This window comes from Providencia sp. PROV076 (genome assembly GCF_028483405.1).
GTDB lineage: Bacteria > Pseudomonadota > Gammaproteobacteria > Enterobacterales > Enterobacteriaceae > Providencia > Providencia huaxiensis.
In genome coordinates this window covers 1-57671 of sequence record NZ_JAMPRR010000033.1, presented here as the reverse complement: position 1 = coordinate 57671, position 57671 = coordinate 1, and the positions used below count along the sequence as shown (strand labels likewise).

Annotated in this window: 60 protein-coding genes (1 of these 60 running past the window's edge); 17 read left to right on the top strand and 43 right to left on the bottom strand. The window is 39.5% G+C overall.

Features of this window, described 5'->3' with window-relative positions; genetic code table 11:
* The 4 genes from PSF67_RS18755 to PSF67_RS18740 all read right to left on the bottom strand — a co-directional run.
* A protein-coding gene (locus PSF67_RS18755; protein ID WP_210843347.1) for an AAA family ATPase crosses the window boundary here: on the bottom strand, positions 1–554 show its beginning. Its footprint begins 586 nt before the window's first position; the window shows 554 of its 1140 coding nt (coding positions 1–554); its start codon is at positions 552–554; the stop codon falls past the left edge of the window.
* Positions 551–1261 carry an RNA ligase family protein gene (locus PSF67_RS18750; protein ID WP_272677458.1) on the bottom strand — a complete coding sequence of 237 codons (711 nt, stop codon included), beginning with the start codon at positions 1259–1261 and terminating at the stop codon, positions 551–553. The genes PSF67_RS18755 and PSF67_RS18750 overlap by 4 nt, the downstream gene beginning before the upstream one ends.
* Positions 1262–1488: 227 nt before the next feature.
* The gene (locus tag PSF67_RS18745) at positions 1489–2307 is read right to left on the bottom strand and encodes a VanW family protein (protein WP_210848482.1); all 819 of its coding nucleotides are present in this window, start codon (positions 2305–2307) and stop codon (positions 1489–1491) included.
* A 276-nt stretch (positions 2308–2583) separates the two neighbouring features.
* Positions 2584–3900: a CitMHS family transporter gene (locus PSF67_RS18740; protein ID WP_231068218.1), complete on the bottom strand. Its 1317-nt coding sequence runs from the start codon at positions 3898–3900 to the stop codon at positions 2584–2586.
* Between the two features lie 542 nt (positions 3901–4442).
* Between PSF67_RS18740 and PSF67_RS18735 the strand changes: the two genes are divergently transcribed.
* A complete protein-coding gene (locus tag PSF67_RS18735; protein ID WP_272677451.1) occupies positions 4443–5534 on the top strand; it encodes an NADH:flavin oxidoreductase/NADH oxidase in 1092 nt (363 codons plus the stop codon).
* Positions 5535–5587: 53 nt separating this feature from the next.
* Here the strand turns inward: PSF67_RS18735 and PSF67_RS18730 are convergent, their stop codons facing one another.
* From PSF67_RS18730 to PSF67_RS18720, 3 genes are all read right to left on the bottom strand, one after another.
* The gene (locus PSF67_RS18730; RefSeq protein WP_166266955.1) at positions 5588–5908 is read right to left on the bottom strand and encodes a hypothetical protein; all 321 of its coding nucleotides are present in this window, start codon (positions 5906–5908) and stop codon (positions 5588–5590) included.
* Positions 5909–6138: 230 nt separating this feature from the next.
* Positions 6139–7011 (bottom strand): DMT family transporter, encoded by an 873-nt coding sequence (locus PSF67_RS18725; protein ID WP_102139299.1) that lies wholly within the window; start codon positions 7009–7011, stop codon positions 6139–6141.
* Positions 7012–7650: 639 nt separating this feature from the next.
* Positions 7651–9123 (bottom strand): anion permease, encoded by a 1473-nt coding sequence (locus PSF67_RS18720; protein WP_102139301.1) that lies wholly within the window; start codon positions 9121–9123, stop codon positions 7651–7653.
* Positions 9124–9764: 641 nt separating this feature from the next.
* Between PSF67_RS18720 and cutA the strand changes: the two genes are divergently transcribed.
* Complete coding sequence (gene cutA, locus PSF67_RS18715; RefSeq protein WP_102139302.1) at positions 9765–10112, top strand: divalent-cation tolerance protein CutA; 348 nt, start codon at positions 9765–9767, stop codon at positions 10110–10112.
* A 258-nt stretch (positions 10113–10370) separates the two neighbouring features.
* Here the strand turns inward: cutA and betA are convergent, their stop codons facing one another.
* From betA to betI, 3 genes are read right to left on the bottom strand one after another with little or no spacing between them, the layout of a single operon-like run.
* Positions 10371–12050, bottom strand: a complete 1680-nt coding sequence (gene betA, locus PSF67_RS18710) for a choline dehydrogenase (protein ID WP_210843922.1) — start codon at positions 12048–12050, stop codon at positions 10371–10373.
* Positions 12051–12089: 39 nt separating this feature from the next.
* On the bottom strand, positions 12090–13568 hold the full coding sequence (betB, locus tag PSF67_RS18705) for a betaine-aldehyde dehydrogenase (RefSeq protein WP_272677450.1): 1479 nt from the start codon (positions 13566–13568) through the stop codon (positions 12090–12092).
* Between the two features lie 22 nt (positions 13569–13590).
* Positions 13591–14193 carry a transcriptional regulator BetI gene (gene betI, locus PSF67_RS18700; RefSeq protein WP_102139328.1) on the bottom strand — a complete coding sequence of 201 codons (603 nt, stop codon included), beginning with the start codon at positions 14191–14193 and terminating at the stop codon, positions 13591–13593.
* Between the two features lie 209 nt (positions 14194–14402).
* On the opposite strand from betI, the gene PSF67_RS18695 reads away from it, so the two are divergent.
* Complete coding sequence (locus tag PSF67_RS18695) at positions 14403–16445, top strand: choline transporter (protein ID WP_004255510.1); 2043 nt, start codon at positions 14403–14405, stop codon at positions 16443–16445.
* 52 nt (positions 16446–16497) lie between these two features.
* Here the strand turns inward: PSF67_RS18695 and PSF67_RS18690 are convergent, their stop codons facing one another.
* Positions 16498–16857 carry a hypothetical protein gene (locus tag PSF67_RS18690; protein ID WP_102139306.1) on the bottom strand — a complete coding sequence of 120 codons (360 nt, stop codon included), beginning with the start codon at positions 16855–16857 and terminating at the stop codon, positions 16498–16500.
* Between the two features lie 175 nt (positions 16858–17032).
* Positions 17033–17815: a DNA-binding transcriptional regulator KdgR gene (kdgR, locus tag PSF67_RS18685; protein WP_102139307.1), complete on the bottom strand. Its 783-nt coding sequence runs from the start codon at positions 17813–17815 to the stop codon at positions 17033–17035.
* A gap of 219 nt (positions 17816–18034) precedes the next feature.
* Between kdgR and PSF67_RS18680 the strand changes: the two genes are divergently transcribed.
* Both PSF67_RS18680 and PSF67_RS18675 read left to right on the top strand, forming a co-directional pair.
* Complete coding sequence (locus tag PSF67_RS18680) at positions 18035–18994, top strand: sugar kinase (RefSeq protein ID WP_272677449.1); 960 nt, start codon at positions 18035–18037, stop codon at positions 18992–18994.
* Positions 18995–19006: 12 nt separating this feature from the next.
* Positions 19007–19624, top strand: a complete 618-nt coding sequence (locus PSF67_RS18675) for a bifunctional 4-hydroxy-2-oxoglutarate aldolase/2-dehydro-3-deoxy-phosphogluconate aldolase (RefSeq protein ID WP_210848477.1) — start codon at positions 19007–19009, stop codon at positions 19622–19624.
* A gap of 67 nt (positions 19625–19691) precedes the next feature.
* Here the strand turns inward: PSF67_RS18675 and PSF67_RS18670 are convergent, their stop codons facing one another.
* From PSF67_RS18670 to cbpA, 3 genes are all read right to left on the bottom strand, one after another.
* Positions 19692–20285 carry a hypothetical protein gene (locus tag PSF67_RS18670; protein ID WP_166266943.1) on the bottom strand — a complete coding sequence of 198 codons (594 nt, stop codon included), beginning with the start codon at positions 20283–20285 and terminating at the stop codon, positions 19692–19694.
* 142 nt (positions 20286–20427) lie between these two features.
* Positions 20428–20721 (bottom strand): chaperone modulator CbpM, encoded by a 294-nt coding sequence (locus PSF67_RS18665; RefSeq protein WP_102139311.1) that lies wholly within the window; start codon positions 20719–20721, stop codon positions 20428–20430.
* Entirely contained in the window at positions 20721–21659 is a 939-nt protein-coding gene (gene cbpA, locus PSF67_RS18660) for a curved DNA-binding protein (protein ID WP_195698774.1), read from the bottom strand. Before cbpA ends, PSF67_RS18665 begins: the two co-directional genes overlap by 1 nt.
* Positions 21660–21868: 209 nt before the next feature.
* Between cbpA and PSF67_RS18655 the strand changes: the two genes are divergently transcribed.
* On the top strand, positions 21869–22318 hold the full coding sequence (locus PSF67_RS18655; RefSeq protein WP_102139313.1) for a GNAT family N-acetyltransferase: 450 nt from the start codon (positions 21869–21871) through the stop codon (positions 22316–22318).
* Between the two features lie 368 nt (positions 22319–22686).
* Here the strand turns inward: PSF67_RS18655 and PSF67_RS18650 are convergent, their stop codons facing one another.
* The 8 genes from PSF67_RS18650 to PSF67_RS18615 form a co-directional block, all read right to left on the bottom strand.
* A complete protein-coding gene (locus tag PSF67_RS18650) occupies positions 22687–23400 on the bottom strand; it encodes an RNA polymerase sigma factor FliA (RefSeq protein ID WP_166266941.1) in 714 nt (237 codons plus the stop codon).
* Positions 23401–23771: 371 nt separating this feature from the next.
* Positions 23772–24698, bottom strand: a complete 927-nt coding sequence (locus tag PSF67_RS18645) for an ROK family protein (protein ID WP_272677448.1) — start codon at positions 24696–24698, stop codon at positions 23772–23774.
* A 27-nt stretch (positions 24699–24725) separates the two neighbouring features.
* Positions 24726–25460, bottom strand: a complete 735-nt coding sequence (nanR, locus tag PSF67_RS18640; protein WP_272677447.1) for a transcriptional regulator NanR — start codon at positions 25458–25460, stop codon at positions 24726–24728.
* Positions 25461–25551: 91 nt separating this feature from the next.
* Positions 25552–26031 (bottom strand): YhcH/YjgK/YiaL family protein, encoded by a 480-nt coding sequence (locus tag PSF67_RS18635; RefSeq protein ID WP_272677446.1) that lies wholly within the window; start codon positions 26029–26031, stop codon positions 25552–25554.
* Position 26032: 1 nt separating this feature from the next.
* Positions 26033–27508: an MFS transporter gene (locus tag PSF67_RS18630; RefSeq protein WP_272677445.1), complete on the bottom strand. Its 1476-nt coding sequence runs from the start codon at positions 27506–27508 to the stop codon at positions 26033–26035.
* A gap of 54 nt (positions 27509–27562) precedes the next feature.
* Complete coding sequence (locus PSF67_RS18625) at positions 27563–28462, bottom strand: N-acetylneuraminate lyase (RefSeq protein WP_272677444.1); 900 nt, start codon at positions 28460–28462, stop codon at positions 27563–27565.
* A gap of 450 nt (positions 28463–28912) precedes the next feature.
* Positions 28913–30232, bottom strand: coding sequence for a FliC/FljB family flagellin (locus tag PSF67_RS18620; RefSeq protein WP_272677443.1), 1320 nt, complete (start codon positions 30230–30232; stop codon positions 28913–28915).
* Positions 30233–30254: 22 nt separating this feature from the next.
* The gene (locus PSF67_RS18615; RefSeq protein WP_195698512.1) at positions 30255–30416 is read right to left on the bottom strand and encodes a hypothetical protein; all 162 of its coding nucleotides are present in this window, start codon (positions 30414–30416) and stop codon (positions 30255–30257) included.
* Positions 30417–30612: 196 nt separating this feature from the next.
* On the opposite strand from PSF67_RS18615, the gene fliD reads away from it, so the two are divergent.
* The 3 genes from fliD to fliT are packed head-to-tail and all read left to right on the top strand — an operon-like array spanning position 30613 to position 32851.
* On the top strand, positions 30613–32055 hold the full coding sequence (fliD, locus tag PSF67_RS18610) for a flagellar filament capping protein FliD (protein ID WP_210848468.1): 1443 nt from the start codon (positions 30613–30615) through the stop codon (positions 32053–32055).
* Between the two features lie 18 nt (positions 32056–32073).
* Positions 32074–32472, top strand: coding sequence for a flagellar export chaperone FliS (gene fliS, locus PSF67_RS18605; protein ID WP_004909969.1), 399 nt, complete (start codon positions 32074–32076; stop codon positions 32470–32472).
* Positions 32462–32851, top strand: a complete 390-nt coding sequence (fliT, locus tag PSF67_RS18600) for a flagellar protein FliT (RefSeq protein WP_102139318.1) — start codon at positions 32462–32464, stop codon at positions 32849–32851. The genes fliS and fliT overlap by 11 nt, the downstream gene beginning before the upstream one ends.
* Positions 32852–32904: 53 nt before the next feature.
* On the opposite strand, the gene def is transcribed toward fliT, so the two are convergent.
* Positions 32905–33414 (bottom strand): peptide deformylase, encoded by a 510-nt coding sequence (gene def / locus PSF67_RS18595; RefSeq protein WP_102139319.1) that lies wholly within the window; start codon positions 33412–33414, stop codon positions 32905–32907.
* Between the two features lie 735 nt (positions 33415–34149).
* On the opposite strand from def, the gene PSF67_RS18590 reads away from it, so the two are divergent.
* Positions 34150–35067: a YadA C-terminal domain-containing protein gene (locus PSF67_RS18590; RefSeq protein WP_272677442.1), complete on the top strand. Its 918-nt coding sequence runs from the start codon at positions 34150–34152 to the stop codon at positions 35065–35067.
* Between the two features lie 135 nt (positions 35068–35202).
* Here PSF67_RS18590 and PSF67_RS18585 read toward each other — a convergent pair whose 3' ends face one another.
* A complete protein-coding gene (locus tag PSF67_RS18585; protein ID WP_239979037.1) occupies positions 35203–35703 on the bottom strand; it encodes a hypothetical protein in 501 nt (166 codons plus the stop codon).
* Between the two features lie 486 nt (positions 35704–36189).
* On the opposite strand from PSF67_RS18585, the gene PSF67_RS18580 reads away from it, so the two are divergent.
* From PSF67_RS18580 to aes, 3 genes are all read left to right on the top strand, one after another.
* The gene (locus PSF67_RS18580; RefSeq protein WP_102139322.1) at positions 36190–36657 is read left to right on the top strand and encodes a DUF1097 domain-containing protein; all 468 of its coding nucleotides are present in this window, start codon (positions 36190–36192) and stop codon (positions 36655–36657) included.
* Positions 36658–37209: 552 nt separating this feature from the next.
* Positions 37210–37341 carry an entericidin A/B family lipoprotein gene (locus PSF67_RS18575; protein WP_004255580.1) on the top strand — a complete coding sequence of 44 codons (132 nt, stop codon included), beginning with the start codon at positions 37210–37212 and terminating at the stop codon, positions 37339–37341.
* Between the two features lie 215 nt (positions 37342–37556).
* Positions 37557–38522, top strand: coding sequence for an acetyl esterase (gene aes, locus PSF67_RS18570; RefSeq protein WP_195698509.1), 966 nt, complete (start codon positions 37557–37559; stop codon positions 38520–38522).
* Between the two features lie 93 nt (positions 38523–38615).
* Here the strand turns inward: aes and cspE are convergent, their stop codons facing one another.
* The 10 genes from cspE to PSF67_RS18520 all read right to left on the bottom strand — a co-directional run bounded on the left by cspE (position 38616) and on the right by PSF67_RS18520 (position 49864).
* On the bottom strand, positions 38616–38828 hold the full coding sequence (cspE, locus tag PSF67_RS18565) for a transcription antiterminator/RNA stability regulator CspE (RefSeq protein ID WP_102139626.1): 213 nt from the start codon (positions 38826–38828) through the stop codon (positions 38616–38618).
* 341 nt (positions 38829–39169) lie between these two features.
* Positions 39170–39382 carry an AAA family ATPase gene (locus PSF67_RS18560; protein WP_102139631.1) on the bottom strand — a complete coding sequence of 71 codons (213 nt, stop codon included), beginning with the start codon at positions 39380–39382 and terminating at the stop codon, positions 39170–39172.
* A gap of 676 nt (positions 39383–40058) precedes the next feature.
* Positions 40059–42065 (bottom strand): hypothetical protein, encoded by a 2007-nt coding sequence (locus PSF67_RS18555; protein ID WP_272677439.1) that lies wholly within the window; start codon positions 42063–42065, stop codon positions 40059–40061.
* A 61-nt stretch (positions 42066–42126) separates the two neighbouring features.
* Positions 42127–44604, bottom strand: a complete 2478-nt coding sequence (locus PSF67_RS18550) for a host specificity factor TipJ family phage tail protein (protein WP_272677438.1) — start codon at positions 44602–44604, stop codon at positions 42127–42129.
* Entirely contained in the window at positions 44591–44983 is a 393-nt protein-coding gene (locus PSF67_RS18545; protein WP_272677437.1) for an NlpC/P60 family protein, read from the bottom strand. The genes PSF67_RS18550 and PSF67_RS18545 overlap by 14 nt, the downstream gene beginning before the upstream one ends.
* Positions 44983–45450: a DUF1833 family protein gene (locus tag PSF67_RS18540; protein ID WP_272670707.1), complete on the bottom strand. Its 468-nt coding sequence runs from the start codon at positions 45448–45450 to the stop codon at positions 44983–44985. Before PSF67_RS18540 ends, PSF67_RS18545 begins: the two co-directional genes overlap by 1 nt.
* Positions 45447–45929 carry a hypothetical protein gene (locus tag PSF67_RS18535; RefSeq protein ID WP_272677436.1) on the bottom strand — a complete coding sequence of 161 codons (483 nt, stop codon included), beginning with the start codon at positions 45927–45929 and terminating at the stop codon, positions 45447–45449. The genes PSF67_RS18540 and PSF67_RS18535 overlap by 4 nt, the downstream gene beginning before the upstream one ends.
* Positions 45929–49153 (bottom strand): hypothetical protein, encoded by a 3225-nt coding sequence (locus PSF67_RS18530; RefSeq protein WP_272677435.1) that lies wholly within the window; start codon positions 49151–49153, stop codon positions 45929–45931. The genes PSF67_RS18535 and PSF67_RS18530 overlap by 1 nt, the downstream gene beginning before the upstream one ends.
* Positions 49154–49220: 67 nt before the next feature.
* Complete coding sequence (locus PSF67_RS18525; protein ID WP_137019150.1) at positions 49221–49565, bottom strand: hypothetical protein; 345 nt, start codon at positions 49563–49565, stop codon at positions 49221–49223.
* A 59-nt stretch (positions 49566–49624) separates the two neighbouring features.
* On the bottom strand, positions 49625–49864 hold the full coding sequence (locus PSF67_RS18520; protein WP_165119744.1) for a hypothetical protein: 240 nt from the start codon (positions 49862–49864) through the stop codon (positions 49625–49627).
* Between PSF67_RS18520 and PSF67_RS18515 the strand changes: the two genes are divergently transcribed.
* Entirely contained in the window at positions 49863–50252 is a 390-nt protein-coding gene (locus tag PSF67_RS18515; protein ID WP_165119746.1) for a hypothetical protein, read from the top strand. The genes PSF67_RS18520 and PSF67_RS18515 overlap by 2 nt on opposite strands.
* Positions 50253–50357: 105 nt before the next feature.
* Here PSF67_RS18515 and PSF67_RS18510 read toward each other — a convergent pair whose 3' ends face one another.
* The 3 genes from PSF67_RS18510 to PSF67_RS18500 form a co-directional block, all read right to left on the bottom strand.
* Positions 50358–51245, bottom strand: coding sequence for an ORF6N domain-containing protein (locus PSF67_RS18510; RefSeq protein WP_240705008.1), 888 nt, complete (start codon positions 51243–51245; stop codon positions 50358–50360).
* Positions 51205–51786 (bottom strand): BRO-N domain-containing protein, encoded by a 582-nt coding sequence (locus PSF67_RS18505; RefSeq protein WP_166685861.1) that lies wholly within the window; start codon positions 51784–51786, stop codon positions 51205–51207. Before PSF67_RS18505 ends, PSF67_RS18510 begins: the two co-directional genes overlap by 41 nt.
* Before the next feature lie 67 nt (positions 51787–51853).
* The gene (locus PSF67_RS18500) at positions 51854–52027 is read right to left on the bottom strand and encodes a hypothetical protein (RefSeq protein WP_166685862.1); all 174 of its coding nucleotides are present in this window, start codon (positions 52025–52027) and stop codon (positions 51854–51856) included.
* A gap of 100 nt (positions 52028–52127) precedes the next feature.
* Between PSF67_RS18500 and PSF67_RS18495 the strand changes: the two genes are divergently transcribed.
* Complete coding sequence (locus tag PSF67_RS18495) at positions 52128–52940, top strand: LexA family protein (RefSeq protein ID WP_166685863.1); 813 nt, start codon at positions 52128–52130, stop codon at positions 52938–52940.
* A 37-nt stretch (positions 52941–52977) separates the two neighbouring features.
* On the top strand, positions 52978–53328 hold the full coding sequence (locus PSF67_RS18490) for a hypothetical protein (RefSeq protein ID WP_272523927.1): 351 nt from the start codon (positions 52978–52980) through the stop codon (positions 53326–53328).
* A gap of 62 nt (positions 53329–53390) precedes the next feature.
* Here the strand turns inward: PSF67_RS18490 and PSF67_RS18485 are convergent, their stop codons facing one another.
* Positions 53391–54989 carry a P-loop ATPase, Sll1717 family gene (locus PSF67_RS18485; RefSeq protein ID WP_272677434.1) on the bottom strand — a complete coding sequence of 533 codons (1599 nt, stop codon included), beginning with the start codon at positions 54987–54989 and terminating at the stop codon, positions 53391–53393.
* A 140-nt stretch (positions 54990–55129) separates the two neighbouring features.
* Positions 55130–55543, bottom strand: a complete 414-nt coding sequence (gene umuD / locus PSF67_RS18480) for a translesion error-prone DNA polymerase V autoproteolytic subunit (protein ID WP_166685866.1) — start codon at positions 55541–55543, stop codon at positions 55130–55132.
* A gap of 224 nt (positions 55544–55767) precedes the next feature.
* On the opposite strand from umuD, the gene PSF67_RS18475 reads away from it, so the two are divergent.
* Positions 55768–56028, top strand: a complete 261-nt coding sequence (locus tag PSF67_RS18475) for an Arc family DNA-binding protein (protein WP_110732289.1) — start codon at positions 55768–55770, stop codon at positions 56026–56028.
* A gap of 8 nt (positions 56029–56036) precedes the next feature.
* Here PSF67_RS18475 and PSF67_RS18470 read toward each other — a convergent pair whose 3' ends face one another.
* The 3 genes from PSF67_RS18470 to PSF67_RS18460 form a co-directional block, all read right to left on the bottom strand.
* Complete coding sequence (locus tag PSF67_RS18470) at positions 56037–56297, bottom strand: hypothetical protein (RefSeq protein ID WP_166685867.1); 261 nt, start codon at positions 56295–56297, stop codon at positions 56037–56039.
* Between the two features lie 2 nt (positions 56298–56299).
* Positions 56300–56986, bottom strand: a complete 687-nt coding sequence (locus tag PSF67_RS18465; RefSeq protein ID WP_272677433.1) for a DUF6246 family protein — start codon at positions 56984–56986, stop codon at positions 56300–56302.
* 49 nt (positions 56987–57035) lie between these two features.
* On the bottom strand, positions 57036–57671 hold a 636-nt coding region (locus tag PSF67_RS18460), incomplete at its 5' end, for an Ig-like domain-containing protein (protein WP_272677432.1).

The following is a 57671-nucleotide window of genomic DNA, read 5'->3' as shown; positions in this document are numbered from 1 at the left end:
AACAACTCAAATAGCTCGATTCTGACCAATAATTCTGCTTTATCTTCACACGTACGCCCTATCGCATCAGCTTTCGCTAACATGCACAATAAAGACATTTCAACCCGTAAAGATGCGGCAAATAACGTGCGTTCAGGATCTGGCTTTTCCATTAACCAAAGCGGTAAACCATGGAATCGAACTAAAGCCGCAATTTGTTCGCGAATAGCAAAAGGAGTTTCTATTTGTCGAAATAATATATTTCGTACAGATAACTCACCTTTTTTGGCATGTCCAGGTGAATGGATCCGCCCCTCTTCATCTTCTTTTGTCGTACTGCGTTTTTCGATGTCATGCAGCAAGGCTGCAGCCCAAACGATTTGTTGTTTAAGCTCAGGAAGCTGTTGATATTCAGGCAAACCTTCTAAAGCAGCTAACACCATTTGGGTGTGAATAGCCACGTTACCTTCCGCATGGTGCAAGCGGTCTTGCGGCACATACTGCATATCACGCACAAAATCGAACTGTTTTTCAAGCTGTGTCCAATCACGACATTGGGTTAATTGCCAACTCATGGTTGTTCTCCTTGTAATTCAAAGGCCAGCTTGGCTCTCTGCCAATGCCGCTTCCAGTGGATATCCGTTTTAACATGGTTTTTACGCACATATTTGAAAACATGCGCCATAAAATCATCCACATGAAAACCTTGGCTATCGCGGCTCACAATACCTTCCATGCTACAAGATTTACCCGTGTGAGTATCACGCGCAATAAATTGGCTATCTAATGATGCTGCAGTAATTAATGAACTTGCATATTCTTGCTTGCTCATGTGTTTACTGAGTGATAAATCTAATTGAGGGACGGTTGGGAAATCAAATAGAGCCGCATAGAATTGCACCTCTTCCCAACTGAGCCAATACTCCCCCTGCCTCACCGCAAACACATAGAAGTAATCTTCAATATGTTGATATTCAATGGAATGTATTGCGTAAAGGTTCTCACCGAATAGTTCAATATCCTCTAAATCATCTTTAATCAGCTGCCAACGTTGGCGAATTTGCTGGCTCCATGCTGATTGGGTTGGCGCTCCATGAGAGCGTGCAAAAACCCCGTGACGGTTTAAACAATTATTTTCACCATCCAGTTTTTCTGTATGAACCAGTTTGTCTATATTTTGGATGTGCGACCACCAATCGCTATTGATGCGATCATCACTCGTCGTACCTAGGGAGAACGGATAGTGATACGTTCTACCATACTTTCTTGATTGCATATTCATCATGCTTTCTCTAAAGAAATAGAAATAACCACAAATCTTTTTGCTAGATTTGCGTCTTTAATTGTTGAGAAATCAAGTGTAGGTATTACATATCTATTCCGAGTGACGGCCTCATTTTTACTTGGCTAATGGTTAAAATTAGCGAAATTGCAGGAAAACAATTGAATTTTAGTCTATTTGTCAAGAAAAAGGCTATCAATTTATTCCTAATCTTATTATCAACACTGTCATTCAACCACTATATGACGTTCATCTAGGGAATATTTCACTACTACTTTATTCCGATACAAACAATTATCCTGCAGAGTGATAGGTTCCTGTCCTTTTGTTGTCACTTTTTGCCAAATTTCGTTATGGCGGTATATGACCCCATTTTCTCGAGTAAACTTATGGTTTCTCTCATAAATATGGTACTTGTGCTCACGAGGAGTGCAGCTCAATAACTCCCCTTCGAGTTGATGTTCTGCAATATTAAATACCAATTGAAAAGCACTTTGCGTCGGATTATAAAAAACCAAATCGATATAATTATAAAAAATTGCTGCTCCAGAACCAAAAGGCAATACCCGCCCTTCATCTGGAAATGGGTCAAAACTATGATTAGCACGCTCAATTACTTGCAATGGAGAATGTAAAACCATCCAATGAATTAAATTACTCAGTTGGCAAATTCCCCCGCCAATCCCTGAGCGTGCTTCACCGAATGATAATTCCATCCCTTCGAGAAAACCTCTGCGTGCTGTGGGTTTACCTACTAATCGACAAAAAGAAAAATATTCACCGGGATATATAGTAATGCCATTCATCGCTTCTGCAGCAATACGTAAGTTTGTCACTTTGTTATATTGTAAACGTAGGTCTGACTCACCTAATTTTCGGATCAGCTTCGACGTGTGCTTGTTGTAGCGATATTCAAGGCGTTCACTGGATTTTGATTTCGCATAATACTTGGCGGAAAATGCCCAATGCAATCGTCGAGCTAAACGTTTTTGAGTGACACGCAGCCAATAGAGAATAGGATGATAAGAAGAAAGCGGCCTACGCATAACAAACCTTATTGATATAATTAACCAATAAATCATGTCATAGGCATTCGCTTTTCGACATAGTAACTGTCTGATAAACCCAATAATTGATAAAAGAAAATAACCCTCTGGCTTGTAGAATAAAAAAGACTTGTCTTTCGAATAGACAATTTGCTCTAAGGATTTCATGTCACAGCTAGGCGGCAAAAAAGTAAATCCCTAGGAGCATACACAAGTATGTGACTAGGGTTTACTTTTGAAGCCAACAACGCTGTGGCGTTAAAGCCGACGAGCAAATTAATACAAGCCGAGTACCGCCCCAACCGCTAATAAAAAGAAACTAAACAACCAAATCCAACCGAACGAATAACGTAAGTGGCGCCCCATATCAATTCCAGCTAATCCCATTGCTAACCATGCTGCTGGAGAGAACGGGCTCACGAAGGTTCCTGCATTGTTACCTATCGCCATGGCATAAACAACGGAAGATGGGTCAACACCAACTGTGCCTGCAATTTGTTGAATTATTGGTAATAGTGCAAAATAGTAAGCATCGGTACTGGTAAAAATATCCATTGGCACACCTAAAATACCAACAAAAATATGAACTTTAGAAACCCATTCTGTTGGTAAAATAGCGGTTAAGTCTGTTGCGATTGACTCAAGCATGCCACCTTCAGATAAAATACCTAAAAATGCTCCCGCCGCTAAGATAATGGCAACCATTCCCAATGCTTGCGGAGCATGGGCTGCCAAAACTTTCATTTGGTCTCTAGGGTTAGGGAAGTTAACCATCAAGGCAATGGAAAGGGCAATCATAAAAACATAAGGTGCAGATAATAAACCAAATGCTAAACACACAACGGAAGCAACAATTAACCCACCATTAATGAGTGGTTTTTTAGGCTTATGAACCGTTTCCGCTATATCTGCAGTGTCGTCACTGACAGGTAACAAAGAATCCATTTCATATGGCGTTGTTCCTTTCAAACTTGCTGCGGCAATACGTCTTTTCTCACGTAATCCCATCAAGATAGCAAATACCACTGCTCCCCCCATACCAATGAGTTGTACTGGGATCAAATGTTGCCATAAGGTCGAAGCATCAATTCCAGTGACAGCCGAAGCACGGCCTAATGGCCCGCCCCAAGGCACCATATTCATAACCCCCATGCTGGCACACATCAGCAGCAACATAAGGTATGGACTCATCCCCAATTGGCGGTATAAAGGTAATAGTGCAGGAATGATAATTAAGAATGTCGCTGCGCCTGAACCATCTAAATGGACAACTCCTGCAATTAACGTTGTCATAATACAAACAACAATAATATTCCCACGCGTCATTTTAACCATTAAACGGATCAACGGATCAAAAATATGCAGGTCTTTCATTAAGCTAAAAAATAAAATCGCAAATAAAAACATAGCTGCGACTTTTGAAACTTTATTAATTCCGCTTTCAAAGAATACTGAAATTTCAGCAACAGAGTAACCAGCAAATAAAGCACCAATAAAGGGAATACAAGACATTGCGATAATTGGGCTAACTTTCCCCATCATCAATAATGTTACTATCGATATAATGATTAAAATACCAATAATTGTCAGCACATCAACTTCCTTCTTAGAATTATATTTTTCAGGTGAACACAAAATTCAGCTTGGCTCGCATTAGCTTAATAAGCATGTTTCTTATATAAACCATTTAATATAACCGCAAGGAATATTTTATAATTTTGCTTCACAAACAATGCATTAATTCTTATTTAAATTATCATTTAAAATAAAAAAATAGCTTTATTCTCTATTAGAACCATTAAAACCATAAGAGGACATTAACGCCACTCCACAATGGTGAATATTAATTTTATTTATAAGTTACAGAATTATAACAATCAAAAATTAATAACTATTATAATATTTTATTTTTTATCTTATTTTTTTATATTTTCTCCCTCTTTTTTCATCATGTTGCTAGGGAAATATACTTTTTATGCTTTTGGCCAAATATGCAAAAATTTACTTGATTTTCTATCACCGATCCGCTGTAAAAACAAAATTTAGCCCGTAATACCACACCATCTCACAAAAAAAATTTAGAGGACTAAGTATAATATTAAAGTAATTTAAGTTTGCTAATAAGGAATGTTCCAATGAGCCGCCTTTTTTCACCTGCATCAATAGGCCAAGTTTCGCTGAAAAATAGAATTATTGTTCCCCCTATGTGTCAATATTCTGCAGAAAATGGCATGCCAACAGCGTGGCATAACGCCCACTATATGAACCTTGCCTTGTCAGGGGCCTCCTTAGTGATTGTAGAAGCCAGTGCCGTTGTTCCTGAAGGACGTATTACCCACAAAGACTTAGGCTTATGGAATGACGAACAAATGGTAGCCATGCAGAAAATGCTCAGCGATATCAGACATTTTTCAGATGCGCGTTTAGGGGTACAAATCGCCCACGCAGGTAGAAAAGCATCAACCGAGTTACCTTGGTTAGGGGGTAAAAGTATCCATCCTACACAACCAAATGGTTGGCAAACCGTTGCACCATCAGCAATCGCTTTTGGTGAGAATGCAATCCCACATGCATTATCTATTGATGAAATTCTACAGGTCAAACAGCAATTTATTGACGCTGCAATTCGTGCTGAAAAAGCCGGTTTTGACGTTATTGAGATCCATGCTGCTCACGGATATTTACTGCATGAATTCTTATCACCGGCATCAAACTTACGACAAGATGAATATGGTGGGTGCTTTAAAGGGCGTACCCGCTTACTTACTAATATTTTTCATGAGATGAGAGAAATAATTAACCCTAATGTTGCAATTGGCGTGCGGATCTCCGCAACAGATTGGCTTGAATCGGGTTGGAATGTACCAGAATCAATTGAGCTAACAGAATTATTAGAGGATTTGGGTTGTGATTATGTCCACGTTTCGTCAGGTGGCTTATCAACTGAACAACAGATACCATTAAGTCCAAATTATCAAGTCCCTTTAGCCCAAGCTATTCATGAAAACACCATGATGCCTGTTATTGCGGTAGGCCTTATTATCGAACCTTTACAAGCAGAAGCCATTGTTGCAACCCATCAAGCTGATTTTGTCGCTATTGGTAGGGGGATTTTATTTGAGCCACGATGGCCTTGGCGAGCAGCGAGTGAATTGAATGAACAAATAGACGTTGCGCCACAATACCGGCGCTGTGCCCCACATCAATTTAAGCACTTATTTAAGTAAGGTAATAAACTCGCAGCTATTGCTAATTGATAATAGCTGCGAGTAATAAATAATTAACGCGCGTTAGTCGAACACTGTTGCACAAATTCAATCATCGTTTTTTGGAATTCAGGTTCTGCAGTACCTGATTTTTCTAGCTCCGCATCCATACGTTTAAACTCGGCCAAACCATATTTTTCAATTGTTTTGTCGTAGGCGCAACCACAAATTGCAGTCACTGCTTTTGCCGTTTCACCTTGAGGATTACCAGATGCAACCACACAAGTATTTACAAAATTTTCTTTGTATTCAGCAATTTCTGATTTTTCATCAGAACATGCAGACAGCACAGCCATCGCTCCCGCCATACCTAATATTAATGCTAATTTTTTCATTTTATGCCCATTTCCTATTTAGCTTTAACTAAGATGATAATAATAAACCCCTATTATTCCTAGTTCACGCTATTTTGGATATCTCGTTTATGTTTTCAATACCATTAATCTTAATTCACCAAATAAGACGTTCTTATTAAGATTAATATCCCTATCACTGACTATTCATATTAATCATAGCTGTTTTCTTATAAAAAATCTGTATTGCCCCATCTTTTATTATCTGTATTTCACTTAGGTAATGAATTAGAACAACGCCATCGATAATAGAATAATGATGATAAAATTAGCACACAGCCAACAATTTGGATAAAAGGCATTCTTTCACTATACCAAATAGCCGCTACAAATACGGTCATAACAGGTTCAAGGATCATAATAATTGCGGCATTTCCTGCGGTGGTATTTTTTTGGCCGATAAGCTGTAATACAAACCGTAAACTCGTTGCTATCACCACACTAGCAATAAACCACATCATAGTGGGTATCGTGATGCTACTTGGCCACTCTTCTAAAAAAAGTGACAAAACTAGTCCTGTAATTCCAGTACAGGCAAGTTGAATGGTCGTTAACGGTAAAAGAGGAATTGTTCGAGTATATAAACTGGTATAACAAAAATAGATAGCCTGAACAATTGCGGCGCCAAGAAACCAAAGTTGGCTTGCTTTAAACTCAAGCTGAGCCTTGAATAGTGTTAAACATGCCAGCCCTAATACAGCGACAGGAAGTGCCTCCCAGAAATAACGTACAGGTTTATTTTTTAAAATCACCCATGCGACTAAGGGAACAAACAACATCGCCAGGCTCATGATAAAAGCCCCTTCGCCAATTGAGTCTGTTATCGCAACTGCGTGGATCCAAAGCACCATATTTAATGACATCCAACCGCCTGTCATTAATATTTTGGGTAATTGCTTCACCGCTATTCTATTTTTTTTCCCCCGACAAAAAGGGGCTAAAATGATGGCCGCGAATAAAAAACGGCTACCTAGGAAGGCAAATATTGGCATTCCCTGCACTGCTTCTCGGGAAAATACCCATCCCCAAGCTGCAATTATCGTGGTAAGCACCAAGAAAAATTCTGCCTTTCTTTGCGAATACATGTGTTCCTCTGGATAAATTAAAAAGACTCTCTGCTACATCATACTGGCTTTTTCATCTAAACCAATCACATTTATGGCCTTTATCTCCAACCGCTCCAAATAATAATGTTTCGTAAAAAATGATAAATATGACCTTAAATTAAGAGCCATTTCCTCTTAATAACGATAAGTTTACTTCCAAGCCGCCTTTTTTCTTATTAAATAGATTAAGTCTCATTTCAAATACGATAAATGAGGAAGTTTGCATACAAGTTCATCAATTTTTCTTTTTACATGACCTGAGATAATCAAGGTAGGCAAACAAGTACCAGTCTTACTGATTGAAGTTGCATCTTCAACTTAATGGAAGGTCATAGCATGGTTATTCAAAAAACATTACCGATAGATAACGATACAATCAAAAAAATTAAGATTGCGATCAATAAGAGAAAATATGCGCATGCGGATGAAATAAGTTTGTTATGGCAACACGCATTACAATCGTCGTCAGTCTTCAGTTGGGGAAAAGTGATGCTGATTTCGATAATTAGTGGTTTGGTTGTGACAATAGCCACTTATTTATAGCATGGGGTTTTAAAAGAAGAAATCGAGCTGATAGCCCGATTTCTATTAAATATCTTCAATCTCTAATTTAGCTAATTACCAGTAACCTAAGAACTTCCACCAAACGCTACCAATAAAGAACCAGATGGCTAAGTTAACGACACTCATAACAAAACCGGTTTTCCACCACTCGCCTAATGTGGCATAGCCAGAACCAAAGATAATGGGTGCAGTACCTGTTCCGTAATGAGTTAATGACATCATTAATGATGATGAGAAAGCAAGCGTTAAAGCTAACAACATTGGCGGTGCACCAAGAGATAAGCCCGCGGCTAAAAATGCAGCATACATTGCGGTAATATGTGCGGTTGTACTAGCAAAGAAATAGTGGGAATAAACATAGATAAGAACAAGGATCAACATCCCCCATACCCAGCTAATTCCCATACTCGCAATGGCACCTTCGACTGAAACTGACATCCATTTAATTAGGCCTAATTTTCCTAAGAAAGATGCCATCATCACCAAAGCGGAGAACCAAACTACCGTATCCCAAGCCCCTTTATTTTTTAAGACATCATCCCAATTGATGACACCTGTTGCTAATAAAATACTTAAGCCAATAAATGCTGCTGTTGTTGCATTCACACTGTATGCAGGTCCAAAAATCATTGCAGGTACACCTGCCCACATCAGTAATAACAACCCAAAAACAGCTAATGTTAATTTTTCAGGTAATGAAACTGGCCCTAATTGCTGTAAACGTTCTTTGGCAAAATTAGGCGCATCCGGCGTAGAGGTGATTTCAGGCTTGTACATCAAATAAATGACCAGAGGCATTAAAATCAAGGAGATAATGGCAGGCACAAATGCTGCAATAGCCCACATTCCCCAAGTTAGCTCCCCTTTTTGCCCTAATTCACTTACAATCAGGCTGACTATCAGTGGGTTGGGGGCTGTTGCCGTAATAAACATTGCAGACGTAATCGGGTTAATATTGTAATTGACCAAAGCCAAGTAACGACCGATTTTCCCAGCAGTACCATCATCTGCCTTAGACCCGAAACTATCAGCGATAGAACGCATAATTGGGTGAATAATTCCCCCACCTCGTGCAGTATTACTTGGTGTCACAGGAGCCAATATTGTTTCTGCTATTGCCAATGAATAAGCAATACCCAATGTTTTTTTACCAAATAAAGAAATGACATAATAACCTATCCTTGCCCCTAAACCTGTTTTGTTCAAGCTCATGGAAACCATGATAGAAATACCAATTAACCAAATTAAGTCATTAGAAAAACCACTTAATGCATCCGCAATTGCCCCTTTAGTTGATTCAGGATTAGTCACCCCGGTAACTGCAACTAATGAGATAGCGACAATAGAAACACCACCTATTGGTAAAGCCTTACCAATAATCGCAGCGATTGTGCCTACAAATAATGCTAAAAGATGCCACGCATTTGGATTAACACCTTCAGGAACAGGAATTAAAAACCAAATAATTAATGTTATTGCAACTGCGATTAACGTTGGAACAGGTTTTAAAGGTGTCAGCTTATTCATAGGGTTCATCCATACACGTTTAAAGATGGAAATACAGAGTAATTTCAGTTATATATTCTAATTTTATCTTTAGATTAACAATATATAGCTCAAAAACCTTGATATTTATCAGTACGTAGATTCTTTTATAAAAAAATGTAATTTATTTTGTAACTAAACGTAATATATTATTTCAGTGATTAACCTTTCATATTTTTCGCACAAAAAGGTAAGCCTACACTTATATTAATAAGGGTAAAAATAAAACTGGGCTTATTATTTGTTCTATTACTAAGCTAGCAACACATACACTCACATTTATCACATAATCTAATTTGTTTCTTAATATACTAAAATTTCAATTATTTTTATAGTTTACCCTCAATTTATGCTTGCTGAATCGAATTAATAAAATAAAACCAAGAAATATTCTAAATTATATTGAATATATAAAAAATTATAACAATGGTAATTTTTGCTTAAAAAACGAGCAACCCACTATTGAAGCAATACCTTCTACTTAATTATCATTAGTTATTATCTAATCTGATCATGCTAAAAAACACTTATAGTGATTATGCTTTTTCCCAATACAATTTTTATTCCTAATCTATAAATATGAGCAATAAAACACATCCAAATATGACTAAGAAGGAAATGAAATGTCCACTGAACAAATTTACTCCACAAATGCTCAACGCCCATGTATTGTGTTATGCACGACTAATAGCCATGAAAGTGCAATTAAAATTACCCAACATTTACTAGCCAATCGTTTAGCTGCATGTGTTTCTTTACTCCCTGAAATAACATCTGTTTATCTATGGCATGGTAATATCACGCAAGATAAGGAGATCTTACTCTTGATCAAAACAACCCAAGGGAATCAACTCAATTTGTTTAATGCAATAAAAGAAGTACACCCATATAAAACTCCAGAACTCATTCGCTTAGACCCAAGCCAAATTGAAGATAATTATCTACAATGGCTGATTAGCTCCGTTAAATAATAGGTATTAATCTGAATTTAATAACTATAACGTTATAAATTGTGAGCTAGAATCATTTTGTATAAATAAATTCAACTGGTCGGCTATGGTTTACCGTAAATTAATGCTATATAAATAAGCTCGCTTTATATTTATTTTCCCTCCTTAATATTTGGAGGTTTTTTTTGTCTAAAAATTAGCTAACACATATTCTGTCTAGCTAAAAAAGCGACTGATATAAATATCAATCGCTTTGTACGTGAAATCTTCGTGGAAAAACTAGCCCCTTAAGGGCTGATTTCTCACTGGCCTACCACCTGCAACATAATAATCTGCATCGCTTGTGGGCAACGGAGACCGATTTCGAATTTTATCGGCGATTTTCTCCGCGATCATGATAGTCGTTGCATTTAAATTCCCCGTAATAATCAACGGCATAATTGATGCGTCGATAACTCGTAAATTTTCAATACCATGAACTCGCCCTGCACCATCCACTACCGCCATATCATCGTGCCCCATTTTACAAGTTCCACAGGGGTGAAAAGCGGTTTCTGCTCTCTCGCGGACAAATGTATCTAGCTCTTCATCAGTACTAATCTGTTTACCGGGGCTGATTTCTTCCCCACGATATGGGTCAAGTGCTGGCTGAGCCATAATTTCACGGGTAATACGAATAGCAGCACGAAACTCTTCCCAATCCTGCTCCGATGACATGTAATTAAATAAAATACTCGGATGCTGCCTTGGGTCTAAAGATTTCAAACGAACTCGCCCTCGGCTCGGCGAACGCATTGAACCTACATGGGCTTGAAAACCATGCTGATTAACGGCATTACTACCGTTATAGTTAATCGCCACAGGCAAAAAGTGAAATTGAATATTTGGCCAAGCGAATTTTTCACTGGTACGGATAAACCCGCCTGCTTCAAATTGGTTGCTTGCGCCAATTCCTGTCCCTTTAAATAGCCATTCAGCGCCTATTTTGGGTTGATTTATCCATTTTAAGGCTGGATATAGTGAAACTGGTTGTTTGCATTCATATTGCAAATACATTTCAAGGTGATCTTGCAAGTTTTGCCCTACACCAGGTAAAACGTGCACAGCTGGAATATTGAACTCAGCCAAAACATCCGCAGGCCCAACACCAGAACGCTGTAAAATTTGTGGAGATGCGATCGCGCCTGCACATAAAAGAACCTCTTTGCGCGCCTTCACTACCGTAGGCGTAGTGCTATTACCTTGATAATATTTAACACCAACCGCTTTTTTCCCTTCAAACTCAATGGTATCCGTAGTGGCATGCGTAAGAATAGTTAAATTGTGGCGTTTTTTCGCTTGGTCCAAATACCCTCTTGCTGTACTTGCTCGTCGCCCTTGAGGAGTGACTGTGCGATCCATCGGGCCAAAACCCTCTTGTTGGATCCCATTTAAATCATCTGTTTGTGGATACCCTGCTTGTACACCGGCTTCCACCATCGCATGAAATAGCACATTATTGCCATTCTTCGGTGTTGTCACACTGACTGGGCCATCTCCACCATGGTAATCATTAGGGCCAATATCACGCGTTTCTGCTTTTCTAAAATAAGGTAAGCAATCGAGATAACGCCAGTCTTCTAAGCCAGGTGCTTCAGCCCAGCCGTCAAAGTCTAGGGCATTCCCTCGGATATAACACATCCCATTAATTAATGATGAGCCCCCGAGCCCCTTCCCTCTACCACACTCCATTCGTCGGTTATTCATATGCGGTTCAGGATCAGTTTCATAAGCCCAATTATAACGTCGCCCCTGTAACGGGTAGGCTAATGCCGCTGGCATTTGTGTGCGAAAGTCGAACCGGTAGTCCGGTCCTCCTGCTTCAAGGAGCAGCACAGTAACATCTGGATCTTCTGTCAGGCGGGTAGCAAGAACGTTACCGGCTGAACCAGCACCGATAATAATATAGTCATAGACCATTGTTATCTCCTCTGTTTCAGTCAAATTAAAATGATGTGATTAAAAAACGGATGCAAATTCCCCCAATTCCACTTGAATGGATTTCACTTGTGTATAATTTTGCAATGTCATTACGCCATTTTCACGGCCAACACCGGAATGCTTATATCCCCCTACTGGCATTTGAGCGGGTGATTCACCCCATGTATTGATCCAGCAAATCCCAGCTTCTAATTGATGGATAACACGATGCGCACGCGTTAGATCCTGTGTCACAACCCCTGCAGCAAGCCCATATACGCTGTTGTTTGCACGGGCAATCACTTCATCTTCCGATTGATAACTTAAAATACTCATGACAGGACCAAAAATTTCTTCCTGCGTGATTTGCATTTCATCATTGCAATCAGTAAATACCGTTGGTGCAACATACGCTCCCTGAGCGAAATCGCCATCCATCAAGCGTTCACCTCCGCACAATAATTTCGCACCTTGCTGTTTGCCTAACGCAATATAACGCAACACATTTTCCATATGAGCAAAACTGACTAATGGCCCAAAGTTAGTATTATCGTCAATGGGGGAACCTATTTTAATGCGCGCCACACGTTCAGTGATCTTGTCTTCAAACTGTGATTTGAGTGATTTCGGCACAAAAACCCGTGTTCCATTGGTACACACTTGGCCGGAACTATAAAAATTTGCCATCATGGCGATATCTGCAGCTTTATCTAAATCTGCATCATCAAAAATAATTAGCGGTGATTTACCGCCTAGTTCCATCGTCACCTCTTTTAAAGAAGAGGCTGACGCATTCGCCATCACTTTTTTACCCGTTGCGATCCCCCCAGTGAATGAAACTTTGGCAATATCAGGGTGCTCCGTTAACCATTGCCCCACTTCACCGCCTTGGCCTGTCACCACGTTAAACACCCCGGCTGGCACACCCGCTTCAGTATAAATTTCAGCTAACTTTAATGCGGTTAACGACGTGACTTCACTGGGTTTGAACACCATGGCATTACCCGCAGCCAGAGCAGGTGCTGATTTCCATAGCGCAATTTGGATAGGGTAATTCCATGCGCCAATCCCTGCCACAACACCCAGCGGTTCACGGCGGGTATAAGCAAATGCGCTGTCACGCAGAGGGATCTGCTGCCCTTCCAGCATAGGGATTAAACCTGCATAGTATTCAAGGACATCTGCCCCTGTGACGATATCCACATAACGAGTTTCAGAAAGCGGTTTGCCCGTATCAAGAGTTTCGAGATAAGCCAATTCGTCGTTACGTTCCCGTAAAATATCCACCGCACGGCGTAAAATACGTGAGCGTTCCATCGCGGTCATTGCCGCCCAAACTTTCTGACCTTGTTTGGCGCTTTCTACCGCCCATTGGATATCTTCAAGGGTCGCAGATTGCAGATTTGCGATAGTTTCGCCATTTGCAGGGTTGATTGCAGGAAATTGCCCGCATTCAGGTTGTGAACTGTCGACATAACCACCATGAATATAAAGCTTATGTATCGGTGGATGTTGCATATTATCTCCTCTGAATTGGTTATTAGGTTTCTAAAACCTCAGCACGTTGTAGTTGCATATCGATATATTCGTTAGTGATTTTGAGTGCATCCTTAACAGGGAATTGTTCATTACTCAAAGCACTACGTAGCCATAGGCCATCAATTAAAGCCGCCAGCCCCTTCGCTGCCATCCGCGCATCTGCCTTGTTTAACACCCGCCCAAACTCATAGCTTAAGTTTGAATACAAGCGTCGGTCATTAACCTGCTGTAAACGGTTTAAATTCGGTTGATGCATACTACTAGCCCAAAAGGCTAGCCACGTTTTCATCGCGGCCTCACTGGTTTGCGTTGGGTCGAAGTTGCCCTCAACAATTGCCTGAATTCGTAGTTTTGGCTCCGCTCCGGTCAACATCCGTAAACGTATTGCAACCGCAAACCCTAGTTGGTATTGAATATGGCGCATAGTGGCTTCAAGCAAGCCATTTTTATCACGGAAATAATGGCTAATGATCCCTGTAGAAACCCCGGCTTTACGGGCAATTAACACAAAACTAGCTTCCTGCATTCCAACTTCATTAATCACAGCCAATGTGGCTTGAATTAACTGTTGTTTACGTATCGACTGCATTCCTATCTTCGGCATGGTATTTGAACCTAAAAAATACATTGATCCCTTGTATTAAACGTTTTTTTGATTGAATGTTCAATCAATATTAACTATTGTTTACAACAATTCATTCACAATTAACATAAGAGAGAAGATAACAAAAACCAAATCTTGGCTAATAAATCAATTAGTTAGCTTAGAAAGTAATTTTAACCTGTTAAATAAATAAAAATGTGGAATGTCCAATGACAACTCAAAATAGTCCAAAAAATAAGCAGAAGGATAAACTGAATTCTGTGGTTTTTTTTACTTCCGCCGGTCTTATTCTGGCGTTTTCTTTTTTCACCATCTTGATGACCGAAACAGCAAATCAGTGGATCGTTGCCGCCCTTGGCTGGGTATCTAAAACCTTTGGTTGGTATTACCTGCTAGCAGCAACGCTTTATATTGTTTTTGTCATTTTCGTTGCTACCTCACGCTTTGGTAATATCAAACTCGGCCCTGAACAATCTAAACCTGAATTTAGCGTACTCAGTTGGTCTGCGATGCTATTCGCCGCAGGAATTGGTATCGATTTAATGTTTTTCTCCGTCGCTGAGCCGGTCACCCAATATATGCTGCCGCCAACAGGCGAAGGCGAAACCTTAGAAGCAGCTCGTCAGGCGATGGTGTGGACACTGTTCCACTATGGCCTAACGGGCTGGTCTATGTATGCCTTAATGGGAATTGCACTGGGTTATTTCAGTTATCGTTATAACTTGCCGCTGACCATTCGCTCCGCACTTTATCCAATATTTGGTAAACGAATTGACGGCCCAATTGGCCATACTGTGGATATTGCTGCGGTATTAGGGACGATTTTTGGTATCGCAACAACGTTGGGGATTGGGGTTGTTCAGCTGAATTATGGCCTCAAAGTATTATTCGACTTACCTCAAGGGCTCCCCGTGCAAAGTGGGTTGATCCTGCTATCGGTGATTATGGCCGTGATCTCCGCCACATCAGGGGTAAATAAAGGCATTCGGGTGTTATCCGAGCTCAATGTGCTGTTAGCATTTGGTTTGATTTTATTTATCTTATTTGTCGGCGATACTGAGTTCTTACTCAATGCCTTAGTGCTGAATGTGGGGGACTATATCAACCGCTTTATGGGTATGACCCTCAATAGCTTTGCCTTTGACCGCCCAACGGATTGGATGAATAGCTGGACGCTGTTTTTCTGGGCATGGTGGGTAGCATGGTCACCATTTGTTGGGTTATTCCTTGCTCGTATTTCTCGCGGCCGGACTATTCGACAATTTGTGATTGGCACATTAATTATTCCATTTGTTTTCACACTATTATGGCTATCTATTTTTGGTAATAGTGCATTGTATGAAATCATTCACGGCAATAGTGAACTTGCAAAAACCGTCCTCGACGCCCCCGAAAAAGGCTTCTATTCACTACTTGAACTTTACCCCGGCTTTGGCCTAACCGCTTCTGTTGCAACCATTACTGGGCTGTTGTTCTATGTCACCTCTGCTGACTCCGGCTCATTAGTATTAGGCAATTTCACCTCAAAACTCAGTGATATTAACAATGACGCCCCTAATTGGTTGCGAATTTTCTGGTCTGTCGCAATTGGCTTACTTACCTTAGGGATGTTAATGACGGATGGCGTCGCTGCGTTACAAAATACGACGGTGATCATGGGCTTGCCCTTTAGTTTTGTTATCTTCTTTATTATGGCTGGGCTATATAAGTCATTAAAAGTTGAGGACTTTAGACGCGTTAGTTCGCTAAATACCAATGCCCCTGCACCACTATATGGCAACGGAACACTGAATTGGAAACAGCGTTTGGGACGAGTGATGAATTTCCCGGGAACGACTTATACCCAGCGGATGCTTGATTTGGTCTGCATTCCTGCCATGCAAGAAGTGGCGAAAGAGCTCAGTTTAAGGGGAGCAAAAGTGGAATTTAACACCTTGCCACCCATTGCTGATGAGCGATTAGACCATTTAGAATTAACAGTCGACCTAGGTGAAGAACAAAGCTTTATTTACCAAGTGTGGCCACAGCGCTATTCAGTTCCCGGTTTTACCTATCGCGCACGTTCAGGGAAATCCCATTATTACCGCTTAGAAACCTTCTTATGGGAAGGCTCACAAGGGAATGATTTAATGGATTACACCAAAGAACAAGTGATTAGCGATATTCTAGACCAATATGAAAAACATATGAATTTCATTCATTTAAGCCGTGAAGCCCCCGGTGCAACCTTAACATTCCCTGAATCTGTCTAGTTTGAACTCTAAGGGGGCGATGCTCCCTTAGAGTCAACAGATGAACAACGCATCAATATGGGCGGCCCGCTTGCTCTAGCATTTTTTTCATTTGCTGGCGGTCATTCATCCAAGCCATTGAATTAGGGCACCCTGCTCCCGTCGGGTTAACATCACACACATTAAAATGTTTTGAAAACGCATTTTCATCTGCATTTCGCTGTTCTAACAAAGCTTGATAACTTTGTTCTTCTTGTGGAAGTTTCTTTTTGGGATCAAAGACAAACTTTTGTTGTGTCTGTAATTTTTTAATTCCTTGGTAGTCTTGACTAAACTCGCGATCAGCGGGTGACTTTTCTTTAAATGTAAAGTCGCTGGCAAAGCCATAAGAAGTGAAACAAAGAAAAATAACAACAATAACCTTTTTAAACATATCTATTTCCTGCTGTGTTCATAAGTAAATATTATATGTCAGCAGCAACACATGGTGTTGGATAATAATAAGTGAAATTTATAACACCTTAATATTCAAATAAATAATTTACATGGGTTATTAAATCAATTGATTGATACATCATTAAAACTGGCTTAATCCTGTTATATCACCCCTATAATGGATATTGGTGATAGCCCATTTTCTCTGAAATATTACGCCCCGCTGTTTTCAGTAATTGGACGTAGTCACCAATACGCTGCTCATCAAAACGAATCGTTGGGAACGAAATCGATAACCCTGCAACCACATGGCCTAACCGGTCATACACTGGCACAGCAATACAGCGCAGGCCTAGCTCTTGCTCTTCTCTGTCTTGCGCATAATGGCATTCACGAACTGTGGCTAATTCCACCAGCAGGTCTTCTAACGTTAAAATCGTTGTTGCCGTTTTTTGGCTAAAAGTTTCGTTTTTCAATGCTAAACGAATGGATCCTTCATCTTGCCAAGCGAGTAAAATCTTACCGATTGCGGTGCAATACAATGGGTTACGACGCCCAACCCGTGAATACATGCGTAAATTATAACTTGAGTCGATTTTATGGATATAAATAATGGCATCTTCATCTAAAGCGCCCAAATGCACCGCTTCATGGGTCAATTGGCCAATACGACGCATTTCTGTATCTGCAATTTCAATTAAATCCACATACTCGAGGGATTTTGCCCCTAATTCGAAGAGTTTTAAGGTCAGTGAATACTTATCCGCTTCACCTTCTTGATCCACATAGCCTAGCTGTTTCATCGTTTGCAGAAAACGAAATGTCGTGGCTTTTGACATCAATAAACGCTGTGAAAGCTCAGACACACCAATCTCTTTTTGCTCACCAAGGGCGCTAAGAATGCTAAATACCTTAACCACTGCTGAAACAGCATCCGTTTGAGTCGTTTTATCCATTATTTTCCTATCATCCTATAATCCCATCATCCTATAAATTGATATCGACATTACACCCTAGCGGATAGCATAAGTGGCTATCATGATAAAAACAAGAACGGTGATTTAATATTTTTAAAACGGCGTTTCATTTTAATTGAAGTTCTATTTGAAATGGGTTTTAATAGCATCATTAAGTCAGCAATAGTTTACTAAGTCGTAATCGCGCAGGTGGTGAAAATGAATACACATCCGCAAGTTGCCGTTATTGGCGAATGCATGGTTGAGTTGCAAAAATCGGGTGAACTTTATAAACAAACGTTTGGTGGGGATACACTCAATACCGCACTATACCTGTCTCGTTTAACAAAAGACCATGGCGTGACAACCCGTTACATCACCGGTTTAGGTAAAGACCCATTCAGCCAGCAAATGCTAAGCAGTTGGCAACAAGAAGGCATCAATACTGAAGAAGTCTTCATTTCGGACAAACATTTGCCTGGGATGTATTTAATCGAAACCTCCGCTGATGGCGAACGTCGCTTTTTCTATTGGCGAGATAATGCCGCGGCAAAATTTTGGCTTGATGCCGTCAGTCTTGATAGCAATAGCAAAGCCCACACACAGCAAGTACTTAATTCACAACAATTTATCTACTTAAGTGGCATTACCTTAGCCATTTTACCTGACGCCTCACGTCAGTTGTTATTTGAAATGTTACAGCATGCTAAACAACACGGCGCTAAAATTGTCTTCGATAATAACTATCGCCCTGCGCTTTGGCCTTCAAAACAAGCCGCTCAACAAGCTTATCAGCAAACTCTCACTTTAACCGACATCGCTTTTTTGACCTTTGATGACGAACAGTTGCTTTATGGTGACATTCATGAAAATGATGCAATTGCACGTACCCAACAATATGGCGTGAACGAAATAGTGATCAAGCGCGGTGCTGAGGCTTGCTTCGTCGTTATTGATAACGAACGTATTGAAGTCCCTGCGAATAAAATAAGCCATGTTGTTGATACCACTGCCGCAGGGGATTCCTTTAGTGCCGGCTACCTTGCTTGTCGCATCGTCGGTGGCAGCCCATGTGAAGCAGCAAAAACAGGTCATTTACTGGCTGGAACCGTCATCCAACACCGGGGAGCGATTATTCCATCCGAGGCCATGCCAACCACTGCTTTAGTAAAATGTTAAGAGGCTTTAACCATGAATCAATTACTTGAAAGAATTAAGAAACTCAATGTTGTTCCTGTTATCACCATTAATAATGCAGAGCATGGTGCACCATTGGCAAAAGCTTTAGTGGAAAATGGCCTGCCATGTGCAGAAGTCACCTTCCGCACCCCTGCAGCGGTACAAGCGATTAAAAATATGCGCGCGGCCTACCCTGAACTACTGATTGCCGCAGGTACGGTATTAACCACAGCGCAAGTTGACCAAGCCATTGAAGCGGGTGTAGATTTTATCGTCAGCCCGGGCTTTAACCCGAAAATTGTGGCTTATTGCCAACAAAAGAACGTGATTATCATTCCTGGTGTGAATAACCCAAGTTTAGTAGAACAAGCCCTTGAATTTAATCTCACCACATTGAAATTCTTCCCAGCCGAAGCCTCTGGCGGAGTTGCCATGCTCAAAGCTCTCAGCGCGGTTTACCCGGTTAAATTTATGCCAACTGGCGGTATCGGTGTGAAAAACATTAAAGAATACACCTCATTACCTTCTGTATTAGTGTGCGGCGGTTCATGGATGGTGCCGAATGACCTTATCGACAGTGAAAACTGGCAAGAGCTCGGCAAACTCATTGCCGAAGCTGCGGCTATTTAATTAATAATAAAAATCTCGTTGTTGTTATTGCGCCCTTACTGGATGGTAAGGGCTTTTTGCTAATGGTTTAGATAGAATACATTCGAGTAAAATATTCGCTGATTTTATCATTATCTAACAATCTATCTTTGGTAAAATCTAAAGTATCAGAAACGACAATGTATTGCCTTAGAGGGATAGGTATATCTGATATTGTCGCATAAATCGTTGGCACTAAATGGCGAAAATAATCTCCCATTTTTGTTTCACCCTCATAGCCCACAGGAAAGTCTTCCCCTTGGTTATAGCCTTCAATGCCTTCAAATACAAATATTCCCTTTTGTGTTGCAAGATAAGCATCTGTCAGTTTATTACCTTCATCTAAACGATTTTTATAACTGGTAAAAACAGTTTCTTGGGAATAATGCTTGTATTTCCAATAGGAAAATAGATCAACTGAAAAATCACCATTTTTCTGTATGCTATTTTCATATTTAGCCGATTCACAATATATAAACTCACTTAAATCAACATATAACTCACTAATATTAGGTATGCTGATATACACTTTGGGTAACCATCCCCAGCAATTATTCAGCATAAATGCTAAATAACCGTTTTTATCCATTGCAACCCATGAATAAATATTCCCCCATTCAGGTCGCCAATCAGTAGTTAACATCAAAGCCTCTTATATCGTTCACAATACAATTAAATTTTTATAGGTATTGAATGAATTGGCCCTATACTTTAATTCAATGCATAAGGCCAAAATGAAACAGACTCTATATAGAAAGCTCAATAGTCATTAAATTATCAGAAACCTAACCAATAAAACGTTTTAACTGTAAACGCAACATCTCATTTTCGCGTTGGAGCATTTCATTTTGGTCCAATAGGCTCATCGCCATTGCGATGCCCGGCCAGTCAATTTCTAATTCATGGTAAAGACGCACGGCTCTTCTCACAATGACTACCGCTTGGTCATCAAACAACCACTCATTAGTCGTTTCAATGGGTTGAATTATCCCAAGGCCGACGATTTCCTGTAATTCATCTTCAGCAATACCAGTATGAACGCAAAAATCAATAACGGTTAATGATGTGAACTGTTCCATTATTTGCCTCCCCAATTTTTACGTGGGTCAAAACTCTGCTGAGTCTCCGCCAATTTCCGCCACAGTGCATCCGCTTCTGCATTACTGCTATTTGGCATCACGATTTTTATAATCGCGTACAGATCCCCTGCTGTACCTTTATGTTTCAGCCCTTTACCTTTAAGGCGTAATTTTTGGCCAGCTTGGCTATTAGCAGGAACGGTGATCACAATCGGGTCTTTTAATGTTGGAATGGTGACTTTAGTTCCGAGGGCTGCCTCCCATGGCGCAAGCGGCACGACCACTTCTAAATCATGGCCTTTGATATCAAATAATGGATGTGGTGCAATGCGGATGGTTATCCATAGATCGCCATTTTCACCGCCATTTTCCCCCGCTGTGCCTTGCCCTTTTAAGCGAATACGTTGCCCATCAATCACCCCTGCCGGGATAGTCACGTTAAGTGTTTTAGGGACTTCGTTTTCGATAAAACCAAAAGCGTTATAGACGGGTAAGTTATAGCTAATGGTACGTTTATGGGGTTCTTGGGTTTCTTCAAGGAAAACAGCCAGTTCAACCTCTAAATCCTGCCCGCGATGGCTGCGAGCCTGCCTTGTGCCACCCCGTGCACGTTGGGAAAACATCGATGAAAAAATGTCATCAAAGCCGCCTTCATCAAACCCTTGCTGGGAATAGGTGCGGCTTTGTTGGCCTTGGTTAGCTTGGTTAAAATAGGGGTCATTTCTGTGTTCCCACATTTCATCGTATTCTGCACGCTTTTCTTTGTCACCAAGTACCGCCCAAGCCTCCGCAATTTCTTTAAAGCGTGCTTCGGCATCGGGTTCTTTACTCACGTCAGGGTGATATTTTCGCGCTAAACGGCGATACGCGGTCTTAATGGTTTTTAAATCATCGGTGCGCTTAACACCCATGATGCTGTAATAATCCTTTAGTTCCATAGTCATATCTCGTTCACTTATCTGTTGAATAGAATTCTTATGGTATTTACCCTGTTGGGCTAAACATCACGACTACCTTGAATTTAACTTAGGACATTTACGCACTAATTGGAATAGCTAGGCCATGATAAAATTCCACAAAAAACAGGAAATTTACGCTATTTCAGGCTAAACCTATAAGAGGGTAGTTTGATTAATAGGGGAACTCTATGGATGCGCTTGCCAATCGCCTGAACTATAAAGTCAACTTTGCCATCTCTATTGAGGATTTTGTTCGATTGATTCGCCAATCACCATTTAAAGAAATGGTGACAACCGATAACCTTACTCAATTGGATGCAATGCTAAATAACGCGGACTTATTAGTTAGTGCATGGGATGAGGAACAGGTGGTCGGTTTTGTCCGCACGGTAACGGATTTTAGTTCTTGCTGTTATATCTGCGAACTGGCCGTTGATACTCAGTATCAAAAACACGGCATCGACCGCCAATTAATGCGCCTCGTCGCTGAAGAACTCCCCGCCGACTGCCAAATTTTATTTTTCTCCACCGACAGCAACCTCACCGAATATTTAAAACTGGGCTTCACCCAATCCCCAAGAGCATGGCACACCACGGCAGAGAATTTTTTGGTTAGATCGGCAGAGCTGGATGAATAATAGAAAGTAACATCGTTAAAAGCGTAGAAATATAGTAGAAAAAACAAATTTGAATAAGCCTTAAAATATCCCTATGCGGATGATCTAAATAATTCGTATTGTTGGTAGAAAGCCGGAGCAGACATAAGTCTAGAAATCAGTGATATATTTAAAGCATGAAAAACCTTAAATATCAACACATTAAGCAATTTATCCTATAATAAAAAAACAAATTTAAATAAGCTTTAAAAGTACTCGATACTGATGCTCTAAATAATTCGGTTTGTGGGTAGAAGACCAGAGAGGATATCTCGGGGAGCATACACAAGTATGTGACCCGAGTAGCCGAGCGCAGTCGACACCCCCACAATGCGAAGTATGACGAGCATCTATCTGAGGCGGCCGCGGAGACGTTTAATAGCCTGACTATGAAGCTGACTCACCCTCGACTCCCCAACCTCCAGCACCGCCCCAATCTCCTTCAGATTCAGCTCTTCTTGGTAATACAGCGTCAGCACCATTTTTTCGCGTTCTGGTAACTGATTTATTGCCGCCGCAATTTGGTCACGCAAGCTGGAATCTAACAACAGACTCAACGGGTTACCGCCATCGTCCTCATCCATTTGCGGCTCACAGCTTTCCCCATGAATTTCATGCCACTCATCATAAGAAAACAGTTGGCTATTATTGGTGTCCAGTAATGCTTGGCGATACTCCGCAAGGTCAATATCCAGCGCTTTGGCGATTTCCGGCTCAGTCGCACTTCGCCCTAACGATTGTTCCAGCGCACCAATGGCTTTGGTCATTTCACGCGCTTGGCGACGCACACTGCGCGGCACCCAGTCACGGCTACGCAGTTCATCTAGCATCGAACCCCGAATTCTTTGCACCGCATAAGTGGCAAATGACGCCCCTTGGGTCACATCGAAACGTTCCAATGCATGCAGTAAACCGATGCCCCCCGCTTGAATTAAGTCGTCGATATCAACACTGGCGGGTAGTCTGACTTGCAGTTTCAGGGCTTCATGGCGTATTAGAGGGTAATAACGCTCCCATAGGCTATTTTTATTAATCACACCTTCGGCAGTATACAAATCACTCACAACCTGAATCACCCTTCAAGCTCTATAAAAGGTATTCATTATCTGTGTTGGTTTTGAATTCAATCCGTAGAGTAAGGCACTAAATATAGCTTTATTTGCCTTATCCTAAATAGGTAAAATTTGAATAACCACAACGTTAATGATTGTTTTAACACAATTTTTAGGGAGTTTTACTGGTAATACAAGTGAGAGGAGTTGTTTTATTGAAAGGTGATTTTGTCATTGAATATATTCATCTGCGCCTGTGCCAAAGTCAGCGCTAAAACTCATATAGAATAAACCTGAAACGACCATGATTATATGACAGCCCTTTAATTACTTGTGGGCTGTGGCGTCTTCGGATGCAATATTAGTTTTAAGATGCTTAATATTTAACGTTTTCTTTTTTGCTGATAAAGTTGGAGCCCCATCCATGCAGCGCCTCTAATTCCACTTGAGTCCCCGTGCTTAGCGGTGACAAAATGAGTATTACAAATACCACCGAACACATATTGGCCAACACACTGGTTAATATTCAACATTATTTCAGGCACGTTTGACAAACCGCCTCCCAGTACAATGGTTTCGGGATCTAACATATTAACAATGGATGCTAGGCACCGGTGTAATTGATTTTTATATAAACCCCAAGTCTTTAGCGAATCAGAGTCATTCGCCCTCATCAATTCTATTATTTCATATGACTTTAAGTGTTCCCCTGTTCTTGATAAATACTGTCTCTCAAGACCGGTTCCCGAAATAAACGATTCAATACAGTTTATTCTACCGCAGTAGCAAGTCGTACTTTCGCCATCAACTTCAAATGAGTAACTCGGTAAAGGGTTATGCCCCCACTCACCTGCACATGCATTTATACCGTTGAGTAGTTTGCCATGTACGACATAGCCACCGCCACATCCAGTTCCTAAAATAACACCAAAAACAGACTGACAGTTTGATGCGTTACCATCAACTTGCTCTGAAAGCACAAAACAATTTGCGTCATTACTTATTGAAATAGGAATAGGTATATTGCTTTCTAAATCACTGAGTAGCGTCCTACCATTAATAACCAATATGTTTGAGTTTCTTATTTTACCCGTCTCAACATCACAATTTCCAGGGAGACAAATACCCAAACTCATTTCTTCACTATACAGTAAAGTGGTATCTTTTATTATTTTAATTAATAAGTTTAAAAAGTTATCATAGCTCGATTTAATCGTTTTGAACCGTTCCTTATGAATAACATTTCCACATTCGTTAATTACAATAACTTCTATTTTAGTACCACCAATATCGATACCAATACTTAACATGCATTCCTCACTGAATTTAGTTATCGGCTAAGGGTAATAATGCTCAAACACATTTTCTATGTGTATCTTAATTGCACGCTCAGCTTCCATAACATTTTTATTTTTAATCGCTTCATAAATAGCAATATGCTCATGATAGCTTCGTGTATTATTTTTTATCATTTTCTCTGTATTATTAAACCTAATTCTAGCCTCTATTAACCATTTTAATAATGCGGAATGAATAGATAAAAACAATGGGTTATTAGGAATTGATGCTAAAACCCGATGAAACGCTATATCCGTATAAACAAATTTATCATGATTTTCTAAAGAGTCCTTATTTAAAACTAAAGCATCATATAACTCATTAATTTGCGCCTCTGTTGCATGTTCCGCAGCATACCTAACAATACCAATTTCAAATAACTCCCTTAGCTGTTCGAAATATCGAATACCATCAGGTTGAGTCAATAAATCCTTAACAGCGCCAGACATCAAAGAGACTAAGGTGTCCGCTGATGGGGTTGTGACTATCGGCCTTTCACCATTTGATAATTGGACCAGCCCTTTGCGCTTTAAACCGGCAATCGCCTCGCGTATTGATGGGCGCCCAACGTCAAACATTTCCATCAAAGCTCGCTCAGAGGGTAAACGCTCCCCCTCTTTTAATTCACCTTGTCGGATCATGTTTTCTAATTGTTCTTCAATAACATCTGATAACTTTCTCCGTTTAACGGGCCTTTTTATGTTGTGTTTTTTCTCATTGTTTGGCGATGTCATTGTTTATCTCCCTAATAATCAAATTATTAGGAATAATTATAACACATCCCTTTTTTTTCATAAACACAATCAAAATAGCCATTTCAGAAAATCAATAAAATTTGTCATACCTTATTTTGATAATAACTTTAGAGAGTTCTTTTGATTTACCTACCTCTAATTGGGTGGCATGAAGTTCGCCTGGAAAAATAACTAAAGCATCGCCAGTTTTTAATATAATTTCTTTTTCAAAATCCATATATTTGAATAATTTGTAATCTTCTTTTTCAGAGGATGCAAAACATATATTATTAATATTATCATCAATGGAGAGTAATATTCTCTCGTCCCCAGACAATGGAATATGAATATCAATATATTTAGAGTGCATTTCAATTACACGTTTTTCTTTAGGTTCGGTTGTCAATGCTTTTCTCGTTAAATTTATGTCATCAGAACTTATGCCATCAAAACTGTAAAAACCATCATTGAGTCGCTTTAAGTCGTTTATCGTATATTGAGAAAGTAATTCTCTGACTGATATAGGCAACACATTAGACTTAATTAAATTCTCATATTTTTGTAATATCATATTATTTATTCTTTTCTAGTTTTTCAGCGTAGTTAATAGCAACAGTAAAAGGCTTACCATCAACTGCATCATTCATTCTAAGATATTCAGGGTAAATTGCTTTTTGTAGTCTCGATGGGAGATCAAAACCAATCACCAGAATAGTAATGAATGTCAGGCCAAAAGACAGCGATCCTAATGCAACCCCCATACTGAGATTTTGTGCGATTAATGCGCCGATTATCGGTGCTAATGCACCACCGAGTGCGCCAACATTATAGATAAAGCCCAGGTTTGCTGCGCGTTGGTCCGTATCATAATAACCACCAACCAACTTAGGTAATAAACCTGAAATACCCTGACCAAATAATTGTTGGAAGAATATTAAAATACCTAGCGACCATAAGCTCTCACCGCCAATAGCAAACACCGGTATAATAAAGAGCTGTGACAGTAATAAACTATAGACATATGCCTTTCTCGTCCCGAATTTATCACCGGTAAAGCCAGCAACACAACAACCAATAGCAGCGCCAAATCCACTAAAAAAAAGTAAATCAGCGACACTGGCGGGGGTATAACCAAGGTCTGTTTTTAAATAAGTCGGTAATAACGATTGTATAGGCCAAGAATATAAAAACGCTGAAAGCACAACAAGTATTAAACCCAACCCTGTAGGCCATCGCTTTCCATTACTCTGAACTATAAAACTAATAAAGACAATCGAAACCAAAATACCCAATAAAATAATAATAAGTGATGAGTCAACCTTCCCACTAAAACAATAGTAAAGAGCAGCGCCGGCTAAAACTGTTAATACAACATTTATATATTTATTTTTCCCTTTATAGAGGATCCCTACCATTGTTGGCATATTCGTGCTATTCGCTTGGTGTTTTATCCAGTCTTCAGTTTCAGGAATGTTTTTTCTAAGCCAAAGTGCAAATATAATAGGAAAGATACCAATATAAAAAAGCATTCTCCAGCCATATATAGGAACAACGAGGCTATATACCTGAGCCGCAACAACAGCACCAACCGCAAAACCAGAAATAAGAAAGCCACTGGCTTTATTTCGCATTTTTTGAGGCCAACTTTCAATCACATAGGTTGCACTGGAACTATATTCCCCAGCCATTCCCAAACCAATGACAAGCCGTGCAATAAAAAGTACCGTATAGCTTGGCGCTAACCCACAAGCTAATGTCCCTACCGAAAATAGGCAGATACTTGTGACCATGGCTATCTTTCTACCATACTTATCGCCAAGCGCCCCTAAAGCTAAGCCCCCAAACCATCGAGAAATAAATGCTGCGCTAATCAGGCTTGCTGCCTGTACTGTAGATAAATCAAATTCTTGTATTACTTCTGTTAATACTAGCGTGATAATGACAAAGTCAAAACCATCTAACACATAGCCTATCCAAGCTGCCGAAAATGCTTTCCACTGCGTTTTTGTTAATTGCTTATACCAAGGTAGTTCTATTTTATTTAACATAAAAGATAACCTCAGAAAGGTGTTTTTCAACACCTTTCATTATTAATGTAGTTATTATTTAAGGTTTAGCTCTTTAGAAAGAGTATCACTAATTAACGTTAATTTTTCATGGTGTTTTGGGTTAATCGGGCTAAATGGTTTTCTACATATCGCGTTTTCGATAACGCCCATATTTTTAAGGACTTGTTTTAATCCTTTAAAAACACCCACTTCAATTAATGTATCAATGACTTCATTACAATCTGATTGAAGTTGTTTTGCTCTGGTAATATTACCTTCTTTGAAGGCTTTTAATATTGCACAATATCTCGCCCCCATGATGTTATATGTACTTCCTATCCCGCCATCAGCACCTGCAACTAAGCCAGACAGCAATATTTCATCATAGCCGTTATAAATAACTTTATTTGGCGCATCCCTTCTTATTTGTTCAAGTTGATATAAATCACCTGATGTTTGCTTTATCGCTGCCACCTTATCTAGATTAAGTAAATCTAGGATCTGCTGACGTGTTAATTTAACACCACTTAAAGCAGGAATATTATAAATAATCATTGGTAAGCCATTTGCTGAGCTAATAATATTTTTATAGTGTTCTGCAATTTCATCAAATCCAAACGGGTAATAAAACGGCGTTACCGCAGAGACTGCATCATATTTAAGCTTTGATGAAATGTTCGCTAAGTATTCACTTTCTTTAGTACTAATACACCCGACATGGGCAATGAGTTTTAGTTTCCCTGCGGATTCGTCTTTTACTATTTCTAGAATTTCTGCACGTTCATCAACAGATTGAATAAATGCTTCCCCTGTTGATCCCCCCACATATAGGCCATCAACCCCAAGTCGCATATTAAATTGAACTAAATTCCGTAAAGACGCTTCATCGATGCTTTCATCACTGCGATATGGCGTTAACAGTGCAGAATAAATACCTTTTAGACTTGTATTCATAGTAATCCCCTAGATAATTTTGTATACCTAGTACACCATAATTAGATTGAGATGATCACAAGAATAGTTAATTAATGTGATCGAACCGACATTAATTATGTGTTTAGGTAAGAAGTGAACTGTAATGGAAAATCTATATACCATTGAATTACAATGATAATTTTAGGGAATCAATTGTTATAGGTCGAGTTATTGGGGATGGTGTCTGTAATTTTGAAATTGTGGGTATTGCTGTTGACCCTAATTGGCAAGGAAAAAACTAGGACGGGTCGTTATGGAGCATATTGAAGGTTATTTAAATTCGGTTGTCTTAGAAGGTTTTTTTAACCTATTGGTTAGCTTGTTATTTATACTTATATTAGTAAAACAAAGCCCTAACGAATAAGTTAGGGCTTTGTCGGTAGTCTAAGGCCAGCATTGCTGGCCTTTAATCAGGAATACAAGTCTAAATTAACGTAACAGACTTAAAACACCTTGTGGAACTTGGTTAGCTTGTGCTAACACAGCAGTACCTGCTTGTTGCAGGATCTGACCACGGCTCATGTTAGAAACTTCTGTTGCGAAGTCAGCATCTTGAATACGGCTACGTGCTGCGCTTAAGTTGTTAACAGAGTTGTTCAGGTTGTTGATGGTAGACTGCATACGGTTTTGGATAGCACCTAAAGAAGAACGTAATGAGTCAACAGTTTTTAGTGCTTCATCCAATTTAGCTAAAGGTTCATCTTTTATATCTAAAACTTTAGCATCTGCTTCTTTTATTTCTTTTGTATCTTTCAATTTACCAGTTGACGCATCAAAATCATTTCTATTAACTTCGTAAAATTTTCCATCTCTTTTTAATAAAAACGTATCTGTTTGAACAGTTCCATCTTTTACGTGTTGAAATAACTCATCACCTTTATCTAAATCTATCTTTGCTTGCGCATCTATTTCATCTTTAGCTTCAACAATAATAGCTTTGTCTGTAAGGGCCGTTCCCAAGCCAGTAGGAGCCCCAGCAAGTTCATTTTTAGAAGTTAAACTAGCAGTTAAAACTTTACCGCTTGTTGCATCAAAATCAGCTGTCGTAATCTTATAATATTTATTGTTGCCAGTATCATGAACAAAGAATTCACCTTCAACATTACCTTTAAAAACGTCTTGATCTGTAGTGACACTATATTTAACTTCATTAACTTTTGCCTGACCTTTAACTTCAGTTTCGTCAAAGTTCTTAATTTGGCTACCAATAATACCTTTTTTAGTTAAGTTCAAATTATCTATTTTTAATACTGAACTATCGATTTTTTTAAGATCTAAGGTTATCTCCTCATGGTCATTAGAACCCACTTGAATTTTAAGTGAGCTATCTTTGCTTAATACCTTAACACCGTTAAATTGGGTTTGTTCAGAAATACGATTGATTTCTGCTAAGCGTTGATCTACTTCTTCTTGAATCGAGGTAATATCAGAGTCTGAGTTTGAACCCGTTCTTGCTTGAACTGTCAGCTCACGAATACGTTGTAAGTTATCGTTGATTTCGTTAACTGCACCTTCCGCAGTTTGTGCGATAGAAATACCGTCGTTAGCATTACGCGCTGCTTGAGTTAAACCTTTGACGTTTGCGGTAAAACGGTTAGCAATCGCTTGGCCTGCCGCATCGTCTTTTGCGCTGTTGATACGTGAACCGGAAGATAAACGCTCAATTGCAGTACCCAGTACGCCTTGTGAACGGTTTAAGTTGTTCTGAGTCGTCAGAGACAAAATGTTAGTGTTGATAACTTGTGCCATGATGTGATCCTTATTATTCAAATTAATGCGTTAAGCCAAAATGCTTAACTTGATGAATTTCGTCAGCAACTAGGTTATCGGCTACAAAAAAGTCCCCTTTAGGCTTTTTGATGAAAATTTTTATCTGTAAGGTTGGAAAAGGCTTTACAGCCCGCTTTTGTGCCATTATTTTTAACACTTTCATTTTTAACACATCCATTAATTTTTATTAATTTTCTTATTATTTAATTTCAATAGGGATAATTACCTACCTTTCCAGTGTCAGATCCTCCCATCACTCTTTTTCAGAATAGTCTAAAATTTTGCTCCCCTTGGCCGATATCAGTCTAAATAGTTTTTATATTCAAGATTTATGTCGCTGACATAGCGTAGGAGAGAACATGGCAGGAATATCCACACTCGGTATCGGGTCAAACTTAGATTTAAACGTCCAAATGGACCAGTTAGAAGCGATGGAGCGCCGTCGTTTAGAGCCACTGACCACGCAAAAAGCCAGTTATGATGCGCAAATTAGCGCCTTTGGCAAAATGCAATCGTCCTTAGAAAAACTCAAAAAAGCGGCTGAAGATTTAAAGAAATACGGCGATATCAGTACCACTAAAGTCAATGGTGAATATAAAGCCTTTGATGTGAAAACTGACGGCAAAGCGGTAGCGGGTGTACATGATGTGTTAGTCACTCAGTTAGCAAAAGCGCAAACTATCGCCACTAAAGGCACACCTAACAATAGCAATAAAGAATTGCTGGGCAATGGTGCACCTGAGCGAACGATTACCATCACGCAACCATCACAGAAAGAAGATAAAGATAAAATCGTTATCAAATTGGATAACGAGCACACCTCACTGATTGAAATTGCAGATGCCATCAATAAAACCGATAAAGGCGTTTCCGCATCGGTCATTAAAGACAAAGACAATATTTACCACCTTGTTGTCACTTCTAAAAAAGAAGGTAGTGAAAACCGTATTAGCATCAATGTGGAAGGCGATGACAAACTGGCTGCTATTCTTAATGTTGAGTCTGAAATTGATGCGGATGGTAAGGTCACCTTAAAAAATGCCGACACCAGTGGTATGGTGCAAAAAGTAGCCCCACAAACCGCCTTACTGGAAATCGATGGTTTCAAATTAGAGTCACAAACCAATGAAGCCAAAGACCTGTTTCCCGGTTTAACCTTAACGCTGAAAAAAGAAAGCGAAGACGGTAAAGCCGACCACCTAATCGTTTCTGAAGATATCGAACCCGCCAAAGGTAAAATTAAAGCGTGGGTGGATGCCTATAACGAATTCCAAACATTAGCCAAAGAACTCACCAAATACACGCCAACGGAAAAAGGCACCGCGCCAGATAAAACCAATGGTCCACTGATTGGTGATTCCACTTTACGCATGATCCAGAGCACCCTGCGCACGCAAGTTCGGGCTCCTCAAGCAAGTGGGGACATCGACACTCTGAGCAAAATGGGGATTAAGCAAAAACTGGATGGCACCTTAGAAATTGATAATAAAGTGCTGGATAAAGTGCTCAAAGAAAACCCATCGAGCGTCAAAGTATTTTTTGCTGGTGACGGTAAAGAAACCGGTTTTGGTACTGAAAACTTTAACTACTTGAAAGACACCTTGGACAGCAAAGAAGGCACGCTGCACAACGCCACCGATGGTATCCAAAAGAAAAAGAAAAGCTTAGACAAACGTATTGAGCAGACCAATAAACAAATCGAAAACACCATGGATTTACACCGCCGTCAGTTCCAAAACTTGGACAAAATGATGACGTCACTGAACAGCACCAGTAATTCATTAGGCCGATTATTAGGCTAATACTTTTAGGTTAAAAACATGTATCAACGACACGCACAGCAAGCCTATCAGCAGGTCGATTTGGAGAGTGAAATCACCAACGCGACCCCATACCAACTGATCCAAATCCTGTTTAAAGGGGCGCTAAGTGCCCTAAAACGCGGGGAGATTTTTATGCAGCAAGGTAAGGTGGCGGAAAAAGGTAAAGAAATCTCAAAAGCTATCGACATCATTGACACTGGGTTAAAGCAGTCGTTAAATTATGAAGCTGGCGGCGAACTTGCAGAAAATTTAGCAAGTTTGTATGAGTACATGACAATGCAGTTACTTCGCGCCAACCTCGAAAACAACGTGGCTTATGTCCAAGAAGTTTACCAGTTACTCTCCGATATCGCCTCTGCGTGGCAACAAATCGGTGCAAATGTGGATGAAAGATAATCAGGTGGACAATAAAAATCCTATCGATTTACAAGAAATATACCGTAATGTCTTAGTATTAAGTGAAAATTTAGTTGCCTTAGCGCAATCCGGGGAATGGGAGACGTTGGTCTCCCGAGAGACAGAATATGTCCTTGCGGTGGAAAACCTCACCGAGTTAACGCAAGCGTTCGAACAACAGCAGCCCATCACTGAAGAGTTTATTCAGTTACTGCATAAAATTATCGAAAATGAACGTGTTACTAAAGAATATTTACAACAGCATTTAAACTTTTTAAGCAAAGAAATTAAGCAATTAGACCAAAAACGGGTACTCAATAATAGCTATGGCCAATTTGATGAGCCAGACACCCCGTTAGTCGTTCGCCCCATGGAATGAATTTAAGTGTCAGGCCAACAAACCTGACACCCTCTTCCCTTTCGGATTACAGCCTACTGTTGCTGTTTTAAACGTTGCTGCTTTTTCAGTTTTTTCAACAGCATATTGCGTTTTAACGGAGACAAATGGTCGAGAAACACTTTACCGTGTAGGTGGTCGATTTCATGTTGCATGACAATCGCTAAGAACTCGTCGCTATCCACTTCAAACGCTTTACCGTGCCTATCGAACGCTTTCACTTTAACGCGCAGGAAACGCTCTACATCCGCGTAGATCTCCGGTACTGACAAGCAGCCTTCTTGGTAGCTAGTTTCCCCTTCACTTTCGACAATCTCAGGGTTAACAAATACCATCGGCTCATCACGGTTTTCTGAAATATCAATCACCATAATGGATTTAGTTTCAGCAATTTGCGTAGCAGCGAGGCCAATGCCGTTATCGGTGCTGTACATGGTATCTAACAAATCGTCGATTAAGGTTTGTACTGCAGCGAAATCTGTCACTGGGCTGCATTTAATGCGCAGTCGTTCATCTGGAATTTCAATAATTTCTCTTACTGCCATAATTTAAACCCTATAAATTCGATTGCTTTTATTCAAATATCAATAATTCAAAATACTTTAAACTACAGTGACAACATGCAATAACCACGGTTTTAAAGCCGCTAACTGCCGTCACAGCCCTGCCAGTGAAGTATGGCGAACAGACAAAATATTATCGTCTTTCTATTTCATCAACAACATGCAAAAAGTGGCATTATTAACCAGATAGATAATTTTACTTTAAACATCAATAAATTAGCGCTAGCCTACTTAACCTATCTGCTTAAGCAACACAAGACACATAAAATTTTACAGAAAAATAACACGTTATTTGAAAAAAAACATCTAAAATAGAAAAAATGCTGCTCCTTTGTTGGCTTCCTGCCATTTTTAGCTTCACCCTCTGATGGCATTTCTTTGCTTATACTATTTTAACGTTTTACTATTTTTGCATTTTACAGTTTCCTCATCAGAATATATTTAGGCCACATTGAAGTTATTTTTAATTGAATTAATACATAAAAAATAATAAGCATTGTATTTTATAATTCATTCAAATAAGCAACCCTATATTCCATGTGTAAAATAGATAGCACTGTATTTATTCCAGTCAAACACGAATATTCCGAACAAATATAATTTAAAAAATCGATTTTACCCGCCAGAGAAATGACCCTATTATAAATAAGTTGAGAAAAACAAATCCCCTCTTCACTCTTCTTTAGATAATAATTTAAATAATACGGAAATTAACACATGGAAAAGAAAGCATTAGCTCGTCACTTAGTGGCTATATTACTCAGCGGTTTGTCTTATAATGCAGCAGCCAACACTTCATTTTCAAAGCCCGCACCAACATTAAGTGATATCAACGCATATGACATCAAAAACAACGTTAAAAGCATTGTTGGTATTAATGAAAGAATCAATAATATTGATAACCAAATAAGCCAGATGGATTCAAGTTTTAATAATAGCATTAATAGATTAAAGAAAAATAATAACAATAGGCTTAAATCAGAAACTACGAATATACGAAATGAGTTAGCAAAGTTACGAGATACCGTAGATAATTCTATACTTGATTATTACAATGTAAACGCTGGAAAAATACAAAGTAACACTGATTTAATTAATGACCAAGTTACCTCAATAAACAAAGATAGAGAAAAAAAACACCATGCATTTGACTCAAAATTAAAAGAAGTCGAATTATATGTGCAAGGTGCATTAATTGGTGTAAATGCAGCCGACCAAGTCACTGAACAATTAAATACTAACATTCAGGATCTCGATAAAAAAGTCGTTGGAAATACCTCGTCAATCAAGACCCTAAAAAGTGATGCCGCAAAAACGCAAAAAGCGAACGAACTTAAATTCACAAAGTTAGAAAATAAATTTGACCATGGGGTCAGCCAGCTTGATAGCAAAATAGATAAGCGTGCCCAAGAAGCAAATGCGGGTATTGCATCCGTTGCTGCAATGAGCAATATCCCTTACGCAACAAATACCCGCTTTAGTGCCGGGGTTGGCGTGGGGAACTACAAAAATGGCTCAGCGATCGCTGCCGGGGCTCAATATCAACTAAAAGAAAATATCAACTTACGCAGTTCTGTTTCTTGGAACAATTCAGATGCTGCCGTTATCGGAGCAGGTGTCGCCTTCGGTTGGTAACTCTCTAACGCCTATTTTTCATATAACCTTATAAATTATTTATATAACATTAACCAATAGTACCAATGATATATTGGTACTATTTTTAATTGCCTTAATCGGCCAATATCTAAATTAACAATCTCTGAGTTAAAATTAACCTTGGTGATAAGTCACAATCGCGATTGGTGTTGAGTTAATAGTAACCCAAAGGTTAGACATGCCGATACGCGTGTTCGATGACTCACTCACTTTATTACAGCTGGTTTCAGACTGGCATTGAGTGAGAACTTCACTGGCAATTTGCGAGTTAAAGCCCAGTTTTGTCAAATAGCCCATTTCATTTTCTAGCTTTTGTTGAAAGTTAGCAAAATCGGGTTTGGGTGAAGCATAATCCTCGACCCCAACAAGTGTTGTTGCAACTTGAATGAGTACACCGCCATCAAAAGTGAGTTGGTTTTCATAGCTCCAATCATTAAACGGCTTTTGTTGCCCAAAAGTGCAAACAGTTTTACTGCCACTTACTTGGCAATCCCCCGCCTTAATAAAGCTGATGCTATCCATACTTTGACCCCAGTTTAAGCCAAATGGTGCGGTCGATGTATCATCACACCCAATCAGCAACAGCGCAGCAGTCCCAGCTATCATCCATTTCATACTCTCACCTCACTCGCCAATTTACTTTATGCTACAGGGGGAAGGGGTTAAATTAAAGTAAAAAAACCGTCAACCAGTAACTCACTCACAAATTGATTTTCAAATTTCAAGTGATTTGTTTAACACGAGATTCACATATAATTAATCATTATCAATAAGATAAAGTTAAAACATATAATTCAGCGTATACTCATTGCCAGATTTCCGCTGGCTCTATACAATGCTCTGCTTTATACAGCCCCAGAGTCACGACAGTTACAGATAACCATCATATTATTAATCAGTTACCCCTCTAGCAATACCTAAAACCCCTAGAAGGCTCTCGAATAATAATATAGCTGAATCGTTACAACTTCACTTTATGATGAATTGATTTTGTAGCAGCTCGGTTTTTGTCACTGATGGTTTTGTCACTGATGAACAGGCTACAGATAATCATTTATTAACAGCATTATTAATAAATAACCATAACGTAAAGTATATATTGTGAAATTACTATTTTGTCTTTCTTTAACAACCGCCATTCTCTCTGGAGTATGGGCTTGGGTTGCAGATAGCTTAGGGTTAATCGGCTGGGCAGGCTTTTTAGGCTGTACGGCTTATTTCGCTTACCCTAAAAATGGGCTTAAAGGCCTAGGTGTGACCACATTAACTGTTTGTAGCGGCGTATTTTGGGGTTTAGTGATCCTGCATAGCGGTGACTACCTGCAACAATTACCTCACTTTGTAGGGTACTTTGTTACCGGTATAGTTGCCTTTTTGATGTGTATACAAGCGAAAAAACAGTGGCTTTCTTATATACCCGGTACGTTTGTCGGTACCTGTACTATTTTTGCCACTGAAGGTGCTTGGTTGGTGACTATTCAATCATTACTCATCGGTGTGTTATTTGGTTTTGCAATGAAGAAGAGTGGACTTTGGCTATTTGAAAAGTTCTCATCGGATAAAGGCTAAAAAAAACCGCCAATGTGGCGGTTTAAATAAATCAATGAAACCAAGGGAATTTCAAACGAATTCGATATTACATTAAATTTCCCCAGCGGCAAGATATAACATTTTGATTTAACTAATAATTAATCAGACAGCACTTTAAGTATTCTTACTTACACTTACAAATATAATAACGACAATATTGTTAATAAAATGATAATATCCTAAGATTAAACTCTATTTTATATTAACCAAGCTTATGTAACTGGTCAAATATCGACCCCTCCTATATTCATTAATTTAATTACATTATGTAATTCGGATTTTTCTGCATCCCGCTTTTATCAAAGATATCTAAAACCCTACCTTTTAAATTTTAGTATAATTCACTTTTAATAATCAATAATCTAGCTTGTTAATCCAAAAATACAGACAAAAAAGAATGATGGACTAGTAGAATTTGCATTATCAACCCATAAAATTATGGGGGCTTAAAAGTGTATTCTTATTTTTCTGTTATACTTAAACAAGAAATATCTTATGACCTGCAATTGAATCTAACGAAAGGAAGAAGATATGATTAAAAAAATTTGTTTTTTAGCATGTTCATTAGCTGTCGTATTCTCTTTAAGCGCATGCAATACCACCAAAGGTGTTGGTGAGGATATCGAAGCAGGTGGCGAAGCCATACAAAGAGCAGCCAAATGATGATTACCGCCATCCTTAAATATTAGCTACCTCGACTAAAACTGGTATATATACCAACCGGTGACTGTTTCACCGCTTGGTATATAAATTGAAGTACCAATAAATTCCTAAACCCGACTCTATTAAAACGTAGGACATTTTAATATTGGCTAACAGGATCACAACTTAATTATGTCTCTCTTTTACAATGGAAACCATCCAGCTAGGAGAGCATAATGAACCCGAAAAATAAAATTAATGTGTTAGACCACATTTCACCTGAAATGCAGTCTGTAATGCAATTTTATGCAGAAAACCCATCCCCATCCCCTATTGACACCAGCTATTACGGAATGCGACAAGCGTATATAGAAGATAGAAAATATTGGAATGCAGAAGCACCAATGATGCACAATATTTACGATATTCAAGTACCAACTCAATATGGCAATATTTTGACTCGACTATTTCAGCCGATTAAATCCCCATCAGCCACCTTATTTTATCTCCATGGCGGTGGGTTTATTTTAGGTAATTTACAGACTCACGAACGTATTATGCGCTTACTGGCACTATATTCGGGCTGTACAGTTATTGGAGTTGATTATTCATTATCCCCTGAAGCTCGCTACCCCCAAGCCATTGAAGAAATATCCACCGTTTATCAGTATTATCAACAAAATGCCGCACAGCATAATATCAATATGCAACAAACTGGCTTTGCAGGTGACTCAGCTGGCGCAATGTTATCTCTTGCATCTGTCCTTTGGTTACGAGATAACATTATAGAAAATGCTAATATTAAATCCGTTTTATTGTGGTATGGGCTTTATGGCTTGCAGGATTCAATCAGCCGACAGCTATATGGTGGGGAATGGGATGGGTTACAAAAAGAAGACTTAGAAAATTATGATAATGCCTATCTCGGGGAAAATGGTGATAGAAGTGCCCCTTATTACTGCTTATTCAATAATGACTTAACCTACGGCATCCCACCTTGCTTTATTGCTAGTGCGGAATTTGACCCGCTATTAGATGATAGCTTGGCTTTATTCCGAACACTCGACGCTAACAATATGCCTTGTGAATATAAAATGTACCCAGGTACTTTGCATGCCTTCTTACATTACTCACGCATGATGCAAATTTCAGATGAAGCAATTCGTGATGGCGCAAATTATTTTATCAAACAACTTTTATGATATTCATACAGTATTTATTGAAAATAGCACAGAGTTAAAACGAAAAAACCTCGCACTTGGCGAGGTTTTGAATTCTTAGCTTTTAGTTTATCGTTATTTTACGATAACGTTAGCTGCTGCTGGGCCTTTCGCACCATTTTCAATGGTGAATGTAACTTGTTGGCCTTCTGCTAAAGTTTTGAAGCTTTCACTTTGAATTGCAGAGAAATGAACAAATACATCTTTGCTGCCATCTGCAGGTGTAATGAAGCCAAAACCTTTATCATCGTTAAACCATTTTACTGAACCAGTCATTGTATTAGACATAGAATTTCCTTTAATTTTTTAAAATTGCCATAAGGCATGTTGCGGTTTGTTTCTTGTGGTACTTATGGGAATTAATTAGAAGGAATTCGCAATGAAGTGGTATCTGAGATAACGCTTAATGGTGAACATCTTAAAACTGACTAACATAAATAGGCCTGTACTTCCAAACCAGTGAGCATATTAAGCCACACTTATAACCAAATGGCAAATATTATTTTTGCAATCCATTTGCCACACCAATACTTCACGCATTAATTGTAGATAATATAGATATCATTTAACCCAATAATATTATAAATATTAAGCAGTTAGTTATCTCACTATAATATGCGTTGTCATGCTTAGTACCTATCAAAAACACCGTAATCCGGTCTTTCACCTCTCATTACAGCTCGCTGTTGTTCATGAACCGCTTCTCTATCGGCTTTTATTTGTTCCGATGAACGGGTGTCTTTATGTGGTTTAGGCCATGTTGATTTATTAGGTTCAAAGGAAGGCGTGAATGTACAGCCTGTAATTAAAAAAAGGCAAAATAGTGCGGTAATTAATTTCATAATGATTGCTTGTGTTTTTCTCGCATAAAATACTAAGTATATGTACTTATTGATCATACCAATACTTTTCAGTGTTCTAAATTATTATTTTGATATTTCGTTGATAAAATGAGTATTGATGACTCACAACAATATATAAAGTAGGATTTAAGATAACAAAAAAGCCGCATTACGCAGCTTGCAAATTTTGTAATCCATTATAGTTATAATTGACTGTTTTTCTCAGTTGGATCAAACGGAAGCCCGCCAGCAAATACAAATGATAACCCAACAATCACGAATGAAACCATAACAAAACACTTATCAATAATTTGTTTCATACTGTTCTTCCTATGCTTTAGTACCTAATTACAATATGCGAACTGATTATTATTGGCAATAAAAATGCCCCACCACTTCCCCAAAAGAGTAATAGCAAGGCAATCAATTTATCATATTCAAACTGATAGCTAAATCACACAGGCATAGACATAATATGACGGCATACAAACAAGTAGGCTAGCATATTCGAGTTACAGCGTGGAAATACAGACAATTACCGCAAGCTGATTTAGAACTGCTGGATAGTTCGAGTTCATTTGCGGTAATTTTTTGCCCCAAATATGCCCCATGCACAAATCCTCTCATTTTTGTGTCACAATTTCGGCGCAGCTTCACCAATCTATCGAGATTAACTTTAACTAAGTCCATATCTATACCACTTACTAAATGGCTTACCCCATTCAGCCCTTCTTATCCACTTAGTTACAATTTCTGTATCATCAGTTCTTATTGCCTCTTGTATTGTCCTTGTGTTTAGACCGATACCACCAGTACTAGTCTGATTTATAAAATAAGCACCTCCGGCAAGAGGATATCCATTTGCAATAGTGTTGTTAGCTGCATGTGAACTATGAAATGACATGTTTCCTTTAGTTCTCAACGAGTCCAAGCTGCCGCCATTCAGTTCAAAAGGCTTTGATTCTATAAATGAAGATGTTTGAAGTGCTCTATATGTTGAATGTATATTTTCAATAACTTTAACATCGGTATTGAGATTTTGATTAGTTCCATCAGATTCATCTTCAATGAAAATCCCTTCAGTATGTATTTGTACTTTAGAAGAACTTGCCCACGTTATGCCGTATTTAGTTTTTCTATCCCCCGCTGACCTTCTGATTTCCTGAAGCAATGGTCTAGATCTTGAATTATTTTTCCAAAATATCTTACTTCTATCTACAGCATAAGCGAGTGATGATATATTTGGTAAACCTGAATCAAAGTCATATATTGCATTAACGCCCGTGCCGTCAAAAATAATTGTTGAATTTCCGACAGCCTGAAATAATACATTCACGTTATCCCATGTAATAGTTTCAGGCGCATATTTATTGTAGACATTAAAGAAGTCACATTGATTAAGAGTAATGATAGAACCGTCTGTGGCACGAACCAAGCGAGTCGCATGTATTTTTTCTCCACCGACATTACTCAACGTCATTCGTGAGTTTTTGAATCGCATCATTCCTGCGCAAGGACTACCATCAGAGCCTATTTTGTCAGTGCCGCCACCTATCATCTCTGAATACATGATATTTCTAATATCCCAAGCGTAGTTATCTCCTTTTGCAGAGTGCGCCCAGCAAGCGTTAAATACATTAGATGTGCCATTAGCAACCCACGGTGTATCTTCATTTCCTAACACCCAAGGAGCATCGCAAAATGATTCAACACGAATCCATGACAACATCCAGTAATCGACAGTAAAAATACCAGTACATTGACCTTCAACGCGGATATTGCTATAAGCGTTCTGGCAGATTAACGGAGCGTACAAGCCAAAAGCTTCTTTTACATCGTCAATATCACCTTCCCGAACAAGAGTGAAACCAGACAATTGAGTGAATTTATTATACCAATTCTGATCGCTTGCTCTTGCAATTAACACCGCATCTACATCATAGTTCATCGGCTTTCCGTTGATGTTTATAATTCCCAAGCCTGATTTACTGTTGGTGTATTTAACTATTTGTGTTAGGTCTTCCCCTGCCCCTTCTATCACTTTCATTGAATCATAGTAAAGTGGCTTAGAGGTTCGATAAGTTTTTGCAGAGAGCTTGCATGGTAGAGGGCTTGATAATGCTTTTTGTAGCGCATCATAGGCATCACCGCTTGTATCACCGAACATCTCAGGGGTAACATAGTTAATCGCGTCTTTTAGTGTCCCATGATCGAGCCCGATTAATGAACCATCTCCATTTTTAACATCAGAGCGAAAACTCGCATCACCAACACTAACCCAAGCTCCTTTACCGATACCGCCTGTCGATTGTGGAGTTGAGCCTGCTGGAACTTGTTTAGGTAAATCACCATCCCATCGGAAGTATTCACCTGTGGTTTCATCACGAAGAATGTGATTACGTTGAGTTAATTCATTATTTGGTAAATCAGCACCCTTCTGAAAACTATCAATAGTAATGTAACCAGCTGCGACAATCGCGGTATTCATATCGACTTTGAATTTCTCGACTAACTCTTTGAATAACCATTCCATTCCCGCCGCTGTTAAATGACAATTGCCAAAACGGTCAATATATTTATGCTCTAGTGATGTGGCCCATATATCCAACAATCCTGAGTTAAAGAAAAGGTCTTTGATATCACTGCTTGGAACTGGCTTTTGTGTTGGTTTAACTTCTCTCATACCAAATTTCTTCCAATAAAAAAGCCAGCTCTAAGGCTGGCTTGTTGGTTAATGATTGCTGTTATGCGTTATAGTCTGGTTTTGCGTCGAAATATTCGGTTGCTGTTATTGTGTAGCGTTCACCGCCGAGTGGGCGCTTATCGGTTATTACCCATTTGATGCTTTCGAGTTCAACTGATGTTGCTATCACATATCTAGAAGGGGATTGTTTCTGGTACCCATCATAGAAATTGAGCTCGATATCTTCTGGCACGCTTGCGATAAAGCCGAACTCAGTATCTGGCCTAGGCTCTGCTTTAAATTTCTGCGTTGTGTAACCTATCGAATCAGTGAGATATACCCACATTTCCTCATTAAATTTGATTTTCTCACTAGTTGTGAATACCTCTCCTTTTCGTTCAGTGATATATCCTGCTTGCTGGTTTGAGTCGTAGGTATCTGCTATCAAAACCATGTCTGACGGGTACACATTCCCGCCGTCGGCAAGGGTTGTCAGGCTGATACTTGTTCGCTGGTGAATAAGTCGATTAGCTTCGAGTAGCGCCCTGTCCATTGCTTGATAGCGATTCCTACAGCCTTGTAAAACTATCTTATTCGCCGTGCGTGATAACCCTTCAGTGATTCCGTTCTCATCAACTCGAAAGCGGATGTAGTCTTTCTTGTTGCGAACTGGTTCGACGTACTCCAATTCAATTCCGTCATACCCACTCGGCATCGACATGTCATACGATATCTTCATGTCGTTACCTGTGATGTTTGAGCGATTGAAAGTAGTCATCGGAAATTCGCTGGACTGTTCCCGCGAGAATGTAAGGACCGCATTATCGTAATAAGCTGTTACTCGTGCAGAATTACAGATAGTTTCGATGCGTTGGCCAAGGGAAATATCTTCGTCGTCGAATGTGTAATCGAAATATCCTAAGCGCTCATCTGGCAAGCTATCGTAAATTCGATACAGGCCGTCAATGTCTATATTCTTCTCACTCTCTCCTGCGGTAATTAGCCAAGTGTGTAAAACAGCATCAGCAAAACTACGTGATGGCCTGAGCGTATAATCAACTTTCTTTGATACTCGGTCATACGAAATAACCATGCGCGTGGCCAATAAGTTATATTTGCGCGCTCTCGCTCCTGTTGGCGCTTCCGTTGCCCTCACAGACACATTAACAATCGTGTCATTCTCAAAAACGACATTCTCACGAACTCGAACAATGTGGGCATTTTCGACTTTCATTATACTTCTGTCGCTACTGTTATTTACGCGAGTTAACTGAACCGCATAGCGACTATATCCATCAACTAAGTCTATTTTGTCTGTTCTGTAGTAGTTTCTCGCTCCATTGTTTGCATGTATTGATATGTCTTTACTCTTCCTAGTTCCAACCACCTCTTCATTATTAACATCAACTTTCCAGTAATCTATCCGCGCATTGGCAGTGCTTCCACCGTCCAGTTGCCCTTGAGTATGTACCCACAACTGATTGCCATCCACAGGAGAGAAGAACGGACCAACTGTTAAAAACTGATTGTCATACAGAATAAATTTCGTTGTGTTCACTACTGCGTTTGGTGGAAGTTGAGCTAAATCTGTCCCGCTTAGATTCGTAAAAAAGAACTCGTAATAATATATTTTGCCAATCAGCGCCCCATCATCACTCTCTTTTGCATCAATGAGTTGCGCGTCGATTTTTACATCTTTAGTGACAGAACCCTGTGGCGTGTCGTAACTAACATTCACTGTCATTGAGATAGAACGCGGCTTTGTGAGCTCATAGAAGTACTCAAACTCATCTTGCTTAACGATTTTTATCGCTGCTTCACCGCCCTTTATCTCACCAGACACAACCTCGTTTGCTGTTGCTGTTTGCTGCGGGATATCTTTACTTTCATTGGGGCCCGGCAATTCCTGTCCGTCGATATCAGGGAACTCAAAGCCTTCGTTAATCAGCGGGATAACTTCTTTAGGCTTGTATATCTTGTAGCTCGCACCTGCCATCGCAGTGAAATCAGATTCGGCGAATCGGATGCTTTCTGTTTTATATTCGCCAATGCCGATGTTTAGCCACTCGGTAACAGTCTTAAGGTTGTTGTTGTACTCAAACATCGATTGCTGAATGAGGTCAGGAAACGCCCTTACTTGACCGTGTATTTCTGGTCTTGCTTGATATGCTCGAGCAACGTTTGTTTGCCCTGTGAGGCGGTTATTCGGACTGTCTTTAACATTCGACTCAGCCGCAGAAAATGACGGTGTTTTCGGTGCAAGAAACGAGAATACTTTCGTGACAAGATTAAACACTGGATTCAGGATATCGCCAATAACGCTCTTCGGTTGGTCGAACACTTGAATAACGTGCGTCGGTGTTATCTCGAAATCTAATTCGTCATCCAGGCCAAGCTCTACACCGTTCACTGTTACCAGTACATCCCTTGATAAATCCTCTCGATGCACTAGAAAATCGCTATAAAAAAAAGAGCCGACTTTTAAATCGACTCTTTCTTTAGGTGTTCCCGCTATTCGTTGAATTTCAACTATCGGCATATTTCATAAACTCCAATTTAGTGAATTTCTTCTCAAGCACAATGAGCCTATCCATTCTTACAGCCCCATTCTCACCTCGGCTATGAAATGCATTACCATCGATGATTAAGCCGATGTGAGCTGGCTGAGAGCCGCGATAGCCAATAAATATCCCGTCATCTACTGGATTCTCGGTGCGCTGCCAGAATTCGACTTCATTCTCATAGCAAGTTACAAAATCATGGTCCGATTCGTAGCCAGCATCATGATGAATTTCCGTACCTAGTACGTACCTATAATAAAGTACAACCAGCGCCCAGCAATCACACTCATTCAAAGTGCACGCCCGATTCTTCCACGGCTTGCCTATCATCTTGTTTATGAATTCATTTCTCGTCATTAAACAGTCTCCAAACCTGTGAATTCTTCCATCGTGTAAATGCGCCCAACGTTCTTATTCAGCGGATTGTTCATCGACAGCGTGACAGTGACCGATTCCGCATCGAGTGAACAGTCCTTCACGTACAGCGACCACTCGCTTATCGGATTATCTTTATCAGCCGAGTCAAACAATCTAAATGTTGCGATAATTGGCTTCATTCGAGTGTTTGAGCGCCATAGTTTGAGTTGCTGCTTAAAGTCCTGTGCGACTCGGCTGAACTTAACCGAAGCATCGATAATCGGCGTTTTGCTCTGCTGGCTTTCAGCTAGTTCAAAGTTGCACGGTTGATACTCAACGCCGCCCAATACTTTAGACTCTATCTGCAGGCTAACTAAATGAATGTTTCCGAATGAATCGTGGGAGAATTGAATTGTTTCGTAGAATGTGCGCATCGGTCGTTGCGCTCTGTACTCTCTTAACTTCATTCTCCCCCCTTGCATTTAGGTAGGCGCTCTGTGACGACAATATCGAGCAAGCCCCAATCTCTTGGCGGTATCTCAACGATTAAATCGCCAAACTCGTCATCTTCATTAAATGGCTTGCGGCAGATAACCGATCCCGTCCAAGTTACTACGCTGCCATTAATCGACGTTTGAACAGGATAGCTCACAAAATGAAGTTCCTGCGGTTGCAGTCCAGAGCCACCAAGATTAATTGGTATCCTGAACCACTTAGTGCAGTTGTCCAAATAATTAGGGCTTCTCAACCATTGCTGAAAAGCCCTTTCCTCTCCTAACTGGAATATCCACTTAACATTCCAAACCGTTTTAATGTCATCCGTTAGCTTCTGGAATATCGGCGCTCCAACTTGAGGCTGATCTGTTCGAAACCCAGTATCAAACGTCATATTCTTATCCGCTTTTTGTGGTAACGGGAACCATTCAGGGTAGTCGATTATTTCCATTAGTAGCCGCCTAAAGCTTTCCTAGGTGCGTTGTGATAAGCGGATAACATTTGACTAAATGTTCCCCCGTTTTGTATATCAGCAGTCATCACTTCAATTATTCTGCTTCCGTCAGAGCCTTGTGACTCACTATACCCAGTAACTTGTTGCGGCGTTCCTTGATTGATTATGTTGAAGGTAATCTGTCCACCGCCTCCCCCCTGCATATCCTTATTCGATATAACTCGCCCATTGTCACCCGGTATCATGTATTGCTTACCTGAGCTTGCGCGATATATCTCAGGCTTTCCATGCTCGCCAACTCGGTACATTTCACCTGCATTTACTGGCCCACCGTTGTATCTCGCACCTGCAACAGCTAAGCCTTTTGCCATACCGACAGTTCCAGCGATAGCTGTGTTAGCCGCGGCAGCATTTGCGCCCAATGTTGCTAGTGATGACAATGCAGCAGCAGGAGCCCAAGCTGTAGCAACCAGTGCAGCTTGACCAGCGGAAGCAGCAGCGGCAGCGCTCCCCATGGTTTGACCAATAATGAAGTTCTTCAGCATCTCAACTCCAACTTGAACAAGCGAGTTAACGACACTGTTTAGCATGGTGTTACCCAGTGAGCGCATAGCATCAGCCGCCGACATAGTACCCGTCATTAATCCAGTAATAACGTTTGAGGCATTGCCAGCGAAGGAATCAACCGCTGAAGCCATCATTTCATAACTCAGTGACTGATTACGCATTAGTTCCCATTGTGCCGCTGTTTGCTGCTCCTGATATTGTTTATCCATTGCTGTGAGTAGCATGTGATATTGCATATCTGTAGCTTGCTTAGCTACTGTAAATTGCTCATGGGTAATTTGCTGCTTGGCGTATGAATCGCTGAGAAGCTTTTGCTCTTGGTCGTAATACTCTTTCATCATTGTGAGCTTACGCGCGTTTTCATTGGCTAACGCTTGGATAGGGTCAAACTTGGCGCGGTTTTCTGCCGTGATGTTTACTGATGCATCGACCTTAATATCAGTCATGCCTTGCTCGAATGCCTGAGTTGCCTCTCGGCCTAATCGCGTAAAAGTTTCTTTATCGATGAATCCTTCATCAAACATGCGGCGAATAGTTTTAGCTTCTTCTCCGAATTCACGGGCCAGCTTTAATTCTGGAGTAGCTTCTTGCGCTCTAGTAAAATCATTAACCTTTTGGGTCAGGTCGTATATTTCAGCAGCTTCCTTTGCTACAGCATCTTTCTGACCTTGAGTCGCTTTTTCACCAAGCTTCTGAACGGCTTCAAATACAGCCATTTCTTTATTTACATCACCAACACCAGAACTTAATAGGTCAAAGCGTTTTTGTAATGATGCTAGTTCAGTTTGTTGGCGCTTGATTTCTTCAGCCGCTTTATCCTTCTTGCCCCCACCGCTGCCTTTCTTACCTCTGTCCGATATCTGTTTTTGGAGATCTCTTTGCTCTCTTAGTCCAGAAATAAGTCGGTCAAGCATGCCATCGTCGCTAATGCCAGCCTTAGCCATTTGTACGGTCGCAAGATATTCAATTGCTGCGTCCTTACCTTCTTCCATCTCTATTTTTAAAGCTTGGACATTTTCCTCAATCCCCTGAAGCATTAATTCAAAGTCCATTGATTTATTAGCTTCTAATATATTTCGGAAGTTCAATACCTGTCGTTCTGCCTCTTCAGCACTAACTCCTGAATCTAGCAGTTGTTTTTCTAATAGCGATAGCTCTATTGCCATAGATGCAGCGGCCGGAGAACCTAACTCAATCGTTTTTGCTAGCAACGCATTTGAACTTACCGCACCTTTAGCGACACTGTTAAATACTTCAAGGGCTGCTGATCTTTCATTATCTACATTGGTGTTTTCTTTTGTTGCTTTTTCTGCCCTTTTTAGCTCGCCATTCATTCTTATTTGGGCTTCCATGGCGCTATTTAGGTTTGTCTCAAGCTTTCTTAGTATTGCCTGACCTGCCTCAACAGCTCCTTTCATTTCAGGTGCAGAGCTAGAGCTAGCTAAATCAAGCATCCTTTTTGTTTCTGCTATTTGATCTTTAAGTTTGCTTATTTCTTGATTATTTTTAACGAGCCTAGCCTGTAACTCTGATGCGACAACTTCAGCCTGCCTAGAGGTGAGAGTATCAAGCTTCTTAATCATCTCATCTATTTTAGCGTTGTACTCTTTTACTGCTGAATCATTGGTCATTGCGTCATAAAGAGCATATACACCTGCTGCGGCTAACAATAACAAGCCAGTAGGCCCACCCAGTAAAGCCATTACTCCATTAAGACCGTTCATAGCTATAGACTGAGCTTGCGTTGCTGCGGTTGCCTTTGCCGTAGCTGCTGCAACAGCTTCATTCGTTGTGGTTAATGTTGCTTTTGCCTTTTGCTCTAATGCGGTAGCTGCTGTAACTTTTGCACTTGCAGCTATTTCAGACTCCTTCGCTTTTTGTAAGGCTAATGAAGCTGCTGCTTGTTCTTTATCGATTTGATTTCCGATGGCTTGCATTTTCTTTTCTGTGGCCATCATTTTGTTTCTTGCAGTAACCACGGCTTGATAGTTTTCTGCTTTAGGTGCTATCTGGTATGTTGCCTCGGCGTCTTTTAATAATTCTCTTTGAATTTTAACTTGTTGCTGTAACTGTCCATATTGTTTTTCCAATGAAACAGTTAAGCTATCTGCTGCTGCTACTTTTTCTTTAGCTGCTTCAATTGCCGATTGTGCTGCCGCCTTTTCTTCTTTGGCATTTAATACCATTTGTGCCGCTGATGCCTGATAGGTTTCAGCTTGTTTCTTATTGGCTTCAGCATTTGCTAACTCGGCCTGAGTTGCCTCTATCGCGGCTTTAGTGTGATTGATTAATGATGCCGTAGCACTACCTACATTACCAACGTACCCAGCACCTAATTGACTAGATACAGTACTCAGCACTCCTGTAAATCTATTATGCGACTGCATGGCCTTATCAGTTGCCGCTGAGTTAGCCCCTATCTTTCCAGACAATTGAGCCATGTCACGAGATAGCTTATTTATTTCTGGCATCTTCATAGCTGTAGCCACTTGAGATGCTGTTTTATCTAGTCTATTTAAGGAGTCGGTGGCTTTATCTGTACTTTTCTCTACGTTGTCCATTACTTTGTTAACTTGCTTCTCACCGACAAGTAACTCTTTAATATCCATGCTTACATCGTAGTGGATACCACCTGCTGATTGGCTTTCTGACATAATTATTTTCCTCTAGAAAAAAGAAAGCCCCGTCAATTTGACAGGGCCTATGCATAAAATCTTTTGCTTACCGCTTGAGAATTTCTCTTATTTTTTCGTGATTCGTCTTGTCCACTTTGCCATCGCGCCTAACGCCGTTCTGCTCTGCAAGTTCTTCTAGGTAATTACTTTCTTCATCCGAGTTAAGTAAGTATCTTAATTTGCTGCCGTTCCTATCTATTGCTTCAACTATATAACCACATCCAATAAGAATAACTCCCATTAAAGCAACAATAGCAGCCAAAGAAATGTACATTGAACTTTCAATGGGGCTAAATCTATCAAAGTATCCACCTCCTGTAGTGGCTTTAACATAAATTCCCAATATAATACTTACTGCTAAAATAAAAATTCCAATGATTCTTAAACCCATACCACCCTCACCTCAGTTTTTTATCAGTCTAGTTTCTTAGTGCCGCAATTGGGAGCAAATTATTGCTTTCTGCACTCGGCCCATTGCTCAGTTACTTGTTTATCACCATCCGAAACTGCAAATTCATTTCTTGTATCAGCCATCACATAAGCCATTTTACCTTTAGTTTCAATATATAGGTTACCATTTTTCTTTTTCATTTCAGGGCTTTTTATTGTTGTTTTATCAGGCCTGTTAGCTTTAAAGATATCCCCATTAACCTCTACATTAGCAAGCGAGAAGTCTTTCATTTCTCCCATGACACCATTCTTTATTGAAGCTTTAGCATATGTGCATCTGTATTTGACTGAGTCAGATGATGAAGCTACAGCTGCTGTTGTTGAAGCTCCAGCTATGGCTAAAGAAGATGCCTTTGAAGCATTACTTTTATACTTATCAGAGTCATTGCTAGAACTGCTATATAGGTTTGATGAGCTTGATGTGTTACTAGGCTTGTATTTACTTGAGCTTGATGAATATCCCGTTCCTATACGGCAAGTCTTATTAGCTGATATACAGCTATTACCGCAAGGTATTCCTTTTTTGCAGTTTTTAGCCGAAGCAGGAAAAGAAAAAGATAAACTCAAAATTGCTACTGATACTGATGTGAAAATTATATTTCTAACACGCCCCATACCATCACCATAAATTTAACTTAAGATTTATTGATGTTATCAGGGAAACGAAAAAAACCTCAATCAAGAGGCGTAATGTGTGATCTGGATTACAAGCCCATCCTTGGGCTATGTGGGTCTAGAATAACTTAGCTAAGTTAACATCATGAACAGCTTTCCAAGCTTCGGCAGGCCATGATTTTACTGACCCGTACCTGTCGTCATGCACTTCCATTGGCGTGACATTATTTTCTAAGCACCATTTACGCAATGGATGCCATTTAAATTTCTTATCTAGCTTCTTCTCTACAGATAAAACAGTGGCATGTTTTTTACTTTCGCCAATCTTAGCTGCTAAAGCGTTCTTTTCACGCACTGCCTTTGATGCCGTAGCCATTGCTGTAGCTTCACGTTTATGTCCAATCCATGCCTTTGTTTCTACTGCATGGTCACGCTCAGCCGCAATTACCGCTTTCTCTTTCTCTGATTGAAGTAAACTTTCCAACGCCTCAATGTAGTTAACAGGCAAGCCAGAATTTTTACGTGATGTAAAATAGGTTTCTTCCAGTAGTTCGAAGTAATCCCAAGCTTGGTCTGTCTCCAGCATTTTAGCGTGACGTGATGCCCCTCGCTCAGTCCATAAGTAGGCATGTCTTGTGAATTTATTAACTAACCCACAATTTGTGGGGTAGCTCTTAAACTTCTGTAATTCATCGCCTTCCAACTTGAAATAATGCTTGCCCTCAATGAAGCGTTCCTGATTACGTGTAAAATTCATCTGAATACTTTTAGCATCCGCGCCATAACCAATAGCCAGTGATTCTGTAGTGATCACCTTTTGTTGACGGTAGTAGATCTCAGGAACTGTAAAACGACTTTGCGTGACAACCGAATTATTATTTGCTAATCTAATTTCACTCATGAAAACTTTTCCTTCTGGTTTAGTTTGGGATTGGCCAATAGTTGCAGCTATTGGCTTTTCTGTTTTAGAACAGTCTTGGTACTTCTCCATTTGATAATCGTCCATTCAATTCTCGTTTTAAAATCATCGTAAACGCATATCCATCTTGAAATCTATCCACTAAATTACCAGCTAAAGGTGATTCCATCTTTCTCAGCATCGGATAAATACTCTCTTTCCATGCTTTGTAGAAAACATCATAATGTTTAGCTAAAGCATTAATGTTATGCGCGTCCTTTTCTCTTTGTGTTACTGGTTTAACTAATTCAACCTTTTCAACCTCCTTATCTAGAATATCCAACACCCATTTTCTAAATAGTTTTGCTACTGATGTTCTTGCAAACATTGCGATTAGATGCGCACCACGTAAAGAGAAAACCCTTTGTTTTTTCTTATAATTTCCTGAGGTCACTGAATCAATGACCTGAGTCATTTGTGGTGAAAACTCGTCAGCATTCGAATTGTATAAATTGGTAATTGATTTCTGGCTTTTATATCCAAGTGCTTTTGCTAAATCGCTTGATGACAACCAGACAGAACCACCAATATTAACTACAGCCATTGATACGCTCTGGAAAGTCAATTCGTTTTTCGCTACAATGTTCATGTCATTTATTCCTTTCGATGGGTTTATTTGGCAACTGGCCTCATACTGTTTGCGCGGATGAGGCCTTTTACTGAATAATACTTTCACCTTTTTGTTCCTTATCGATCACTCTATCCATAATAGTATCCAGCATGCCTTGTATAGAACGATGCGTTCTCGCTGCGTAATTTTCTAAAAATTCAGCCACCTCAGGGCGTAGGCGGTAACTAATCTGCTTGCTCTTAACTGTTTTTTGCTTCATTATTCACTCCATTATGTGTTTTTGAATTTAATATACTCATTGATGAATTATCATAATACTCAAAATTCATAATGAGTCAATGATTTTTAGGTGTGCATTTATGAATTTTAATGATGGTTTTTCTAGACGTGTCGCAATGGCCAGAAATTCGCTGGGATTGACTCAGGCAGAATTAGCCAAAAAAGTCGGAGTTGTCACACGACAAATAGCTGCTTACGAAGGAAATGAAGCTAAACCAAGAGAAAAGGTTCTAACAAATCTTGCTGCTGCTCTTGGTACTACAAACCAATGGCTTATGACTGGAGAGGGCAAATCTCCCAACATTAGCAATGTAAAACAGACCGTAACAGTCACTGAAATTCCAGTGATTTCCCTAGCTGATGCCTATCAATTCCTTTATTCCCATGATGAATCGTACATAAATTGTATATCTGGGCTAATTCCAGCCCCATTACTGGCTTCCGAGTCAGCATTTGCAATAGAGGTTCAGGGTGACGGGATGAGATCAGCCTATGGAGTTAATGTCATTGAGGGGTCTTTGGTAACATTCGAGCCTGATAGAGAAGTTTCTCATGGTGATTTAGTGCTAATAAACAAAAAAGGAGATAATGACATATTTTTTGTTCAGGCACTTAGAGAAAATCATTCTTGGATTTATCAGTACTTGAATCCAATGTATAAAAACCCCGTGAATAAAAGCGATGACGTTACTGTATTGGCTGTGGCCATCCACTATCAGTATGATTTAAGAGATGGCGACCACCGCCATTGGTTCTATACTCCAGTAACCACAGAAGGTCTAGACGAATATATAATTGCACAGGGTGAATCTACATTGCCAACCTACACCGAACTAAATAAACGCTTAGATAAAATAGAATCCATGCTAGAGCAATTACTTAGCAAAAGATAATTATCAATATCAGCAAATTTAATGATAAGGATTTTAAATGAAACTTACCCCTGAGCTACTTCGAGATGGATGCCAATGGCTAGCTAGAGAACTAACTAGACTTGAGCAACTAAACAGACCTTTATCAATGGATGATTTTTTTACATGGTCATCAAACGAGGTTTTTATCAGAAATATGTTTACACAGTATGGTGAATTCATAAAGGGTCTGCATATTCTTGACCATGAAGGCGAGTTCTATTGTACAGAACTTGCTGAATATATGGAGACAGCCCTATCCCGACATGCAAATGCTATAACTCCTGATGCATATGGGGTCGTTGATAGCGCATATCTTCTAGCTATAAATTTTATGTTTTCAATAGCAAGGGAAGCGGATAGCCTATAACCACCCAGCCCAAGGATGGGCTAGATTCAGGCAATAAAAAACCCACCGGAGTGGGTTTACTATTAAATCCTGTAAAATAATGGATGTATAACAAATGTTTTGTTGTAATCAGTAATGTCTAAAGTTGGCTTATCAAAACTTGAATACACCGTAAGTGTTTTGGTTTTTTCAATTCCAACAATACCAATTGTAAACCAGACATTTACCAGTGATCTAATATCTGTTGCTATTTTTTCATCGTCTGCGCTATCAATTGATGAACTTTCAATTAGAAAATTTTGAATTTCATCTCTATTCAATTCATCTATTTTAAACTTATTGGACGCAACCATAGATATTGCATCAATATACTTAAGTACATTTTTATACTGACTCATCCACTCTTTATTTAAAGCCGCTTTTCTTGATGCATAATATCTTTCTTCAGCCTCAATTATCATATCTTCATTCAATGAAGTTCTTCCATCGCCTTGCATTAAACAAAAATTTACAAAATCAATTGCATCTCTAGGCCTTAGCATCGTTCTATCTAAAATATAATCCGATGCATTTTTATTCTTAACTTCAAAATTAAATATATCTGAGAACTTAACCTCTTTCTTAGTAGCATATTTGTGCATTACTAAATAACTGATTCTTTTATCCAATATTTCAGTGAGTTCTCTTCTGCTCCATTCAATGGGGACAATCAAAGATCTATCCTTTTCTTCCTGCCTTAAATTAGTATTGTAAATCCCCATTAATATATCTGTTCTTATTGATATCAATATCTTAACAGACCTAACATTAATTAATTCTTTAAATGCATCCAGCAAAGCGTTAATGAAATCGTATCTTATTGAGCTGTTACTAAGCCATGATTTATCCAAGTCATCAATACTGATTATTATTCTACTTTGAGTTTCGTCAGAGCTATCTTCAGTTATGAAATTAATTAATTCCCTTTGCTTTTTTAAAAGATTACTACTTACATACCTAGCTGTTTCTCTCTGTATTTTTTCTACTTGCTCTTCACTAGCTTTAAAGTTTACTGACCAAAATGTATCCTTGCTTCCTAAGCTGCCACCAACTTCATTTTGAAATTTATCAGTTATTTCAGAAACTATTTTATCGTTAAAAAAACTGTCTTGATAATTTTCTATATATTCCCTTGCTAGCTCTAAGTTATATCTTCTTTTTCTAGATGCAGTTAATGAGTATATTTTATCAACAAATGTCTGTTCATTTGGATATACAGTCTCAATTACTTTAACAAGCAACACATGCATCCATAGTGACTTATAAAAAACCCTCAAATCAACATTTGATGATGCTAATTTAGAAATGAATACATTATTATTTATATGCTCAAACACAGTGGATTCAGCCTCTATTTTTGCACATTTCTTTATATCAGCATCCTCTTCAAGCATTTTCAATATTGCAGTTTTGCCGGAGCCAGTTCTACCAACGATTATACGCTTTACTGAATCAGCATCTTTTGCTTCAAATCTTTTTAAAGTGTCATAAACTGATGATTCTAAAAAACAACTTGATAGAAAATTGTCAGTCTCAGCATCTAAACTACCAATTTGGTCGTTATTTTTAAATTGATATAATTCCATTATGTTCTCAGTCAATGCACATAAAAAGTTATATTGTAATTTTGTAAATGTTAACATGATAAAAACATCAGGTCATATGCTCCATATCACACTTTATGCTTATTTCACTGTATTTCATATCTGAAAATTATATAACCAATCTACACTTTAACCACTGGCAACTCATCAAACTTTGTCGTATAAGCAGGCAGCAACACTCACACAGCTTTGTGAATAATGTAGGTTACAACCCCAAATATCTGAAGGTCTTGCATATCACCAATCAAAATAGGCGAATACTCAGGATTCATCGGCATCAACATCGGAGGATGAGACTTGAGTCTCTTTACTGTGAATTCACCATCAACGCTAGCAATCACAATATCGCCGTCTTTAGCTGAAAGCGCACTATCGACAATAACAACGTCACCGTCGTTAATGTTTGCATCAATCATCGAATTACCTTCGACACGTAACATGTACGTGCTATCAGGATGCTTAATCAGCGTACTATTAAGGTTTATTCGTTCCTCCATGTAATCAGCAGCAGGTGATGGAAATCCCGCAGGCACACGGTCTAGGAAAAGTGGAATATTGACAATTGACTCGGAATCGATAAGTTCTAGCTTCATGATGCACCAAAATATAACTGTGTTTATATACAGTATATTCTAGTTGCATCGTTTGTACAGGTCAAAAATGTAAGTTTTCTTGGAATAATATAAACAAATATAACCACATGCCAATACATGCCACCAAACAACTACACGGTGTATTTAACTATCGCGCTTGGTGAGAATGTTTGGACAAAAAAATATTCACTACACTGTGTAGAAACTTTACAGTGAGAGTGAATATGAAAGGCATGAGAAATATTGCTCCATACGGCGTTAGAATACCGGATGAGCTTAAAGATAGTTTAACTGTTAGAGCAGCCCAAAACGGACGCTCATTAAATTCAGAAATAGTAATGATACTTCAAGCTGCGATTGACTCTGCATCTGCGTTACCAAAAAGCAGCGCTGAGCATATGGCTGCTATGCAGGCCGAAGAGTTTAAGAAAGTTGTTTATGAACAACTTGTTAAGATGTACGAAGAAAAAGACGGTAAGAAGTAGCCGCAAAGCTACTTTTTATATTCTTTAAGTAAGACACCACTGTCACTATAGACTCTGAATGTGTCGCCTTCCTGCATTTCGATAAAGTCACCAACATAGCGATCATCTCTATCGATAGGATGAATGAAAATTACATCTCTAAATGGTGGCTTGTCGGGCACATGGCTTTTCATTTCCTCGACATAAGCAACACTTTTAACGTGAATTATCTCATCTTTAAACTTGCACTTGTGCCTAGATGGGTTAGCCAAAATAATATTTAAATACATAATTACCCCTTGTTCGCTTTTGCTTGTGCAATTCGACGTTTTTTACGCTCGAAATAATCATCAACAGCAGTGTCATATTCTTCTTTAGTGAAGCCTTTTTCATCTGGATACTTAGCTTTAAGCATCATCAAAAACTCTGACATTGTGAGCTTTTCGGCTTCGTCACGGTTCATTTCAAAGTGGACGCGGGATGCATTGATATATTCAACGGCATTAAACGAATCAGTGAATTCTTTATCACTTTCATTGCGTTGCAGCTTCCTGATTTTCACCTTGCCAATTACGCCATGGATCATCAACTCTCTAGCTAGCACGATAATGTCAGACATTGGCATTTTACCCATACGGTATGTTGTGCCATTTTTACCCGCACGCCACTGACCTATTAATTCGTCGCAGTCCTTATTGCAACAGGCTTGCATCACTATCATTGCTGATGATAACAATTTGCGAGATGTACTTTTTTTCAAATATTTCAACAGCCAATTACTATTTGAACCACCGTTAAGCGAATATGCCGCCAACAATGAAATGGCATCACTAACGACAGAGCCAGATAAAACCGTGAAGGTGTCAACTATTTCTGATGGGCTACCGATATTCGTCATTGCATTAAATGACGGGCTAAAAATGTACTCGTTATTAGGTGTTTGAACAGCGAACTCGCCATATTCTATTTTCGGTGTCATAAGATACTCCTAGTATTATCAAGGGCACTCGTAAGTACCCTTTGTAATATTACGGAGCCGTTACGGTTACTTCTGACGTATCTGTCAGGCCACCATCAGCGGTAGTTGCCGTGATGGTAACCTTGCCAGCAACGATACCAGTAACAAGGCCATTTGGTGTAACAGTTGCCTTACCTGCATCAGAGCTTTTCCACACAATCGCTTTATTAGTTGCGTTGCTAGGTGTCACCGTTGCCGATAATTGCGTTGTCTTTCCTACTTCAACTGATGCAGTTTTAGGAGTCACCGCAACATTCGTCACAGGGATAGCGTTGTCATCTTCGATAACTTGGAAAGTAGTACCATCAGCCAGTTTTAACTCTAAGCTGTAAGTTACAATTTCTTTCACCCCGCCACCGTCACTTAGCCCAGTAACGTTCATGTAGCCAATGTGATAGTAATCACCCCAGTGCAAACGCATCCACACTGTAGGCTGACGACGAGCCTTAATCTCATCAACAACGTATTTAATAAATTGCTGAATACCAAACTCATCAGAACGGTCATGAAGACGTACCTCACCTTCAATCGAGTAAGTCGGGTCAAGGTTTGAAATCATAGTGGAAGAAATACCGCCATTATCAGCATCAGAAACCAGTGTTTCGGGCGCTAAATCCCACGTTACCGATGTTGGCAGGCCATTTAG

What these genes read in the sequence shown, in the direction of transcription:
- PSF67_RS18545 (WP_272677437.1), bottom strand. Translation starts at nt 44,983, where the DNA reads ATGACGAGAAATGAATTCATAAACAAGATGATAGGCAAGCCGTGGAAG.
- PSF67_RS18745 (WP_210848482.1), bottom strand. Translation starts at nt 2,307, where the DNA reads ATGCGTAGGCCGCTTTCTTCTTATCATCCTATTCTCTATTGGCTGCGT.
- PSF67_RS18675 (WP_210848477.1), top strand. Translation starts at nt 19,007, where the DNA reads ATGAATCAATTACTTGAAAGAATTAAGAAACTCAATGTTGTTCCTGTT.
- PSF67_RS18575 (WP_004255580.1), top strand. Translation starts at nt 37,210, where the DNA reads ATGATTAAAAAAATTTGTTTTTTAGCATGTTCATTAGCTGTCGTATTC.
- PSF67_RS18465 (WP_272677433.1), bottom strand. Translation starts at nt 56,986, where the DNA reads ATGACACCGAAAATAGAATATGGCGAGTTCGCTGTTCAAACACCTAAT.
- cutA (WP_102139302.1), top strand. Translation starts at nt 9,765, where the DNA reads ATGTCCACTGAACAAATTTACTCCACAAATGCTCAACGCCCATGTATT.
- PSF67_RS18690 (WP_102139306.1), bottom strand. Translation starts at nt 16,857, where the DNA reads ATGTTTAAAAAGGTTATTGTTGTTATTTTTCTTTGTTTCACTTCTTAT.
- PSF67_RS18635 (WP_272677446.1), bottom strand. Translation starts at nt 26,031, where the DNA reads ATGATATTACAAAAATATGAGAATTTAATTAAGTCTAATGTGTTGCCT.
- PSF67_RS18555 (WP_272677439.1), bottom strand. Translation starts at nt 42,065, where the DNA reads ATGAGAGAAGTTAAACCAACACAAAAGCCAGTTCCAAGCAGTGATATC.
- cspE (WP_102139626.1), bottom strand. Translation starts at nt 38,828, where the DNA reads ATGTCTAATACAATGACTGGTTCAGTAAAATGGTTTAACGATGATAAA.
- PSF67_RS18550 (WP_272677438.1), bottom strand. Translation starts at nt 44,604, where the DNA reads ATGCCGATAGTTGAAATTCAACGAATAGCGGGAACACCTAAAGAAAGA.
- kdgR (WP_102139307.1), bottom strand. Translation starts at nt 17,815, where the DNA reads ATGGATAAAACGACTCAAACGGATGCTGTTTCAGCAGTGGTTAAGGTA.
- PSF67_RS18590 (WP_272677442.1), top strand. Translation starts at nt 34,150, where the DNA reads ATGGAAAAGAAAGCATTAGCTCGTCACTTAGTGGCTATATTACTCAGC.
- PSF67_RS18535 (WP_272677436.1), bottom strand. Translation starts at nt 45,929, where the DNA reads ATGGAAATAATCGACTACCCTGAATGGTTCCCGTTACCACAAAAAGCG.
- PSF67_RS18510 (WP_240705008.1), bottom strand. Translation starts at nt 51,245, where the DNA reads ATGGACGATTATCAAATGGAGAAGTACCAAGACTGTTCTAAAACAGAA.
- PSF67_RS18680 (WP_272677449.1), top strand. Translation starts at nt 18,035, where the DNA reads ATGAATACACATCCGCAAGTTGCCGTTATTGGCGAATGCATGGTTGAG.
- PSF67_RS18730 (WP_166266955.1), bottom strand. Translation starts at nt 5,908, where the DNA reads ATGAAAAAATTAGCATTAATATTAGGTATGGCGGGAGCGATGGCTGTG.
- PSF67_RS18725 (WP_102139299.1), bottom strand. Translation starts at nt 7,011, where the DNA reads ATGTATTCGCAAAGAAAGGCAGAATTTTTCTTGGTGCTTACCACGATA.
- fliD (WP_210848468.1), top strand. Translation starts at nt 30,613, where the DNA reads ATGGCAGGAATATCCACACTCGGTATCGGGTCAAACTTAGATTTAAAC.
- PSF67_RS18490 (WP_272523927.1), top strand. Translation starts at nt 52,978, where the DNA reads ATGAAACTTACCCCTGAGCTACTTCGAGATGGATGCCAATGGCTAGCT.
- def (WP_102139319.1), bottom strand. Translation starts at nt 33,414, where the DNA reads ATGGCAGTAAGAGAAATTATTGAAATTCCAGATGAACGACTGCGCATT.
- PSF67_RS18720 (WP_102139301.1), bottom strand. Translation starts at nt 9,123, where the DNA reads ATGAATAAGCTGACACCTTTAAAACCTGTTCCAACGTTAATCGCAGTT.
- PSF67_RS18530 (WP_272677435.1), bottom strand. Translation starts at nt 49,153, where the DNA reads ATGTCAGAAAGCCAATCAGCAGGTGGTATCCACTACGATGTAAGCATG.
- PSF67_RS18695 (WP_004255510.1), top strand. Translation starts at nt 14,403, where the DNA reads ATGACAACTCAAAATAGTCCAAAAAATAAGCAGAAGGATAAACTGAAT.
- PSF67_RS18540 (WP_272670707.1), bottom strand. Translation starts at nt 45,450, where the DNA reads ATGAAGTTAAGAGAGTACAGAGCGCAACGACCGATGCGCACATTCTAC.
- PSF67_RS18620 (WP_272677443.1), bottom strand. Translation starts at nt 30,232, where the DNA reads ATGGCACAAGTTATCAACACTAACATTTTGTCTCTGACGACTCAGAAC.
- PSF67_RS18670 (WP_166266943.1), bottom strand. Translation starts at nt 20,285, where the DNA reads ATGTTAACTACTGATTGGCGACCTGAATGGGGGAATATTTATTCATGG.
- PSF67_RS18735 (WP_272677451.1), top strand. Translation starts at nt 4,443, where the DNA reads ATGAGCCGCCTTTTTTCACCTGCATCAATAGGCCAAGTTTCGCTGAAA.
- fliT (WP_102139318.1), top strand. Translation starts at nt 32,462, where the DNA reads ATGAAAGATAATCAGGTGGACAATAAAAATCCTATCGATTTACAAGAA.
- PSF67_RS18525 (WP_137019150.1), bottom strand. Translation starts at nt 49,565, where the DNA reads ATGGGTTTAAGAATCATTGGAATTTTTATTTTAGCAGTAAGTATTATA.
- PSF67_RS18515 (WP_165119746.1), top strand. Translation starts at nt 49,863, where the DNA reads ATGACACCATTCTTTATTGAAGCTTTAGCATATGTGCATCTGTATTTG.
- nanR (WP_272677447.1), bottom strand. Translation starts at nt 25,460, where the DNA reads ATGACATCGCCAAACAATGAGAAAAAACACAACATAAAAAGGCCCGTT.
- cbpA (WP_195698774.1), bottom strand. Translation starts at nt 21,659, where the DNA reads ATGGAACTAAAGGATTATTACAGCATCATGGGTGTTAAGCGCACCGAT.
- aes (WP_195698509.1), top strand. Translation starts at nt 37,557, where the DNA reads ATGAACCCGAAAAATAAAATTAATGTGTTAGACCACATTTCACCTGAA.
- PSF67_RS18485 (WP_272677434.1), bottom strand. Translation starts at nt 54,989, where the DNA reads ATGTTAACATTTACAAAATTACAATATAACTTTTTATGTGCATTGACT.
- umuD (WP_166685866.1), bottom strand. Translation starts at nt 55,543, where the DNA reads ATGAAGCTAGAACTTATCGATTCCGAGTCAATTGTCAATATTCCACTT.
- PSF67_RS18630 (WP_272677445.1), bottom strand. Translation starts at nt 27,508, where the DNA reads ATGTTAAATAAAATAGAACTACCTTGGTATAAGCAATTAACAAAAACG.
- PSF67_RS18520 (WP_165119744.1), bottom strand. Translation starts at nt 49,864, where the DNA reads ATGGGAGAAATGAAAGACTTCTCGCTTGCTAATGTAGAGGTTAATGGG.
- betA (WP_210843922.1), bottom strand. Translation starts at nt 12,050, where the DNA reads ATGGTCTATGACTATATTATTATCGGTGCTGGTTCAGCCGGTAACGTT.
- PSF67_RS18750 (WP_272677458.1), bottom strand. Translation starts at nt 1,261, where the DNA reads ATGAATATGCAATCAAGAAAGTATGGTAGAACGTATCACTATCCGTTC.
- PSF67_RS18560 (WP_102139631.1), bottom strand. Translation starts at nt 39,382, where the DNA reads ATGAAATTAATTACCGCACTATTTTGCCTTTTTTTAATTACAGGCTGT.
- PSF67_RS18665 (WP_102139311.1), bottom strand. Translation starts at nt 20,721, where the DNA reads ATGGAACAGTTCACATCATTAACCGTTATTGATTTTTGCGTTCATACT.
- PSF67_RS18625 (WP_272677444.1), bottom strand. Translation starts at nt 28,462, where the DNA reads ATGAATACAAGTCTAAAAGGTATTTATTCTGCACTGTTAACGCCATAT.
- PSF67_RS18495 (WP_166685863.1), top strand. Translation starts at nt 52,128, where the DNA reads ATGAATTTTAATGATGGTTTTTCTAGACGTGTCGCAATGGCCAGAAAT.
- betB (WP_272677450.1), bottom strand. Translation starts at nt 13,568, where the DNA reads ATGCAACATCCACCGATACATAAGCTTTATATTCATGGTGGTTATGTC.
- PSF67_RS18645 (WP_272677448.1), bottom strand. Translation starts at nt 24,698, where the DNA reads ATGTTAAGTATTGGTATCGATATTGGTGGTACTAAAATAGAAGTTATT.
- PSF67_RS18500 (WP_166685862.1), bottom strand. Translation starts at nt 52,027, where the DNA reads ATGAAGCAAAAAACAGTTAAGAGCAAGCAGATTAGTTACCGCCTACGC.
- PSF67_RS18475 (WP_110732289.1), top strand. Translation starts at nt 55,768, where the DNA reads ATGAAAGGCATGAGAAATATTGCTCCATACGGCGTTAGAATACCGGAT.
- PSF67_RS18505 (WP_166685861.1), bottom strand. Translation starts at nt 51,786, where the DNA reads ATGAACATTGTAGCGAAAAACGAATTGACTTTCCAGAGCGTATCAATG.
- PSF67_RS18470 (WP_166685867.1), bottom strand. Translation starts at nt 56,297, where the DNA reads ATGTATTTAAATATTATTTTGGCTAACCCATCTAGGCACAAGTGCAAG.
- PSF67_RS18615 (WP_195698512.1), bottom strand. Translation starts at nt 30,416, where the DNA reads ATGAAAGTGTTAAAAATAATGGCACAAAAGCGGGCTGTAAAGCCTTTT.
- PSF67_RS18585 (WP_239979037.1), bottom strand. Translation starts at nt 35,703, where the DNA reads ATGAAATGGATGATAGCTGGGACTGCTGCGCTGTTGCTGATTGGGTGT.
- betI (WP_102139328.1), bottom strand. Translation starts at nt 14,193, where the DNA reads ATGCCGAAGATAGGAATGCAGTCGATACGTAAACAACAGTTAATTCAA.
- PSF67_RS18655 (WP_102139313.1), top strand. Translation starts at nt 21,869, where the DNA reads ATGGATGCGCTTGCCAATCGCCTGAACTATAAAGTCAACTTTGCCATC.
- fliS (WP_004909969.1), top strand. Translation starts at nt 32,074, where the DNA reads ATGTATCAACGACACGCACAGCAAGCCTATCAGCAGGTCGATTTGGAG.